Source organism: Microvirga rosea, from assembly GCF_020595095.1.
Lineage (GTDB): Bacteria > Pseudomonadota > Alphaproteobacteria > Rhizobiales > Beijerinckiaceae > Microvirga > Microvirga rosea.
The window spans coordinates 1-44,814 of sequence record NZ_JAJDOP010000020.1; the positions used below are offsets into that span (position 1 = coordinate 1).

Consider the following 44,814-nt stretch of genomic DNA (forward strand, 5'->3'; position numbering starts at 1 on the left):
TCCCGCCTGTGGCGTTGAACGAGAAATAGGTTCGTCCGGTGGCCTGGTTGGTGATGGTCGCCGAGCCGGCGCTGGAGCTGCCCTCGAAGGAGGTGGCGCCGTTGCCGAGATTGGTGATGGTTGCTGACGCCGCGGTGCTTCCGTTCTGGAAGCTGGTGACGCTGCCGTTGCTGTTCTGGATCGTTGCCGTGCCGGCGCTGCTGCTGTCACGGAACGTGACGCCGTTATAGGCGGGGGCCAGGGTATTGCTGATATGAGCATCACCGGCGGTGGAGGTCTGAGTGAACTCCAGACCAGCCCCGAGGCTGGGCGTGGCATCCGCCGCGATCGTGATGGTCGACGAACCGGCGCTCGCCCCATTGCCGAAGGTCAGCCTGCTCGAGTCGTTGAGGGTGATCGGCGCAGCAGCGGCCGTCACGCCGGCGCCCACATAGCCCAGGAGCGCCGTGTCGCCGTTCACCGTGACCGCACCCGTGCCCAGCGCTCCGCTCGCAGCGGCAACAAGGGAGCCACCGTTGACGATCGTGCCGCCCGTATAGGTGTTCGCTGCCTCGAACCTGGTCGTGCCGCCGTTGATGCGCACCGCTCCCGAACCGGTGATTTGCGGCGAGAAGACATAATTGGACGCATTGTGGTTGAAGTTCAGAAGGCTGGTGGCGGACAGGTTAACACTGGCCGCCTGCACGGTGCCCGGCGCGGCTGCGGGGGAACCGGCCGGGGCACCGATATTGAAGGTTCCCGTGCCGCCGCCACCGCCGATGGAGATGGTACCGGCGCCGACGCTGATCAGGCCGCCGTCACTCAGGTTGAGCGTACTCCCCAAAGGACCTTCCCCGACGACAACATCGGAAGTCACGTATAGCAATGAGCCTAGGCCAGTCACATTGACCGTACTGGGTGCGACGAGACCCGCCGACAGCGAACCGAGGAAGGCGCGGCTGCCGCTGGTGACATTCAATGTCGCCTCCGACATGCTGCCTCCGCCCCGCCCGAGATAGGCACTTTGGGGAACGGTGAGCATGCCGCCGGACGAGACCGTCACGGTGCCCTTCCCCGAGAGATCGCCGATGAGGAGATTGGCGACGTTCATTGCTCCGAGGTTTGTGACGCTGACGTTTCCCTGCCCCTGATACCCGACCTGGAGGTTGCCCAGTTGGTTCCATTGGGAGTTAAGGCCGTCCACGACGACGTTTCCGACGGTTCCGGACTCGTAGCCGATATAAGAAGTGACGCCCCTGAGCTGGAGCAATCCACCGTTGACAACCGAGACCGTTCCGCCGGCTGCGCCAAACATGGATCCGATCCGGATTTCTCCCACAGAGGCGAAACCCTGGCTGCCATCGACGTTCACGGTATCGCCATTGTTGACGATGGCTAGGCTGGTTGATGATGGAGGGGCGTCCCAGTTGGAGGGATCCTGCCAGTACGATCCCAGCGCTCCTCCATACCATGTCACGATCGATTGGGCCCAGGCTGACGTCGGCAGAGCGACTGCGCTCAGGAGGACGGTGCGGAGTAGTGTCGCTCCGGTCAGGTGAGGCTTGAAGAAGAATATCGCACGGCTCTGCCCGATGGGGTTTCGCAGCTCTTGTTCGGAAAAGGGCGACTGTCTCATGTCCGTTCCTCCTCGGTACAGGACGTAAATCAGATCATCCCTCGACCGAGGTGGCGAAGTATTGTGAAAGGAAGCCTACCTTTCTACCTGCGACTGCGCTGCGGAAACGGATTTTGTTCCGCGTGTTACCTTCCGGCAACGCAGAGCAAAAGAGATGCGGTCGAGAATGATGCTGTCGCCGTTTTGCGCGCTGACCAGAGCGGCCCGCAGCTGCGCCTTGGTCGAACTGACACCCGCCGCGCCACCATTGTCTGATTCGTGCTGTACCCACACCTTGCCTCAGCCGCAGAAGGCGCGAGCGGATCGCGATTCCCTCTGTCTAGGCAGGGTCATGCCCGTGAGCAGCGGGATTTTCGTCTTAAGCCCCTGACGGGGCTGAGATTCAGGCCGGATGCATCCTTTCGGCAATACCCTCACAGATCGCCAATGCGCCTTTGTATCAGATCGATTCAAAAAGGAGCCAAGAGACGATCTATGGGAGATCCGCGTACCCTGAAGAATGAGACGTTTGCTCTTAAGGCAGATGCAACGCCCTTTGCGTCGAACTCCAATGTTAAACGTATCCTCAAGCGTCAGTCTTCACTGAAAGTGAGCTCAGACCTTTAGCGTCACACCGTAGGAGAATGAACTGAAGTGGTGTCAAACATTTTGATTCTTAAACACGCGAGTTCCGAAGCCTAAAAGTCTGACCCAAATATAGAAATCTAACTCAAGCCTGAGCGTCCGCCTGCGGCCAACCAGCTCGGGTCGTGTCTGATCCTGACATTCATGGGCGACCGGCAGGTCCAGATCGTGCTCGGGCTGTTCCTCGGCACCATCCCGTACGTGCTCGTCGTGCTGCGCAGCCTCGACCAGGCCCTCGGTCCCGCAGGCGTGTCGCACGTCGCAGTGACAACCGCCAGCGCGCTCACCGTCGTGTGCCTTTCCGCGCTATTCCACGTGTACAAGGTTGCCCGCGCAATCGCTGCCGATGACATCGTCGCGTAGGTGGCCGGTGACGCGTCGGCTTGCAGGTGACAGGAAAATCAAAGCGTCGTTGATGAATAGATCACCAGCGAGGGCAAGCCGGTATCCGGCAACCGAGACGGATGGCCGTCCCGGGTCATGAGCCTGTCCTGACCCCGCAGGATCGGCCCACTGCTCCCGTCCCGCTCTGTAAGGCCAAGGCCAGCGGGATGCCGGGTGGAAGCCGAACGATACAGGAAGCACTTGTTCATCGTCGTTCGCTGCGATGGCCGGATTGACGAGTATCGAGCCTACGATTTCTTATGTCACGTCGAGCCAAGAGGAAAATGGATAACTAATCATGGTCTCGGCGCCCGACGTAAGACACAGGGTGCAACTGTTCTCGCTTTGCCAGACGACCGAAAGTCGCGAGGTCCTGGCAAAACCGTGCTTCGGCAACTTGTAGTCTCTCCTCTTGATGCAGATGCGGTTGTCCTTTGCGCTGCCGACCATAAGGAAAAGCAATGGTGCTCGTCCGGCCCAGATTGTTGGGTTGCCGCTCCACAATAGATCCCCCCTTCTTGGTCCTGAAGCCTGACCATTTCGGCACCGATCTCGGAAACCTCAGCAGCCAATCCGGTTTCGGTCAGCGTTATCGTCTTCGAGCCCAGTGCTTGCCATTCGTTGTCATGCGTCTGGAACCTCGGATTGAAAAGCTAGACAATCCGGAGGTCGAAAAGTGCTGACCATGGCATACCGCCCGGCGCATCGGCGATGAGCAACGCAAGGTCGCCCATCGCCGATGCTAGGTCGATGCGCGTCACCGGCCTTTCTTGGAGCCGACTTCCTCATCCCAGCGACGGAACGCGACGACCATTTTTTCAGGCGGCAGTGGCAGTTCGATCGGATTCCCGCTTATCAGATCCCCATACTCGGGCCGACCAAACTCCTTGATGATGTCTTGGCTCTCTTTGGGGGCCATGGAGAGTGGTACGTTCTTTACGGCCGGCCCCGGATAGAGATATCCCTCATCATAGGAGAATGCCTGTTGTTCGGGCTTAAGCAGAAAGGCCATCAGGTCCACAAGGACAGCCAGCTTCTCGTCTGCGACACCATTCGGGACGACCATGAAGAATGCATCGGAAACCCAATGGAAGCCTTTGAGAGTTCCGATCTGTGCACTCTTCGGCACGATGCCGAGCGCGCGCGGATTGATGTCCCAGCCTGTCGTAGAGACGATAATATCGCGAGAGCCCTCCCCAAATTCCTTCATCGTGGCCGTTGTTCCGGAGGGGTAGTATTCGACATAGCCGTTCAATTCGCGCAGATACGCCCAGGTCTTCTCCCAGCCGTTGACTGGGTCCATTGGATCCTTATCCCCTAGAATGTAAGGCAACCCCATCATGAAGGTTCGACCCGGCCCGGAATTGGCCGGACGGGCATACATGAAGCGGTTGGGATGCGCCTTGGCCCACGCAAGCAGTTCCTCTGCAGTCTCCGGCACATCATTTACGCGCTCGGGCGCATATTCGAGGAGCGGACCGGACGGATAGTAGTTGATCACTACGCCATAGCCTTGGCCCTGGGCTCGGTGCAGGTTCAAAGCGGCCGGCTCGTAATTCTCCTCGAGACCAGGGAATTTGTCGGCATATGTGGGAAGAAGCTTGATCCAGAGGCCCTGGTCCAATCCGGCAGCAAGGCCATCGCTTCCTGTCAGCACCATGTCGATATCGATGCGGCCAGCGTTCTGCTGGGCCTTGACCTTGGATGCGAGCTCTGGTGCCGGTGCCTTGACATACGTGATGCGGGACACGAGGTCCGGCTTGGCCTTGCGGTATTCCTCAAAAGCTTTTTGCATCAGCGCAAGAGCGCCGCCTACATCGATCACGTTGAGTGCGACGGGCGATTTCGGAAGAACAAGACTCTGAGCGCGAGCCCCCGTGGCTGCCAGGACTGCCACACCGGCTGCGCCTCCAAGGAGCCTGCGCCGATCAATGTGCTTTTGCTGACTTTCCATATCTGCTTCCCCTTCTGGTCCGTTAAGCGAGGACGTATCCCCATGGATGACGTCTTTCTTCGTCGGATTTCGCTGGACATCATATTCGGCGCTGTCGACGGCAATACACGATGTCCTCGAACTCGATCTGCAGTACCTTCCAATCCTCAGACCAGGTGACAGAACCTGCCATGGGTATGGTCAATTCATGCGCGTTGAATGCTGGAGCCAGCAGCGCGCGAGGGTTGTCGCAGGCCATTCGAATTGCCTCTTCGGGACTCGCGAGTTCCCATCGCACGATGTTGCCGACCGCCTTGTCCAGGGTAAGTGCGGAGCCGGCGAGATAACGACTGCCCGGCATTCGGACACTGCCGTCTGTGCCATGCTCAATCTCCATTCCGGCGAAGGAATAGCGCCCGGCGCGAGCGGCCGCGGCGGAAACCGCATCCGACACCAGAATGGAGCGCTCGATCCCTTTCGCACGAAGCATCGCCTTCAGCGCCGGTCGTGGAAGATGAATGCCGTCGGCGATGAAGCTCGCGCTCAGGCGCTCCTGGGCGAGTTGGGCAAAGATCGTGTTGTCGAGTTTATGCAGCGTCTGCGGAACGCCATTGCCAAGATGCGTGGACATGCCCGCGCCCGCCTCGACGGCCATCGCAACCGTATCCGCATCGGCTGAAGAATGGCCGATAGCGACGATCTTCCCAGCTCCGCTCAGCATTCGGATAACGGCTTCGCTGCCCGGCAGCTCGGGCGCGAGTGTCACGAGGAGGATCGGCCGCGACAGGCCCGCTTCAAGCCCGAAGACCAGATCGGCATCTGGGATGGTCATGGCCTGCGGCGGGTGACAACCCGCGTAACCTTCCGCCGGATTCAAGAAAGGACCTTCTAGATGATATCCTGGCACCATGATCCGGCCGAGCCGGCTCTTGGCCACCGCGCGGTCCAACGCGGCAAAGCGTTTGGCTAGATCCTCGGCAGACGCCGTAATGATCGTCGGCAGGCATGTCGTCACGCCTGTGTCGAGCATCGCCGCAAGAGCATGATCCAGCGCATCCGAGTCCAGGCCCGTCGCATTGAAGTCGACCCCGGCGAAGCCATTCACTTGAAGGTCGAGGAGACCGCTGCTCTGCATCTAGAACTCCGCTCTTACGACAGCTCTTGGGCGGCATGCGCCGCCCAAGACCCTATGGAAAGGTGGTTGCTGGAAAGGACGCTACTGCTTCATCTTCGCGCTGCCAATCTCGCGGTCCCACCTATCGAACATCGCCACAAGAGGTTTGGCGTCGAGCGGCGGCTCGACCGGATTGTTGGCGATCATGCTCTCGTATTCCGGCCGGCCGAACCTCTTGATGGTGTCCTGGCTTTCCTTGGGCGCCATTTCAAGCGGCACACCATGAATGGCGGGTCCCGGATACATGTAGCCGTGATCGTACATGTACGCCTGCTGCTCCGGCTTGAGGAGGTATGCAATCATCTGGAGAAGAACATCTACCTTCTCCTGGGGGACACCCTTGGGAATCGCCATGTAGTTGGCGTCACCTACCCAGTGGAACCCCTTGAGGGTCGCGACCTTGAACTCCTCTGGCACAATGCCGAGGTAGCGCGGGTTGATGTCCCATCCCGTCGTGGTTGCGATAATGTCGCGAGACCCCTCGCCCAGCTCCTTCATTGTTGCCGTCGTGCCGCCAGGATAGTAGTCGATGCAACTGTCGAGCTGCTTAAGATAGGCCCACGTCTTCTCCCAGCCATTGATGGGATCGAGAGGATCCTTGTCGCCCAGGAGGTAAGGCAGCCCCATTACGAGTGTGCGGCCTGGTCCAGAATTGGACGGACGCGCGTACATGAACTTTCCCGGATGTGCTTTGCACCAAGCAAGCAGGCCTTCCGCCGTATCGGGAAGATCCTTGACGCGGTCCGGCGCATATTCGAGCAGCGGGCCGGACGGATACCAGTCAATCACGAAGGCCTGGCCGCGGCCCATCTTCTGCATCGCATAGGCCCCAGGATGATAAAGCTTCTCCAAGTCCGGAAAGCGATCCTGATATTTCGGCAGGATCTCGAGCCAGATACCCTGCTCCATGCCAGCGGCTAACGCATCGTTTCCGGTCAGGACAAAGTCGATGTCAACGCGACCCGCATCCTGCTGCGCCTTCAGCTTCGCAGCAAGCTCGGGTGCTGTCGCCTTCGTAAAAACCAACCGCGAGACGAGATCCGGGTGATCTTTCCTGAATTTCTCGATTGCGGGTTGACTGATCTGAAGATCACCAGCCACGTCGATGACGCTGATGGTGAGAGGAACTTTCGGCTTGGCCGATGGAGTTTGGGCAAAGCTGCTGGTGGCTAGAATGACGCCAGCCGCTAGGCACGCAGCTGCACTCAACGTGTTCCTAAGTTTCGCACTCATTGGACGTTGCTCCTTCCTCTGATTGTTCTCTTCAGGCCCGTCCGGGCCCGCCTCACTCCCCGTCCCGATCCGCCCCACGAAGGGAACCTGATGAGAGCCTGCCGGCAGATGCAGTGTCGAGAAACACGTGGCAAGCCTGATGCAATTGAAGGACAGAAGCGGGACAAGCTGGGGAGACCGGCCCCTCCAGGGCCTTTTGAACCGCGTCGGCCTTTCGTGCGTCGGGGACGGACAGGACAATGAGTTCGCTCGCCAGGATTTGGCGAATGCTCATAGAAATGGCAGTCTGCGGCACGTCCTCGAATGTCGGGAACCATCCTTCGCCGAATTGCTGTCGTCGGCAGACCTCATCGAGTTGAACGACGATGTATGGATCATCCACATCGAAATCGGCTGGAGGATCGTTGAAGGCGAGGTGCCCATTCTCCCCGATGCCGGCGAAAGTCACATCGATCGGGTTTGCCTTGACCAGATCCCCGATCCGTAAGACTTCCGCCTTCAGATTGGGCGCATCCCCTTCGATAAAATGAAATGCGCCCAGGGTTGGGAGCTTCGACGTGAACCGTTCACGCAGATAGCGTCGGAAGCTTGCGGGATGGTTATCCGGCATCCCGATATACTCATCGAGGTGGAATCCTGTTACCTTCGACCAGTCGATGCCTGGCTGCCGCACGAGAGAATCAAGCATTTCAAACTGACTTGCGCCGGTTGCGATAATGATGTGAGCCCTGCCCTTTGCAGCGATCGCGTCGCGGACCGCCTGGGCGCCCAACGCGGCGGCGGCTTCTCCAAGGGCTGGCTTTGTCGGGTAAAGGTGGAGTTTCATCGGCGTCCTGTCCGTTTCGGCTTTTGTTGTGAGCTTTCGGTTCGCGTTTCGGATCGTGGCTCGGCAGACGCAGTGCGAGGCCGCTTTGTCGGTTGGTCCGTCGTTGCACGAACAATGAGTTCCGTTGGGATGATGATGCATTCGTCCCGGATCTGGCCTCTACTCAGAACCTCCGTCAGCAGCTTCACGGCCTGCGTGCCCGCGTCGGCGCTATGCGCCGCAACTGTCGTCAGGGGCGGATAGGTCGTGGCTGCGAGCACGTCGTCGAATCCGACGATGCTCATTTCCTGGGGAATGCGCCAGCCGAGATCGGCAAGTCCTGCCATGATGCCCTGAGCCACGAGATCGTCGAACGCGATCGTCGCTGTGACAGGCAGCTGTGCGAGTTCACCGGCCGCCTTTCGGCCAGCCTCGTGATTCGGGTGATAAGCAGGAACAGTCGTTAGATGGATTCCGAGCTTTTCGGCAGTCCTGACGGCGGCTTGCTGGCGCTGCTGGTTAGCCCATGAGGCGGGCGGACCACTCACGTAGGCGATGTGGCGGTGGTTCAGACTCGCAAGATGTTCGATAGCGGCCGCGATTCCAACGCTGACATCCATCAAAATTCGCGGCAGCCCCTCGATATCCCGGTTGATCAAAACCAGGGGGCGGCGCGCCGCGTGAGCCCGCACCCTCTCCTCGTCAAGGCGGGGCGAGGCCAGGATGAAGCCTTCGACCTGCGCCGCCATTTTGGTGAGAAGCATGTCCTCACGCTCCGGCTGCTCGTCCGAGTCGCCCAGGAAAACCGCATAGCCCGCGTGATCAGCGCGAGCCTGTGCAGCCCGAATGAGCGGCGGGAAGAACGGGTTAGCGATATCCGGGACGACGAGGGCGATATTACCCGCGCGACCTGTGCTCAAGGCGCGCGCAACTTGGTTCGGAACATAGCCGATCTTTTCGGCCACTTCGTGGACGCGTTTTATTGTTTCCGGCTTCAGGAGGTCGGGCCGGCTGAAAGTCCGCGAAACGGTTGCACGCGACACACCAGCAGCTTGCGCCACTTGGCTGATCGTCGGCAGTCTCTTCGGGAGGCCTGTCAAAACGCAGCTCCTAGACTAGGCCTCCATGTAACCGGTTGCATAAGGATTTTGTCAAGTGAACTTCCACAGCCCAGAGTACGCTGCGCCGCCTCCGGACAGCGTACCTAAAGTGGATACGCTTCTGGATCGATCCGATGCTCATCCTATTTGAGCAATGCATCGATTCGGCGGACCTCCGGCTCAGCACTATGCGCGGCTGGATCCCCTGTGACGAGCGGAGGTCCTCATGGCACGAGTTCCTGTCGTATGAGCGACCGGTAACCCTGAACGTCCGGATTGGGTCAGGCAATGAAGTCCATTCACTTTTCAGAATGTCCGGTTCCGTGAGGACTGCTGCCCTCAAGCTAGTGTCCCAGGTGTGTCATTTCCGGGCGCTGCCGGCTTCCAAGTTCGCCGGTTTCGCTCAGACGGATATGGCTTAAGCCGTCATCTGACCTTTCCTCACTCAAGCCTGCGGCCGGACTTGTCACCAATGGGCGGCGACCAACTACGTGCTGCGCAAGACCAGGAGCCGGGATCTCGATGACTGGTCGGGGCTCATTGGACGCATATCGATCCAACCGGCTGGTATCTCGACGCGGTGTTGCAGGCGACAGCCTATGAAGGTGCGGCATCGACGCAACTCGCCCATCTCCGGATCGAAGGCGTCGGCTTCGTTTCCCTTCCCCATTACGCCTATCGCAGTGAGGCCGTGAGTTCCCGCACGAACCGAGCCTGTTTGAATTCATTGAAGGTCAGGGCCATGAACTGCCCACGTGCTCCAGCTTTCGACAGCTCGTTCTTGGCACCGAGCCGGAACTTGGCACGGCTCATCGTCGCGCTCCCCCTGTTCCGCCAACGGGTCCAGATGCGCTCACGTGCAGCAGAGTATTGCACGATCCGATCATAGCGTCGCGCCAGGGGAAGCAGGCCGAGGCTCAGTGTGTCGAACTCCTCTCGCGTGAGCCGGCCGTCCCTGTCGGTGTCCATCGCGGCGAAGACGTTCGCGACGTATCGATTGAGTTCGATAGCTTCGATGCGGCCGTTTCCGTTGCGGTCGATGAGCCCGAAGACCGCCCGAGTCGCCCGGTCGATCTCCCCGGCCGGCACGGCGGCCAGGGCGGGTGTCGGCGCAAGGCCGATCGCGACAAGTGTCAGGCTGGAGGCGATGATCCCCTTAAAGCGTGCCATCGTCGCTGTCTCCTATGAGCGGATGGGTTGTCGTGAATCATTCGGACATGCGGCCTTACCTGAAGGCCGTTGCGAGATCCTGAACGAAGCGTGCCTGCTGGAACTCCGCGTAGCTCACGCCGAAATGGCCGCGAGAGACACGCAGGAGTTCGCCGCGCAGGTGCTGGCGAAAGGCGGCCCTAGTCACCTCCCTCGGCCGTGGCTGGCGCCAGCGCTGCCAGATGCGTTCGCGGGCATCGGCGTACAGCTTCAGTCGGTCATGACGTTCCGCCAGGCCGCGCAAGCCGAAATCGAGATTTCGGAACTCGGCGTAAGTGAGCCTCAGGTTGCCGTCGGCGTCCAACATGGCGAAGGTATCGTCGGCGAAGCGCCTCATTTCGGCTCCATCGATCAGGCCGTCGCCGGTCCTGTCCATGCTGTCGAACAGCGTCCGCATTGCCCGTTCGAAGTCCGCGGCCCGGTCCGCCTGCGACGGAGCCGCCCGGACGGACAGGGCGGCGACGGCAATGGCGGCGACCGTGAAGGCCGCAACGGCTTTCCTCATCGTACCCTCCCTGGCCTTGCTCGAGGTCGTACCCAGCTCCAAGGGCGTCGGCTCGGCCGCGCTCGAGCCTGTGCTGTCCGGCATCCATTATAGACGGCTAAGACACAACCGACCGCGCCCCCAATGCTGTTGCTCCCGCGGGCGACCTGTCGCCGTGCCCAAAGCGTCGCACTAACCGTGAGTACGACCATCAGAACCGCGACATCCAGCGCAAGCCGTACAGGAGCGGGGCCGAAACGTTCATTCCCAGACGCAGGCGCATCGGTCACTCCCGCATAAGCCCCCCTCTTCGGCCGGCCAGTGCCCTGCGCTACCAGCGTCTGCGGCGGCGGCGTGTCCAATGGCCCGACACCCAGACCCATCGCCCGCGGCGGGCACTCCAGACCCATCGTCCGGGCACCCACACAAAGCCCGGACGGGGGCGTGGCCTTCGCTCGAACCGGGGTCGAGGAGCCGGAGGCCGACGCCCGGGATGTCCAGGCCTTCCCGGGCGGTTGGGCCAATCCGAACGGCTCGGCTGGGCCTCTGCCTCTGTGGTCGTCGAGGTTCCAACACTTGCAGCTACCGCCGCGCCAACCAACCAGTTCATGAACAACCGTCGTGACAGCATCTCGATCTCCCGTCGCGAAGGGACCGGACTATCAGCTCACGGGCGGCGCCATCTCGCCCGCCGCCTCAAGACCATCGCTCGGGCTTGGGGGATGCGCGCGCGACAGGGCAGCCTGAAGCTTGGCTTCCTGCTCCGGTGACAGTGAAGAGCGGATCACCCGGCCCCTGAAACCGGACAGCTCGGCCAAAACCTTTTCGGGCTGCGACTTGCGGATCAGCAGGAACAGGGCGGAGGTCTCGGGCTTGAGGGTGTCACCGATCGACCTGATGAAGTCGTCGTTGATGCCATAGTCGATCATGTTGCCGGATAAGGCTCCCGATCCCGCACCGACGGCACCGCCGATAGCAAAGCCGGCCAGCGGATTGAGGAACAAAAGACCGATGAGGCTGCCCCACAGGGCTCCTCGCAATCCGCCGGACGCGGCCCCAAGGCTCACCAAGTTGACACTCTGCTTGATGCGTACGGATCCATCCGGGCTACGGATGGCTACAACCGCATCCTCAAGATCGATCAGGTATTCTTTTTGCAGCCGCGTCAGTTCGGTTAGGACGCGATCCGCATCGGTCGGGTTGTCGAACCCGACGACCACGAGCTCAGCCATGGGACGATCTCCTCAAATGCTCAGGGGTCGCATGGGCACGCCATGAGAGTATCGACCGCAGGCGGCCTGGCTATCGGGTACAACCCTGAGACAGACCGAGGGATGTGGTGAGACCGCACCTAAAATTCGCCCATGCTTCGGCGACGATCCTGCGGCTCAAGGTTCGACGGGTGCCGGCGCATCTATCCATGCGACGTGTCAGGCTTGGCGCCTCCATCGCCAATGCTGCGAGACACGGTTGGAGCAGCCCCGGTTCAGGCTTCGTTCCGACCGTTTCCAGGGTTTGTCCCAATACCAATGCGCTTCGTGATGGCAGATGCTTCGATCGGCCCACCTCCGCGCGGGTCCGTGTCCCATTATCGAGAGGAGAACGTCAGATGAGAAGGAGCATCAGAGTCATTGCGGCAAGTGCCTTCATGCTGTTGGTGGCCGCCTGCGAGACCTCTGGCGAGCGGGCGGTCGGCGGGGCCGCGCTCGGCGGCATCGCGGGGGCCGCCATCGGTGGTGCGGCCACAGGCCGGGCCAGCGGTGCCTTGGCCGGGGCGGCCATTGGCGGGGTGGGCGGAGCGATCGTTGGCAGCGCAACTGCCCCGCGGAATCCGTGCCCCTACGGGACCTATCGCGACCGCTTCGGCAACATCTACTGCCGCTGAGGGGCGGAACGGCAGGAACGGGTGAGGTATCCTTGACTGTCCCCTCTAACCCGCCCGTACCTTTCTCCAGATCGGTGCGTTACGGCCTCCGTAGCCCAGCCGCTTATCCGTGCGGCAACCAGCCATCGCGATTGAGGCTAGAGAAACACGGAGTACCAACCCGGGGAGTGTCAAACAATGAATACTGGTCGTGTCGGATCCGCGGCTTTGACTGTCGCATGCGGTATCATAGGCCGAGGCGTAGCTGTCTCGAGGCGGAGCTGCTGCAGGACCCTCTGCGCTGACGATCAGACCTCCAGCCTCAGGCACATCTGCGACAGCCCCGTTCATTACTGCCGCATCTATTTCGCAGCAGACGCAGTCTCAATCAGTCCCGCCACAGCTCTTGGGTTTGATACCATCACAACGTGGGAAGCCCCATCAACCACAACCGTTTGCTTGGAGTGTGCTCGGGATGCCATGAAGGCCATCGTTCTCGCCGGAATGTTCTTGTCTTTGGTACCGTAGACGAACCAGGAGGGCAGTCTCTTCCATGCAGCCTTGGTTGCAACCTCGTTCAGGGCTGCTTCGGCGACAGGACGTTGCGCCACTGACATTAGCATCGTCTGCTTCTCGGGGACGTCCGCTGCAAACTGCTCGCGGAACCTGTTCTGCTGGATATAGAGATCGTTACCACCACCCGAAAGGGCGACGGGAGGAGCAAGCGTGGGACTGAGCGTGCTCCCGGGGTACTTGCCTGTCAATTGGGCTGCTGACTCGCCAACATCTGGTGCGAACGCCGCGACGTAGACAAGCGCTTTGACGTTCAAATGACCGTCCGCCGCCTCGCTGATGACTGATCCGCCATAGGAATGCCCTACAAGGACAACTGGCGACTTAATGTTGGATACCAGGTCTGCAACATAGCTCGCATCCGCACTGACGCCACGCAGGGGATTCGCAGCTGCCACGACATGATAGCCATCCCTCTTGAGGATCGCGGTGACTCCGTTCCAACTGCTGGAATCAGCAAATGCGCCGTGAACCAGAACAATCGTAGGCTTCTCCGTTGGCTGCGCGATTGCACTGCTGGCGCTAAGCGCGACTGCCATGATAGCGAGCAAATTCTTCATTGCGTAGTTTCCTCTCATACTTGAAGTTGACATAGCTGCGAGCCCACCGCTCGCGTCTTGAACTGCATCATTGCCGATCATTCGGCAAAATGGATCACGGAGTAGTTCATAGGGCCTCTATTTCGCGCGACTGGGTACTTGTAGCTAGAACCGCTGCTGCAGAGCGGAGGCTATATAGAGACAGGATTGGACTTCGCTTTCGGCAATCCGCCGATGAATGGGCTCGCGCCCCTCGCGGCGTTCAGTTCAGCGGGGATGGAAGGACCACGAGGCATATTAACCTTGCAGCCTCTTTGCGACAGATCTTAATCATCGAGGGGACGCTGAGAATGGCAGGGTCTCTATCTTCGATAAGCCCAACGTCGTCCCCCGGCACTCAGCAAACACGCGATCATTGTCCGTACCGGGTGAAGACGTAATCATGCCCTCGAACGCGAGCCTCATGGCAGGCGAAGCAGGTTTCATGCTGCGCCTCGTTCACCGGCTTGCCCGCGATGAAACGTCCGAATCCCCAACCGCCAGAGGTCGCATATTTCTTGGAATCCTTGACCATGACCTGGACCGTTGTAGCTGCCCCAGGAACTGAGGCCGGCTCGAACTCAGGCGACTGGATCCGCTTCCATGCGAGCTTCACGAGCACAGTGCCGTCCGGAAACGGCAAGGTATCGGCCCGATAAGCCTCGATTGCAGTGGAGTTCCCGACAACCGCGCGAAGCTCATTCAAGGGATCACCCTCTAAGGCGGGTGCCACAAGCTTCCAGTCGCGATAGCCGTCTGGTAGCGTCACTCCGTAGATCGGTGAGGCGTTCGAGGGGGGCGGATCCCGTTCTGCCCCCACCACGGCCAAGCCCGTTCCGGCGGAAACCACTGCGAGCGCCCCCAGCGCGATATAGATGGGTTTCATCAAGATGCTCCTCGCCTGGGATCTAGAACCGATCGACATCGATAACCGCCTTTGCAAAGGCTTCGGGCGCCTCCTGCGGGAGATTGTGACCGACCCCGCCGGTGATTAGCCTATGTTCATATTTCCCGGTGAATTTCTTAGCGTATGCAGTTGGGTCGGGATGTGGGGCACCATTGGCGTCGCCTTCCATCGTAATCGTAGGCACGTGGATTACCGGAGCTTTGGCGAGCACGTTTTCGAGCTCATCGTACCGGCGCTCGCCCTCAGATAGGCCAAGCCGCCAACGGTAATTGTCGATGACGATAGCGACATGATCCGGATTCTGGAACGACTTCGCGCTACGCACAAATGTCTCCTCGGCAAAGTTCCAGTGAGGTGATGCAAGGCGCCATATCAACTTTGCGAAATCGTCGGTGTACTTCGAATATCCCTCGCGGCCGCGAGCAGTAGCAAAATAGTATTGGTACCACCATTGCAGTTCAGCTTGGGGAGGCAGTGGCGCTCGGTTTGCTTCCTGGCTTCCGATGAGATACCCACTGACCGAGACCATGGCGTTGCAGCGATCCGGCCAGATTGCAGCGATAATGTTCGCGGTACGCGCGCCCCAATCATACCCGCCAATCGTCGCCTTCTGAATACCGAGGGCGTCCATAAATGCAATGATATCAGCCGCAATGGCAGCCTGTTGGCCGTTGCGAACAGCTTCATCAGACAGGAACCGCGTCGTTCCGTAACCACGCAAGAAGGGGACGACAACGCGATAACCCGCCTCTACGAGGATCGACGCTGCATCGACATAGCTGTGGATGTCGTAAGGCCAACCGTGCAATAGAATGACGGCAGGGCCGTCGTCGGGACCTTCCTCGGCATAGCCGACATTCAAAAGTCCGGCCTTGATCTGCCGAATGGCTCTGAATGATCTTTGCGACTGGGAGTGTCCTCCGGCCGCCGGCCGCTTTTGGTCCTCTTGCGCATCTGCGATTGCTATCCCACCCAAGTGTGTAGCGGCAAAAGTCGCGGCAGCGATACCGAACAGGCGTCGACGGTCGCGGTTGATCGGGTCAGCAGCTGAAGTTGTGTTCATTTGATTCATCTCCGTTTCACTACAGTAGCTAAAGTGCCTAGACTGGCCATCCACTCGCGCAGAGCTAGTTGACTCGAATATCAACCTCGACGTTGTTGCGTGTAGCTTTTGAGTATGGACACGTCTGGTGGGCGGCCATCACAACCGCCTGGGCGATCTCATGATCCAAACCCGGGAGACTTATGTTAAGACGCGCGCTTAGGAAGAAGGTGCCATCCTGAGTATTAAGATCAATCTCTGCGTCGATTGCTGTGCTGGCAGGCAAGGCGATATTCATCTTGTGCGCCGCAATAGCCATCGCGCCTTCGAAACAGACTGACCAACCGGCGGCAAACAACTGCTCCGGGTTAGTCCCGGCACCGACACTCCCGGGCGTTGAGAGCCTGATGTCCAGTCGGCCGTCGGAGCTCCGGGAAGATCCTTCTCGTCCGCCTATTGTGCGCACAATCGCCGTATATAGCTTTTTCGGTTGCGTAGTCATTGGGTTCAAACCTCCTGCAAATCGAGTTTCCGATCAGCGCAACAACCGGAACGCCGCTCTCACTTCTTGGGTGAAGATCTCCGGCTGTTCCCAAGCCGCAAAGTGCCCGCCCTTCGTGGCGTTGTTGAAGTAGACTAGATTGTGATAACAGCGTTCAGCCCAGCTCCGCGGGGCAGCGTAAATTTCGCCTGGGAATACGGTGACGGCGACCGGGAGCTCAGTGATATCAACGGCATTGAAGTTGTTTGAATGATCTTCCCAGTAGATTTGCGCTGATGAGACACCAGACGCCGTGAGCCAATAGAGCGAGATATCATCGAGCATCTCATCTTGCGTCAGAACCCGCTCGGGGTCGCCACCGCTGTCGGTCCACTGAGTGAACTTTTCGTAGATCCATGCCGCAAGGCCCACTGGCGAATCCACCAACGAATAGCCAATTGTTTGCGGTCGGGTGACCATCATGGCGGAGTAGCCCGAGCTATCCTTGTAGAACCTATCAAGGGCATCAAAGGCCTTCCTCTCGTCGTCCGCCAGGTCCGCCGGAGCCGGCCCCTGCGCGGCGAGGATGGCCGCGACCTCTCTGGGGACAGTTCCTGGCATGTTGACGTGGATTCCAGCGAGTCCCTGCACCCGTTGCAACGCCATACGATGAGAGATGACGGAACCGCAGTCGCCACCTTGCGACACGTAGCGGCTGTATCCCAAGCGCTGCATTAGTACCGCCCACGCGCGGCCGATCCGGCCGGAACCCCATCCAGGCCAGGTTGGCTTGCCTGAAAAGCCGAATCCGGGAATTGACGGCACAACCAGATGAAAAGCGTCGTCTGCGCTGCCTCCATACGCGACCGGGTCGGTAAGTGGGCCGATCACCTTCATGAACTCCAGGATCGATCCCGGCCAGCCATGGGTCATAATCATCGGGAGCGCATTTTCGTTAGGAGAACGAACGTGGATAAAGTGGATGTCAAGGCCGTCGATCTCAGTGATGAACATTGGCAGCTCGTTCAAGCGCGTCTCGATGTTCCGCCAGTTGTACTCTTTCATCCAGTGTCGGATGAGTTTCTGGAGTTTCGCCAGCGGCACACCCTGTGACTGGTCTGTAACGGTCTCGCGGTAAGGCCACCGCGTTGCAGCAAGCCGCTGGCGAAGATCGACGATCGCGTCGTCTGGAACGTCAACGTAGAAGCGGACAACGGCGTCGTTGTTGGAGGATGCACGCACCTTCGACGTGTAGACGCTTAAGGCGCCAAGGGCGGCTGATCCAGCAAGCATTTGGCGCCGCGAGAGCGTTAAGGACGGTGCAATCATGATCATTCTCCAAACGTCAGAAGAGACGCTCTTACTGGTTCAACAATACAGAGAGATCATCCGGATTACCCGTTATGCGGTGTGATGGAATGTTAGCGCTCGTCAGCATTCTCAAGTCGAAAAGCGCGCTGATCTATACTGAATCTAGCGGGCGCTCGTGACAGCTTCTGAAGCGATAGACGAAAGGGAGCGCAGGTCGCGTCGGGAAAACTTGGTATATCCCGGTCACTCCGATCGCTGAATTGAGGTCCTAGCGAGCGCTCCAGGACAGCAATCGATCTGCTGATCATTTCGTCGGATCCACCACCTCGTATCCATTCGATCATGCAAGTTTTCTGTGCACGAGTACCCGCAGATTTTTCTTCTGAAGGGGCAGAAGGGTCACAGGCTCGGAGTTCTGGAGATCTTTAGTCGGCGAGGGAGCTCACAGGCTCAATTGCCGTTAGGCAATCAGATAAGCGTCAATCGGAGTGGTGCTTATTATACCTCAATACATGCTAGGCACGCTAATCCGTCTCGATAGACGTGCCTGTGCTCACCAACCTGCGGTGCCTTGGATCGACGGTGTTCACAAGGCGCGTTCCAAGAGCTCGGTTAAGAGGGTGTGTCGTTTCAGGCGCGGGAGGAGGCCGAGTGTCCCGCAAGTATTCGCCCGTATGACCATTCCCCCAGTTAGCATGGTATCGAGGGAATACCCTGTTCAAAGCACTGGCGACGTGCCCCCGTGCGCGTCCGGGCTTCTGAGTCTTGGGTGGGCTGTGCCTTTAATTTGCGCGGTCACGTTACCCGCTGTCAGGGCCAATCCCGAGCGGAAGGTTGGATTGGTCCAGGGTGAACGAGAAAAACTCCTTGCACATCGCCCGCTCAAAGAGATTATTCGTAGGTCTCCGCGAACTCCTACCTTGCTTAGCCTGTGAGGTCTCGACCTGCGATCTGAAGGACGTGATGCCTTACGTGCGCTCGATTGCGCCATCCCGGAAAGGCTCTATTCCGGAAAGGCTCTTTCGCGTGTCAGTTGGCTCGGGAAATTCTTACACCTGCGGAAATGCGGGAGATGCTACACCGTGACGACCTAGCGCGTGTGCGCCTCGGCCCCCGTGGAAAAGCCGAGGGATTGAACCTATCGGGGATTAATGCTCGTTGTAGGCTTGATGTACATCGCGCTCAGCCTTGTGACCGCTGGCACGGTTGCAGGATAGGCGCCGCCCCTGCGAGGATCAGGATCCAATCACGGCCTTAATTTCTAAGTGATCCTCGATGCCATACTGCCCATACTCGCGTCCAATGCCTGACTCCTTGAAGCCTCCAAACGGCGCAAGTGGCTCATGTCGAAGCGTGTTGATCGCCACGCGCCCAGCGTCAAGACGAGCTGCTACGCGGTGTGCCCGCCCTCTATCTCTACCGATCACATAGGCATGCAAGCCATAGGGGGTATCGTTTGCCAAGGCGACGGCATGATCCTCATCATCGTAGGGAATTATGCACAGGACGGGTCCGAAGATTTCCTCTCTGGCGATGACCATATCATTGGTGACATTGGTGAATATCGTCGGCTTGACGAAGAAGCCACGGTGTAACCCATCAGGTCTTCCCTCTCCTCCGGCAACAAGACGAGCGCCTTCCTTGATGCCGCTCTGGATATAGGTTTGAACACGCTCGAACTGCCTCCGGTTTACAAGCGGGCCCAGGGTTGTGGACGGATCCCTGGGATCGCCCACAACGACATTCGCCAGGGCAACCTTGATTGCTTCGGAAAATGCTTCAGCCTTAGCGCGTGGAATCAGTATTCTTGTACCGGCTATGCACGATTGAGCATTGTTCAAGAATCCAAAGGAAAGTGCAGCGTGTGCGGCGGTGCTCAGGTCAGCATCGTCCAGCACGATGGTTGGAGACTTGCCACCAAGCTCGAGTGTCACTCGCTTCAGGCTGGGTACGGCCCCGCGCAGGATCGATTTCCCCACGGCCGTTGAACCAGTGAATGATATTTTGCGAACGTCTGGATGGCTGGTTAGAGCCTCGCCGACGACCTGTCCCAGCCCAGTTACCACGTTGATCACGCCGGCGGGCGCACCTGCTGCATGCAGGCACTCTGTAAAAACTTGATTCTGCCTGGCGCTATATTCGCTTGGCTTTACAATAACTGGGCATCCTGCCGCAAGCGCTCCTGCCATTTTCACGCTAATAGCATTGTACAAGCTGTTCCATGGAACGATGTGAACTGCAACTCCGGCGGGCTGCGCGATGACCTCGGCCTCGCCAACCTTGCGCGAAAATGGAAAGTCTTCAAGAATTCGCGCTGCATCTTTGAAGTTCCCGGCAGCGAGACCAGCCCGCCACCGCGCCTGCTCAATGGGGCCTCCATACTCGGCGATTGTCGCTTCTGTTAGCTCGTCCGCGCGGGTCTCGACAGCTCTGCTGAGCTCATGCAGAAGTTCAATTCTCTCCTTCTTAGTCGACTGGGAGAATGTCTGAAACGCCATTGACGCACTTTTCACCGCTCGGGCTGCATCCTCTTCATCTGCCAGTACCACAATTCCGCTGGCCTCCTCTGTTACGGGATCGAACAGCCGAAGCTCTTCACGCCCATGCGTTGGCTGGAATGCGCCCCCGATGTATGTCTGTTCGAATCTTTGCATCCCTCAATCTCCTTGTCGCCAAAGTGGTCTTGAAAGCGCTGTTACAAGCAGCGTTTTACGTCGCTGTAACGCCAGCGCACGGTGCGGCGAGTGATCTGCCACACGCCATCCTGACTAATGAACTCCAGACTGTAGCGCCCCCCTTTGGTTTCCCTTAGGCGGCCGGCGGTGACTTCCACACGTGCAATTTCAACGACCACGTCGATTGATGCCGACGCATGCAATTCGCTTTGGTCGACACAAATGACAGGGTTCATGAGGATGTGGTGTGTCCAGTCAGTGCGAGCGAGCCGAGCTATCGCGGCGTGGGCATAATCGTCGGCGGAAATTTGGAGGAGCTTGCCTTCGACATTCGTGGATACCGTTTGGGCAAGGCATGCTCGGTAGGACGTCTCGTCCCGGTCATCTGCAGCCTGCGCGAGGCGGGCAACAAGGTTCCGAATGGCAAGGTCATCGATGGCGGTTCTCCACGTCGCTCTTGACGTCGGGCTAGCCATGTCAATACTCCGGTATCTGATAGCGAGGGCGTTTGATCGTGGCGCCCTCCGTAGCGAAGTACGCCGCACCGCCAGTTGTTACGGTAGTCCGCGTGCTATTAGCTGTCGTCTTGGCATCCCATAGGTGGGATGATTTCCCCGTCTGCAACGCGAATAGCGAACTAAGATGATGGCTTCTGCTATGGGACGTACGCTTGGGCCTGTCGGGCGAAGGCTCTACAGTCGGCTTGGCGACTAAGTCTGCCCTACCCTGTCAGATCAGCTTGTGCCTTATGAAAGAAACTGGTTTCTGCCGCCATCACCGAATGGCTGGTTGATGCGCAGCCTGACAAGTTGAGGAATTCCTTCAACATGGAGACAACAAGCAATTGACTCACGAGAACTGCTCCTAGCCGCTGAGTGTGAAAGGAGAGTGCAGGGATCGCGGGCTTGAGGCTAGTTAGGCAGTATGAGCCGACACAAGCTTCTGTTAGCAAGCAAGATGGCTGGCCCGGCAGGAGGTTATCCCGTATAGCCTAGCCGTTTCAGAGTACTATCAGCCGATAGCATGTCCGCGGTATCGGCACCTTCTGCAATCTGGTAGCGCAGCGCTGCGAGGAGCGAGGCGCCTTCTCCGGCACGACCGCTGGCACCAAGCAGCTCGGCAAGATCGATTGTGGCGCGCAGTTCCCACGCGCGCGCGCCCTGTTCCGCGCCAATGTCTATTGATTGGCGCAGCAGCACCTCGCAAGCGTGGATATCTACGGGAGCCGTCCTGCCCAGGACGAAGGCCTTCAGTCGCAGTAGCTCAGGCATCGCGAGGAGCTCGCCGTTGCCATTGCATCGCTGAATGGCGTTATCGAGCACCTCAAGCGCCTCGACCGGACGGCCATTTGTAGCAAGACCCTCTGCAAGAACCATTTCGAGCGAGGTGGTCATGAGTTCGTAACGCGCTGCATGAACGCGAGCGAGGCTCTCCTCAATGGACCCGAACCCCTCCGTCGACTGGCCGCTAGTGATTGCAAGCGCTTCCCGGAGCCCAGGTGTAGCGGCCATGTACGGGCCAAACGCATTGATCTCCGAGCATTTGGCGAATGCCTCGAGCGTCGCCGCCGCGTGTCGAAGGTCACCCCTCCAGCTGTAGACTGAGAGTGCCCATATCAGCGCGATGCAGTAGGTCGGAGCATGATCGAGCCGCAATGCTTGAGTTACTGCTTCGTCCGCATGAGCTTTTGCTTGATTAGGGTAGCCCAGAAGCCAAAGGGTTCGGGCGAGACCGATGCGGGAGCGATTACGATGATCGAAGCCGTAATGAATCGTCCGCGCGCGGTCAGAAGGGAGACTGTTCCGAAGTGCCTTCTCGAATTCTTGCCGAGCATCGATCTGTCGTCCAGCGAGATGAAGTGATATTCCGGCCAGGGATGCGGCCACGGCGATGGCTTCAGGCTCGTTGATGACTGCCGCAACCTCAACGGCCATTTCGGCCCAACTTTTCGCGGTTGCAAAGTCGCCGATGCGTTCGTGAAAAATGTGAAGCCTGCCCAGAATGCGCAGTTGGCTGCAACCGTCCTCAAGTTCAATCGCGAGTGTCAGTGCTCTTCGAAGTGCTGCTTCCGCGGCCTCACTATTGCCGCGCGTGAACATAAGCGCCAAACCGAGTGCCGCCTGCAACTCTATTTCGGTTTGTGTAGCCTGAAAACGCTCCCCTAGATCTTTAATGGCGCGCGCGCACCACGTGCGACATTCCACTAGGAGAGAGAGGTGCAAAAATGCTTCTGCAGCCTCTGCGGCGAGTGGGACTGCGATCTCCCGGTCACCTTGGTCACCGAAACTCCATTCAAGGGCACCGCGAATGTTGCCGAGGCGCCCAGTCCCTTTGGCCACGACCTCACCGATCGGCTGGTCCCATTTCTCTAGCAGATGAAGATAGAATGCTGCGTGGCGTCGATGGATTTCACGGACCAGGTTGGGCTCCTGCTTCTTGAGTTTTTCACGTGCGTAGGCACGGGTCATCTCAAGCAGGCGATAAGAACCCGTGTTGCTCGAGTGATTTGGAGACACCAACGACTTGTTTGTGAGTTCGTCGAGCGCTGTGGCCACTAAAGTCGCATCGAGGGTCTCATCCGCGATGACGCTGATGGCCGCTTCGATATCGAATGGTCCAATGAAGACAGAGAGGCGTTCAAGAGTCATTTTCTCGCTCTTGGACAGCAGTTCGTAACTCCAGTCGAGGGCAGCCTGAAGCGTCTGATGCCGTGGCCCAGCGGTGCGTCGACCCATCCAACCTAAACTAAATCGCTCATCGAGCAGGCGTGCCGTGGCCTGAAGGCCGTGCGAAGCAACGCGGACAGCGGCGAGCTCGATTGCGAGTGCCATCCCGTCGAGTCGTCGGCATATATCAGCGATCAACCCCGCGGCTTCCATGTCGACAACGAGGGCGCTACCGCCCGCCCGAGCCCGCTCGATAAAGAGCTCGATCGCAGGATAGGCGAGCAGTTCGTCAAGTCCCGTGGCGTCGGCATCGCTGGGGTAGGCAAGCGGTCCGAGCCAGTGGACATGTTCCCGCGACGTCCGTAGCGGCTCTCGGCTGGTTGCAAGGATATGGACGGACGGCGCGCCGGCCGAAATGCGTTCTACAATTGACGAGATCGCATCAATGACATGTTCGCAATTGTCGATGACCAGCAACAGCCGCTCTTCCCGGATGTGCCGCAGGACGACCATCATCGGATCTTCGACCTGGACCGGAATGCCTAAAGAAGTGGCAATCGCGGATTCGACCAGCGCTGGATCCTCTAGCAGGCTGAGGTCAACGAAGGCTGCATTGCCGCCAAAGGCGTCCAGGGCGGCGTAAGCCATTTCGACAGCGAGCGTAGTTTTCCCCACTCCGGCGGGGCCCACAATCGTGAAGTGCTGCGTATGAACAATTCGATCGCTAAGCCAAACTATGTCGTCCGATCGCCCAACAAGACGGGAGGGACGCGGAGGTAGCCGCCTCGACGTGAGGGTGGCATCAGAGGCTATGGACTGAGTTTCAGGTGCGGCTGTCTCAGATAACGAGGCCGCGACGGAAACTGGAGCGACGAACGCATAGCCCACTCCAACCTGCGTTGCGATATATCGTTTACCGTTCTCGCCGTCACCTAAGATCTTCCGGAGCCCCACCATATGGAAACGCAAGCTCCCGTCATCGACGACGACATCGGACCAGACACGGTTGAGCAGTTCGCGCTTTGACAAGACCCGGCCAGGTTGCTCGACCAATGCTACGAGCAGATCGAACGACCGTCCGCCGATATCGACGGGAACGCCATTGCGCGTCAGCAGACGCGCCGAGGGCATGAGGCAAAAGGGACCGAAACTGATCCGTGCCGGGTTTTCGGGTGAGATCATGTCCAAAGCCTGTAGCATTTCCGTGGGGCGGTTGTTCCCAGACATGGCGAGCTCTTGTCAAACCAGCGTTCTTCCGGCAGTGCATGACGCGCTCCCACGCGGGCCGAATATATCGCGCCGACATCGCCGGTCTCACGTTAGTCCCTGCTAGACGTTGTGAGCTGGCGGCGATCTGGCCGGTAAGTTTCTATACAGGAATGCAAAGTCATGGTCTATCGGCGCTATGGGCCCCTCTGGTATCGCACGATGGATGGGAGAACCCGCCGCGCCTTCTGGACATCCTATGCCGGGTTCGGCCTCGATGCGATGGACGTTCAGATCTATGCCTTTGTCCTGCCGGTGCTGCTCAGCGCTTGGGGACTAAGCCATAGCGAGGCGGGATTGCTGACCACCGTCACACTCATCTCGTCCGCATTAGGCGGCTGGATGGGCGGCTTGCTTGCAGATCGCTTCGGCCGCGCGCGGATGCTGACAATCACGATCTTTTGCTTTGCGGTTGCAACCTCTTTATGCGGATTGGCGCGCAATGTGGAAGAATTGTTCGTCGCGCGTGCTTTGCAGGGCCTCGGCTTCGGTGGCGAATGGGCAGTCGGGGCGGTCTTTATCGCGGAAATGGCATCGAGTAAGTCGCGCGCCCGCGTTGTCGGGATCGTCCAAAGCGCCTGGGTTGTTGGATGGGGACTGGCGGCGGCAGTGTCCGCCGTAACGCTGGCAACTTACGGACCAGATATTGGATGGCGGATCGCATTCATCGCGGCAAGCATCCCTGCCATCGTTCTTTTCGCATTCCGACGTAAATTGACCGAGCCCGAGATGTTTGTGGGCGGGCGGCGTAAGACGTCCTGGCACCACATTTTCACCGGCGACGTGCGTCGGTCGACCCTGCTCGGATGCCTGTTGGCTACCGGTGTGCATGGTGGCTATTGGGCTTTGGCGACCTGGTGGCCGACAATGCTGCTGGCGGAACGTGGAATATCGCTGACGGGCGATAGCCGATATTTCGTTTCGCTGCTTGCTGGCGCTATGGGCGGTTATGTGTTCGGCGCATGGTCCGGTGACCGCGCCGGACGGCGCACGACCCTGGCTGTTTTTGCGCTCGGGGGAATAGCTATGGTCTTGGCATATGCGCAGTTCGGCGCGTCAGACCGGATGCTTTTGTTCTTCAGCTTCCCGCTCGGCTTCGTCGCCCTGGGCATGTTTAGTGTTACTGGCCCCGTGCTGTCAGAGTTGTTCTCGACCAATGTGCGTGGTTCAGGCCTAGGGTTTTGCTACAATTTCGGCCGCGGAGTGGCAGGTTTATCGCCGTTGCTGATCGGCACTAGTGCTGGCCACATTGGGATTGATCTGGCCCTAAGCATCGCTGTCGGCACTGCCTATGGGCTCGTCATTCTTGCCGCGGCGCTTCTGCCCGAGACGCGGGGTCGGGTACTCGACTAAAGCCCGAGTTCGAGGAGCGATGGGTAATCGGCTGGCCGCCCCCCCACATCCCAGCGGAGCTTGCGCTCATATTCCTCGATCGGATGCTCATTTGCATTTGTCAGACGCAGGCTGACGAGACCATGGTCGTCGCAAAGGCAATTCTCATTTCCGTAGACCCGGTACCAAGTTCCGCTGTCGTCTCGGAACTCGCACGCAAATCGCACCGCAATCCGGTTACTGTTCCACGCCCATAGCTCATTCAGGAGGCGAAACTCGAACTCTCGACGCCAACGACGGCCAATGTATGCACGAACTTGTTCACGGCCCCAGATATGATCGGAACGGCATCGCCATTGACATCCAATCGTGTGACTCAGGGCGATGGCGTCCAAGTTTCTAGTGTTCCAGGCATCCTCCGACTCACGCACCAATTGGCGAGCGGTAACTTCCAGCATGGTTCCGTTCCATCCCTCACCCGCGAGCATTTCGCCCTCTGATATGGTTCGAGCGGCGATCGCGCATTTGCCATGGCCGGCACGATTCATCCGTCCGGCGTGAGCTGGGAGGATTAGCTATCCCATGGCATTCGTCCAGTTAGAGCCTGTTAGATTGCGTGATATACGCCTGAAACTGGCAATGATCATTTTTGTTCGCATCACGATCTATGACTTGGCAATAATCAACCGTTGGCTGCGCATCTTCGCTGATGACGATTTCAGGCTTGGGATCGCATTGAAAACTTCGAACTCATCAGAATTGAGCTTGCCATCACGGTCCGGCTCAAACCTCGTGAACGCGTTGTTAAGCATTGTGGCCAAGGGTTCGATCTATCGACATCTGTCATGACGTTTTCTTTGGTTTCACAGATCAACGGGGCAGAACTAGCACGCCGTACACAGAGTATTCCGTTGGTTGTGCGAGGCTGTGCGACCGCGGCTCCTTTTGAGTTTTCGAAGCCCTATCTCGCTGCAACATTAGCAACACTGAGAAAAGCGGTTACCATGCACCTGTTTCGATGATCCTCTTGTTTCCCCACGGGCCCTGATTGAGAAGGGTGCCGGACTTAGGCGTATATCGCCGAACAGTGTCGTTGATTTGGTGCATTCCAAGAAAGCGGCCTTGCCGCCGAGCTAATCTGTATTGGGTGCCTACCTACGACACTTATTGGGCCGTCCGGATAATCCCAGGCATGCGTCCGCATGTTCCCGGCTCTAGTGCCTCTACTATGGGAGCATCGTCCAATTGATCAGCCGCTCTTCGTGCCATCGGCTCGCCCACTAATCGGTGCGAGATTCCGAAGATCTCCTCGTGTCGCCACAACGAACACAGCCCAGCGTTGATCAAACAGTTGTTGCGGCGTTCGCTCGTCACACGACGCTTCATCCCGAAGACGCACGCGATTGTTGGCACCTTCCAAAAGGTCTACCAAGATTTCGCAGATTGTGCCCGGCTCCCCGGCCCCAATAACCCCAGCGGCTTGTGCTGCGCTGATCGTGTCGATCAGCGGCTGAAGAGCCGCCTGTGACCACTCCGAAAGCCTTTTACGGAGTGTAGGTGAGAATGCAGCCTCGGCACTGACTGAGAGGTAGAATGCTGCATAGTCGCGTGACGATCCGAACTCAAAGTAGCGCTGTGCGGTTCGCCGGACGGCCTCAAGAGGATCAATGGTGTCTCGAGACACCGACAGTAACTCCGAGCAAAATCGACGGATGTCCCGCTGAACGACTGCATCCAGCAGAGCTGCCTTGTTCGAAAACCGGCGATAGATAGTGTGCTTTGAGACCCCGAGGTGCACAGCGATTTCTTCCACCGAACTGTGTGACACACCCTTTTGGCAGAAGAGCGTTCGAGCACCATCGAGGACAAGATTGTCCAGAGCTGCCGCTTGTTCCTTAGTTGGCCGTCCGCCAACTCTGCGCCCATTTGCACCCATCGCTGACCAAAATTGAAATTCTGTTTCATGAATAAACGGCGCGGCCGCGTTGCGTTTCCTAGCCGGCCCTGTTAACAGCACGATACAGTGCCGATATTCGGAATTCAACAAGGATTCTTAATAATGTCGTCCATTACTCTCTCCCGTCTCACTTGGGCGACCCAGGATAACCGCCCTCTCTTTTCGGATCTTGACCTCAACTTTGGCCGAGAGCGCACAGGAATTGTTGGCAGAAACGGCGTCGGTAAGAGCACATTGCTAAAAATGATTGCCGGGGATCTCCAACCGCTCGGGGGCAGCGTCTCTGTTAGTGGAACCATTGGTCTGTCGAGGCAAGCGGTTCACGTCGCCCCGCAGGAGACGGTCGCAGATCTCTTTGGGGCAGCCGACGCACTCGCGATCCTACGCCGCGCAGAAGCGGGCGAGGCGACTATTGAGGAGTTGGCTACAGTAGATTGGACAATCGAAGGCCGTATTGCCACCGCGCTCGCGCATGTGGGACTTGAAATTAAGCTGGATCGACGTCTGGCGGAACTCTCCGGTGGCCAACGAACCCGCGCCAGTCTCGCGGCGGCTATCTTCTCAGAGCCGGATTTCTTGCTGCTGGACGAGCCGACAAACAACCTGGATCGAGCAGGGCGGAAGGCCGTCATCAATCTTCTCGCCAGTTGGCGGGCTGGTGCGATCATCATTAGCCATGATCGAGAATTGCTCGAGCACATGGACGCAATCGTCGAACTGACGTCGCTGGGCGCAACCCGCTATGGCGGCAACTGGCATCATTACCGCGAACGAAAAGCAACTGAGTTGGAGGCGGCTCGCCATGACTTGGCCCACTCGGAGAAGCGGTTGACCGAGATCAACCGCAAAGCTCAGGTGGCAGCTGAACGAAAAGATCGTCGCGATGCCGCGGGGGGGCGGAAAGGCGCCCGCGGCGATCTGCCTCGAATTCTACTCGGGGCGAGGAAAAACAACGCCGAAGCAACCCGCGGCGAGAGCGTAAGACTTGCTGAGCACCAGCGGAGCCAAGCCTTGGAAGCGGTGGCGACTGCCCGCGCCCGCATCGAACGCTTACAGACGTTGTCCGTCGTTCTACCTCCGACGGGTCTTCCGGCGAACCGAGCGGTCTTGAGAATGGACAGCGTCACCGCAGGCTACGATATCAATCATCCTGTCATCCGTGATTTGTCGCTCTCAGTAACTGGGCCCGAGCGTGTCGCCCTCGTCGGGCCTAATGGATCAGGCAAGACGACCCTGCTGAAGGTCATCGCTGGTGAAATAAAGGCATTCCAAGGCACTGTGTCTGTTCTGGTCGACTTCGCGATGCTTGATCAGAGCGTCAGCGTGCTTGACCCAGACACATCAATCCTCGACAATTTCATGCGCCTAAACCCTGACTCTAACGAAAATACGTGCTGGGCGTCTCTTGCTGGCTTCCTGTTCAAAGCGGATGCAGCGCGTCAACGAGTCAGCACGCTAAGTGGCGGACAGATGCTGCGCGCTGGCCTCGCGTGTGTGCTGGGCGGCACGCAGCCACCCCCGCTGCTCATCCTGGACGAGCCCACCAACCATCTGGATATCGACTCAATTGAGGCTATTGAGGCTGGCCTCACGGCCTATGATGGAGCAATTCTGCTTGTAAGCCATGATGAGACGTTTCTCACAAACGTGGGCCTCAGCCAGCGGCTCGAATTGAGCACGATCGAACAGTGACTCCCGATTGCGACACTGATACTACCCTAGCGTCAAATCCGTTCCAGGACACGGCCAGAATAGGCCAAGAAACGCAGCGTTGGATCCGTAACGCTCCAAGCACTCTTCGATCCTAAGAACCTCAATGCACAATTCGTCCGCCTATCATAAAGCCCCTACACGTTATCCAACGAGCCCTTGGCTCGTCGGGTAGCCGTTGAGTTGAGCAATTTCCACTGCCTTCCCCATGCGGTCCTGCGGATTCACTTCCCGTAGGCGGGTTCCGATGGGAGTTCTCACTTTTCACAATCTCTCAATATAGAGGATGCGTTGAATGTATTCATCCAACGACGACAGTCGCGTCGCTTGGGTCCAGAAACAATGTTCTGTACGCGACAGTATGAGAATCCTACCGGCGTTCGTGGGCGGCCGATTATCGAACGATTATCAATGTATTTTGGAACATCCCTTTACGAAAAAGCTATTCGCCCCTGCTCGTGCCAATTTAATCCTATCTCGCAGCCTCAGGCTTTCACGGCATAGCCCACCTTGGATTAAACCAGGAGTGCTCGCTGCCGGCTTGTGGCAAATGGGTGACCAGAGGGAAGATCCCTAAGTGCCAACCTCGCAGGATCCAAAGTTCTCTTCTGGTTGTGGCGGCAAAGTTCTATCGTGGCCAAGGAAAATAGTTTAATAGGACCAGACCTGCCGGATCCACCCGGATAATGGATTTATTGTCACCGGCCCTCATGCATTTTCATCGCCTCTCGTTCTGGCTTATTGCACCTGCGCTTGGAGCGCTCGCCGGCGTTTTGTATTCAATAATGTTCCAAGTCGAGACGCTGATGAACTCGGCCATTCGCGGGATTCTGATCGGGGCACCCATTCTGCTCTACGAGCGTGGATTCCTTTTCCCCAGGTGGCGCAATCGGATCCGAGGCACCGCGACACCAATCTTCGTATTTGTCACTGTCATCACCTACGCGGCGTTAATCGTGCTCGGCAATGCCGTGGCTGGCACTGTGCTGCATCACTTTTTCGGATACATGCTCAATGCCCATGACGCGATGATGATGTCCCAGTCGGGTTTTGTTTACTCCCTCATCGCCGCGGCCGTGACTGTGTTTGTGTTCCGCTTGCGTGACCTAATCGGCCCAGGGTTGTTCATGAGCTTACTGCTCGGTCGTTACCATCGTCCGACCAAGGAGGAGCGCATTTTCCTGTTTCTCGATGTCTCAGGGTCTGCTCGCTTTGCCGACCGCCACGGAGATCTGGCAGCTCAAGCCTATCTCGGGCAAATCTTCAATGCACTGGCTCTCCCGGTACGGCGCTCGGGCGGATCGATCGATGATTATGTCGGCGACATGGCATTAGTCACGTGGACAGTTCCCCGAGGCGCCCGTGACGCCGCGTGCATTCGCTGCGTCTTCGATTTTGCTAAAGCCATTACGGACAACGCATCGACTTGGGAGGCGCGCTTCGGAGAGGTGCCGCGGTTCCGGGCGGCTCTTCATTGTGGCTCAGTCGTCGTGGCCGAAATTGGATTCGAGCGGCACAAAATCTCTTATTTCGGGGATGCCGTAAACACCACGGCACGACTAGAAATTTTGTCCAAGACCCTCGACGTACCAGTCCTGGCTTCAGTCGACCTCCTTGGTCACATTGGCAAGCTGCCTGGCGAATTCACGGCTCAAGATCTCGGCTTGCATGCCATTAGAGGTCGCAGTGAGCAGATCGGCGTCGCAGCGATCCATCGCCGCTGAGACTCACACAACACAGGTCGAGGCGATTTATGTCACATGTAACGCACTGCAAATCTTCTTGATCACCGCGTGTTGAAGCTACACTGTGCACTCGCTTTGCTCACCAGAGCGATCGACTGGACCGTCCGCCGCGGAAGCACATGTTGGCACTCGGCTCAGACGGCTGCGTAATCGTCCACAATGGCCACTACATTGTGGGGTAAGATCATCCTCGAGACAACCCGTCATTGAACGTGAGATTTCGAGAGTGAATCAAGAGCCTATCGTGGGCGTATCTCTGCTCTTCTAGTCCGCCCTGGAGACCTGAAAGGCGGATTCGCGCCGTGCGCCCGCGCAGCGTCTGGAAACCCAAGTCGATGAAGCTTTTTGCCAAAGCGACGCTGCCCTCCGCGCTCAGCTCGGCGATTACCGCCCCAGTGACAAGGAGGTCGAAGTGTAGCTCGCGGCAGAGGGATTCGACACGGCTTGCAACGTTCACGGTATCCCCGACCACGGTGAGCTCCAGTCTGCTTTTACTGCCGACTTCGCCCTGAACCACCTGTCCGTGATGGATGCCAATCGCAACCCGGAGAGGCTGCTCCCCGACACGAATACGCTGCCGGTTCCACCTTTCAACTGCACTGATCATTTCAAGCGCACATCGAACTGCATCGGTGACGTCGTGAGTACCCGCGTTTGGGAGACCGAATGCCGCGATCAAACCGTCGCCCAGGAACTTGTCAATCATGCCATTATTCGCAATGACTCGATCGCCAAGGATGCTCTGCAGATCCCGTAGAAGCGTGATCACCTCTTCAGGCGACCTGCTCGATGCATAATCAGTGAAGCCGACCATATCGGCGAACAATACGGCCGCTCGCTGGTTCCTATAGACGGAAAGGGCCGTGTCAGTCGCGGCGAGCTCGTCCACGAGCTGAGGAGAGAAGAACCGTGCGAGATTTTTGCGCTGCAATTCGATCACGACTAAGCGCTCTCTCGTTGAGATGTTCCTCAAGCTAAGACTCGTCGTGATCCCACTCGCAGCGAGGCTCATGAATGCTCTCAGAATAGCCGCATCAGGAAACATGATCCGATGGACCAGAACTAAGCTCAGAACCGTGAGCGCCGAGCATCCAACGCCAGCAAGGATAACGGTCGACTTATCGCGGGACATCGCGGAGATCAACACCACGCCGACGTAGAGAACGGCCACCGCAAATTCGATATGGACAAATGTGTCTACCGCGAAGATTGCGGCAATCAGACAGATAGACACAAGCATCAGGAGCGTACTTCTGTCCCTTACCCAGTGTACGGAAATGTTCCTGCGTGCGGAGCTACTGCTCCATCGTTGGTCACTCATGGGCGCAATGGCTCGCGGATCGAACGTGATGCCTGCTGCACAGTGGTCAATCCGCTCTGCCGACGCGAATCGGCGGGAGGGACGCTAATGTGGCGTCGCCGGCCACTATCGGCCGCGGCGGCCGTTCCATAGGTCTCAGTATGAATACTGGCGCGCATCAACATCCAGTCGCTCCGGCAACATGCGGCCAGCTGTCTATAAATGACCGCGAGTAAGACATACTGGGATGCGGTCGTGCAGGCTCGTTAGAGGCTGAAAGGATCTGTGAGGAGTTGCCGGACTGCCTTCTCGTGGATGCTTGGAGAGGCACCCTCGGAATAGGAAAAGTTGGGCCTGTGCTCGTCCTGTTCGCCGACAACTGGGATACAGCAAATGCCGCACCAGAGCATAGACATGTCGGGCATGTCAGCAGCAACAGGTCATTGGAGAATCGGTCACTCGGGCGCCAGATGAGACTGCGCCGGCGCGGTCGAAAGCGACAAGAGAACTCCACCAGTCTCCGCCTGGAAAAATGCTCAATTGGCTGCGTCTCTAGGGAAACTTGTTGGCATTAGAGGCAGTCTCTTTTCTTGAAGCAGCTTCCATCGACAATGTTGCAGCGGACGAATGAGGCTGCTGTCTGCACAGCGCCTCATTCAAGGTCGTACCTGGTCGTGGGAGTCTTTTCCGCGGACTATCGGCTGCCTACGCCGTCAAATCTAATGTTGTAACTTAACAAGCTCGTTGACATTGCGAAGAGGCCTGCGAGCGGCGATGGCTCTGGTGAAACTATGTCATAACCACAAGGTGCCGCAAGGATGCCGATCGCCAGCATGCCAGCAATGATGCGCTTCATCGAAACCTCCGTTGGTGGGGAGTGACGCTCACGTGACATTCAGTTCTACGTTGATGTTACCTCGTGTCGCCTTGGAATAGGGGCAGGTTCGATGGGCCTCCTCGATGAGCTCCCGGGCCAGTTCCTTTTCGAGGCCCGGCAGGCTCACATTCAAGCGGGCTTGCAGGAAATAGGCACTATCCGTGGTGCCGAGGTCGACTTCCGCATCGACAGCGGTGTCCGCAGGGAGCCTCAACTTGGGCCTGCCCGCAGCGAGACCCATTGCGCCGATGAAGCAGGCCGGCCAACCAGCCGCGAAGAGCTGTTCGGGATTGGTACCCGGCGTGGCTGCGCCAGGAGGAGACAGCTTGACATCGAGCTGTGCATCGTCGCTGCGCGTGAAGCCGTCGCGCCCGCCAGTCGTGTGGGTCTTTCCGGTGTAAAGGACCTTTTCGATCTTCGTCATAAATCACTCTTTGTTCCGTCGCTCACAGCGACATTTACTGACGGGAAGTGATATGGAAGGTCGACGTATCGGGCATATTTCTGGAAACGCCAGAACTGTATCAAAGCGTAACAACCAGCTAGCGGGAGATCGTCCAGTACAAGGTGCCTAGTTCACCCGTCAACGAAGGGTCACTTCTGCCACCAGTCCACCACCGACACGGTTATAGATCCGAACCGAAGCGCCGATTGTCGTCGCCAGCTGCTGGGCGATGGCAAGCCCAAGCCCTGTACCGCCGGTCTCGCGATTACGGGACGGCTCCAGCCGGAAGAAGGGCTGCATGGCGGCTTCCAGCCTGTTTTCCGGTATACCTGGCCCGCGATCCAGTACCTTGATAACTACGTATCCGTCTCTTCGCTCAACTCCGATTTCGGCGCTGCCAGCAAATTTCAGGGCATTGTCAAGGAAGTTTGTCAGAATGCGGCGCAATGCATGCCGCTTGGTCACGACCGTACCCTGCACAGCACCGAGAACAGTGACCGCTTTCCCGGTATCCTGGTAGTCGTATGCAATGCTGTCAATGAACGACGGAAGATCAATACGAGAGGCATTCTCGCCATGACCGTGCGAACTACGGGCATAGGCTATGCCTTCCTGCACTAGCCGCTCAACTTCGCCCAGATCGCTAACGAGTTTGTCCTTCTCGGGCGAGTCGTCCGCTAAATCGGCGCGCAGCCGCATCCGCGTAATGGGTGTCTGAAGGTCGTGAGAGATCGCTGCGAGAATCTGGACTCTTTCTTCCAGATAGTGAGCGATGCGCTCGCGCATCGCGTTGAAGGCTCGGGCAGCATGGGCGACTTCGCTCGGCCCCGCCTCGCTGAGAGCAGGCCCTGGCCGGCTCGGATCCAGCGCATCGGCGGCAGCAGCAAGTGCGCCCAGAGGCCGTATCGTCTGCCGGACGGCGAGCCAAGCGCACAGGACGAGCAGCACCATCTGCAGGAAGAAAACGTAAGGCAGCCAATCAGCCACCGGCATGACGCCTCGCGGCGTAATATCGATCGTCAGCGGATTTCCGTCGCTGAGTGTCAAATGGACCTGAAGCCGCACTACATCGCCGGGAATGGCTTCGATCCGCAATGGAAACCGATGGCCGACCGCCTCCTCGATCCTTGAGAGAATCTCGGCGCTCCGGGGTGACGTGTCCGGCACACCTTTCAGCCCCTCACCCAGCACGAACCGGTAGCTGCCGCGGCTGAGCCAGTCGATGAAGTTTTCTCTCTCGTTTACCGGAAGCCGGTCGAGAACAGCGATCGAGGTTGCGACATCCTTCTCGAGCGTACCGAGCATCACTGCCTTCGCCGATATGTAGCGTTCCAGGTAGAGCACGGCGAATGAGAGACCATAAGCGACTGCCAACCCGACGAGGAGGATGAAGAAGATTCGAGCACGCAGCGTGCTTGGCCATGTTAATAAGCGAATTGGCTTGCCGCCCGTCATGGCCGCGGCTCCAAAATTTCGACTGGCGTGGAAAGTACATACCCCTCGCTGCGGACTGTCTTGATGTAGGTTGGCTCGCGCGCGTCGTCGCCGAGACGTTGACGCAGGCGGCTGACCAGAAGGTCGATGGATCGATCGAACAGGTCAGCGTCACGGCCCTGGGTCAGATTGAGGAGTTGATCTCGACTAAGAACGCGCTGGGGATGGTCAATGAAGACTCGCAACAGACGGTACTCCGCACCGCTCAAGGCGATCGCCGTGCCCTGCCGGTCAAGGAGATGGCGACCAACGGTGTCGAGCCGCCAATCGCCGAAAGCCAACATCTGTCCGGCCTCACTGATCTGAAGGTTGGGCGGGAGCATGCGCGTTCGGCGCATCACAGCCTTGACCCGTGCCAGCAGTTCCCGTGCAGCAAAGGGCTTGGCAAGATAGTCATCGGCGCCCATCTCAAGGCCTATGATACGATCCATTTCGTCGCTGCGAGCCGTCAGCATAAGGATCGGAATCGCCTTGTGCCTGCCGGCACGCAGTTCGCGGCAGAGCACAAGTCCGTCGTCACCTGGCATCATCACGTCGAGGACGATCAGATCGACAGCGTTCGCTTCCAGGAAGGTGCGCATCTGACGGCCGTCAGCCACGCCTGTTGCCCGCAAACCGTTCTTCCTCAGATAGGACGACAGCAGTTCGCGGATCTCGCGATCGTCGTCGACAATCAGAATATGGTCGACATGCTCCATAGACGACACTTCAAAATCCTCGCTGGATAGGACGATATACTCCGCTCTTCTTTACTCCTCGAAGTGACCGCCGCGAAGCGGAGATTTCCTCTTCGCCTTAACCGGAAGTCGCCTAAAACGTGGCAACATCTAGAACCGCTTGGGCAAAAGCCTGCGGCGCCTCTTGCGGGAGGTTGTGGCCGATGCCGCCGGTGATGGTCCGATGTTCGTACTTCCCGGAGAACTTCTTTGCATAGAGTACCGGATCAGGATGCGGCGCGCCATTGGCATCGCCCTCCATTGTGATCGTCGGAACAATGATGATCGGAGCTTTAGCGAGTTCTTCCTCATAGGCATCGTATTTTGTCTCTCCATCTGCAAGGCCAAGACGCCAGCGATAGTTGTGAATGGCGATCGCGACATGATCCGGATTGTCGAAAGCGGCAGCTGACCGCTCGAAGGTCGCGTCATCGAATGCCCAGGTCGGAGATGCCGTCCGCCAGATCAACTTGGCAAACTCGCGCGTATTCGCCTCATAGCCGAGACGACCCCGCTCGGTCGCGAAGTAGAACTGGTACCACCAGGGAAGCTCTGCCGCCGGCGGCAGGGGCTTCTTATTCGCCTGCTGGCTCCCGATCAGATAACCGCTTACCGACACCATCGCCGTGCAGCGTTCCGGCCACAACGCCGCCATGATGTTGACGGTACGCGCGCCCCAGTCGAAGCCGGCGACAGTCGCCTTTTCAATGCCGAGCGCGTCCATTAGTGCAATCATATCGGCAGCAAGAGCTGATTGCTGACCATTGCGTGGCGTACTCTTCAATAAGAATCTTGTCTTGCCGTAGCCGCGAAGGTAGGGGATGATGACGCGATGGCCGGCTGAAGCAAGGATCGGCGCGACGTCGACGAAACTGTGGATGTCGTATGGCCACCCATGCAGTAGCAGGACGGCCGGACCGTCCGCCGGACCGGCTTCCGCATAAGCGACATTCAGCACGCCGGCGTCGATCTGATTCAGAGCCTCGAAAGGCATACGGGCACGGGCCTTGGCCTTGGCAGTGGCCGACGACGAAGGCGCCGCGGGCTGCGCCTTCGCCGAGGAGGCAAGGCCGACTTGAAACGCTGCGGCAGTCATAGCGGCCGCACCTAAGAAGTGGCGGCGCTGGTGGTTGACTTCATTGGACACAGACTTCTCTCCGACCTCGATTGATCACGGTCGGAAGAAACCGGCAGTACGTACCGCTGGTGTGTCCCATTCAGTACGCTATTGAATGTTGATGTATCATCGGGCCGTCAGGATACATTTCGATACAATTCGACACCCGTCCCGCAGACCGGGCCGCCCGCTGTCCCTGGCTGACTGCTTGGCTCATTCCCGTCTGCAATAGGTCTTACACTTCGATACACTTCCTCCCGCACCCGGACACATCCGGGATACGTCATGTCGACCAAATTGGTCTGACCGCTGGACGAGCTCCATCGCCGACCAGAGCTCAACCCTCGGCTCCAAAGGAAACGATGATGACGCTTCTTATCATTGCCTATCTCGGAGGTGCGCTGACAATCGTCAGCCCCTGCATCCTCCCTATCCTTCCCTTCGTCTTCGCCCGCGCGGGACAATCCTTCCTCCGAAGCACCTTGCCCATGCTTTGCGGCATGGCCGCTACGTTCGCACTGGTTGCAACGCTTGCAGCAGTTGGCGGCAGCTGGGCGATCCATGCCAATGAATACGGGCGCCTCGCCGCGCTTGTGCTCCTTGCCGTCTTTGGCGTGAGCCTGCTGTCGCCCCGCGTTGCGAGCACCGTCACCCAGCCAGTCGTGGATTTCGGCAACCGCCTGCTGAATGCCTCCAGCCCATCCCTTTCCGCTCTCTCCGTGGCTAACTCACTCGTCCTTGGTGTTGCCACCGGCCTGCTCTGGGCACCCTGCGCAGGGCCTATCCTCGGCCTCGTGCTGACAGGTGCTGCGCTGCAGGGCGCCAATCTCGAAACCACGTTCCTGCTCACCGCCTATGCAGCTGGTGCTGCCACCTCTCTCGCCGTCGCATTGCTTGTCGGGGGCGAGATCTTTGCCAGCATGAAACGCTCGCTCGGGGTCAGCGAACGGATCCGCCAAGTGCTTGGCGCTGCGGTCCTTGCGGGTGTAGCCACTATCGCTCTCGGCCTCGATACCGGCCTTCTGGCACGGCTTTCCTACACAAGCACTGCCTCGTTTGAACAGGCAGTGCTTGATCGATTACACGCAAAGTCCAATGCCGACGTGCCGACCGAAGTCGCCAGCAACAGCACTATGGTGACTGCGGATACGAAGCAGCCGTTCCGCAGCAACCTGCCGGTCGAAGGGCGTGCGCCGTCCTTGAATGGTGCAGTCGAATGGCTGAACTCGCCACCACTCACGATGGAAGGTCTTCGTGGCAAGGTCGTGCTCGTCGATTTCTGGACCTATTCCTGCATCAACTGCATCCGAACAATGCCCTATGTCCGCGCCTGGGCCGAGAAGTACAAGGACCAAGGCCTTGTCGTGATTGGCGTGCATGCTCCTGAATTCGCTTTCGAGAAGAAGATCAACAATGTCCGACAAGCCGTTGGGGACTTCAAGATCACCTATCCGGTCGCGATCGACAACGACTATAAGATCTGGCGCGCCTTTGAGAACAGTTACTGGCCGGCTCATTATCTCATCGATGCTAACGGGCAGATCCGTTACCATCACTTCGGAGAAGGCAACTATCGCCAGACCGAGAAGGCGATCCAAGACCTGCTGCACGAAGCCGGCAGCGAGATGGCGACAAGGTCACCGGTGACGCCGGATGCGAAGGGCGCGGAGGCCAGCCCGGATCTCACGAACATCCGATCGGGCGAAACCTATCTCGGCTATAAGCGCGCCACTAATTTTGTTTCAAAGGAAAGCCTGCGCGCGGACGCCGCCCGCGAATATACGGTCGAGAAGCCGAACCTCAACGAATGGGGCTTTTCCGGCACTTGGACCATCGGGGCAGACCATGCCACGCTCGACCAACCGAATGGCAGTATCGTCTACCGGTTCAGCGCCCGCGACCTGCATCTCGTTCTCGGCCCCGGTGAGTCCGGCAAACCGGTCCGATTCCAGGTGACGATCGACGGCAGGACACCTGGAGCCGACCATGGTGCAGATATCGATGCCGACGGCAAAGGCACTTTGAGCTCGACAAGGCTCTACCAGCTCGTCCGCCAGTCCGGCCATGTGGAGGTGCGGAACTTCGAGATCCGTTTCCTCGATTCCGGCGCGGAGGCCTACGCCTTCACCTTTGGCTGAACGGCCTTCTTAACTCAACCTCAAACACAGGAATTACACCTATGACTCGCCGTTATGTCACCACCTTCGCACTTGTACTCGCGACCAGCGTGATCGCTTTCGCAGCCCACGCTGCAGACGTGAGGAATATTGTTGTTGTGCATGGCGCGCTTGCCGATGGCTCCGGCTGGCGCAAAGCGACCCAAATCCTTGAGAAGAGAGGCTTCAACGTCACAATTGTGCAGGAGCCGATCACGTCGCTGGACGACGACATCGCTATGACCAACCGCGTACTGGACCTGCAGGATGGTCCAACGCTGCTCGTTGGTCACAGCTATGGCGGCATGGTGATCACCGAAGCCGGACACAATCGGAATGTCGCGGGTCTGGTCTATATCGCGGCCTTTCAGCCGGACAAAGGTGAAAATCTGCTTAGCCTCGCCAGCTCAATGCCTGCCGGCGGCATGAACATCCGCGAGACGAAGGACGGACAATACCTTTATCTTGATCCCGCTTCCTTCGCGAACGACTTCGCCGGCGACCTGCCAAAGGACGAGGCCTCATTTCTTGCGAAATCGCAGGTCTTCGCCTCTAAGGAAGCGTTCTCTGCAAAAGTTGGCGATCCCACCTGGCTGACCAGCTCCCACGTCATGCGGGTCCTCGTCCGTTTGGTGTTGGGACAAGCTTAAGAGTAGTTTTTCGTGCATCCGTCAAAACTCGAAGTCGTGGATGGTGCTGTGCGAGGCGTCCGCTCGTTCGGCGAGTTCCTCCTGGGGCCAGTCCAGGAGGCCACGGGCGGCACGGCACTGCTCAGGGGTAAGGGGCGGCATTCGGGATGTTCTGGTTCGGACATGAGGTTGCCCACAATGGTTGAATCTAGTCCGTGCCCTGTCGGACACAAGAGCATCGGCCAGGCGGGACATGGCAAAGTCCTAGGCGGTGAATGGCGATCGCTTGCCGACCGCCGGGAGGATCTCCGGCGGTGACACTGCGGTGTTAATGCATCGGCGGGACGGCAAGGATGTCGACATTGAGGGACCTTAGAACCTCCTCGGTGACGCTCCCTAGGAGCACCTGGGCGATGCCTGAGCGGCCGCGCGTCCCGATGATCAGGACATCGGGCTTCAATTGCTCCACGGTCTTGGAGATCACCTCGAACGGGGCGCCCTCCTCTGCGCGAACCGGTTGCCTATGATCATTGAGACCGTTTGCCTCCAGGAACGCGATCAATTCCTTGGTGGCCCGCACACGCTCGTCGGCCACGTACCGGTCGATGGTGTCCGGGCTGAGCCTGGCATAGAACGTCTGTCCTTTCGCGAGCGGCTGGAAGGCATGAACGAGCGTAAGCCGGGCGTCGCCCGCCAATCCCAGGGCCTTGCCAGTCCGGATGGCGCTCACGGACGGATCAGACAATTCGACCGGGGCCAGGGCCGTCCGGTGGGCCGCTCTGCCTATCCGTTGACCATCAACACCGGATGCGGTCCCGTGCGGATCACGCGCTCAATGGTTGTTCCCACGAGGATGTCACGCAGGAGCTGCTTGCGGTGAGCTCCCATCACGATGAGGTCCGCGCCCGTCGACGCGGCGGCGCGCAGGATGCCGTCGAACGGGTCGCCTGCGACCACCAGAGCGCGAGACTGTTTGGGCTCTAAGATTGGCCCCAACACTGGCCAACGCCTGCGTTCCTCTAGCTATTCACATAAAATCCTCATGCAAGCAGTCGCCAAGCTTCCTGGCAAAGCCGTTCCGACATGTGACTGGCGATACGAACTTGCGTATATTTCAGATTTATACGCAAGGGCGTATATTAAGCTTTCATACGCAAAGCCGTATATCGACATACTATACGCGTTCACGTATATTGCTCCTGGAGGGCTACATGACCAACCAGATCGCACGCAATGAAAAACAACTCGGCGCCATCCTGCGCCGCGCCCGCAAGCATGCCGGCCTGACGCAAGGCGCACTCGGTGACCACGTTCATTTACGGCAAGGCACCGTCTCCCGTCTTGAGGCTGGCGAGCCCGCCGTCCAGCTGCGCACGCTGATGGCCGCGCTATCCGCTCTCGACCTCGAACTTGTCGTCCGCCCCCGGAGCAAGGCAAGTGCCGCCGACATCGAGGAGCTGTTCTGATGGCGCGCCGCCGGGCCCACACGCCCCTCAATGTCTTTCTGAATAGCCGCTTTGTCGGCATGCTGCGCCGCGAATCCACCGGCGCAATCGACTTCCAGTACGCAGAGGAATGGCTCACCTGGGAGAACACCTTCCCGGTTTCGCTTTCCCTGCCTTTGCGCGAGGACCGCTATATCGGCGCACCCGTCATCAACGTCTTCGACAACCTGCTGCCGGACAGCGATGCGATCCGCAAGCGCGTCGCCGAGCGCGTCGGCGCAGGAGGCACGGATGCCTACAGCCTGCTGACCGCCCTGGGCCATGACTGCGTCGGCGCACTGCAATTCCTCCCGGACGGCGTCCACCCCGGTCGAGCCGGCGCCGTCGACGGCTCCCCCATCACTGACGACGACGTCGCCGCCATCATCAACAACCTCGCTGCCGCCCCCCTCGGCATGGGCGAAGACGAGGATTTCCGTATCTCGATCGCGGGCGCGCAGGAAAAGACCGCCCTGCTGCGCACAGACGGACAGTGGTTCAAACCCGCCGGGACCACTGCCACCACCCATATCCTCAAGCCGCAGATCGGCCAGCTGCCGAACGGCATCGATCTCTCAAACAGCGTCGAGAACGAATACTTCTGCCTAAAGCTGCTCACCGCCCTCGGCGTGCCGACAGCCCACACCGAGATCGCGGATTTCGGCGACCGCCGCACGCTCATCGTCGAACGCTTCGACCGCCGCTGGACGAATGACGGCCGCCTGCTGCGCCTGCCGCAGGAAGACATTTGCCAGGCATTGTCCGTGCCGCCCACGCGCAAATACCAGTCTGATGGCGGTCCGGGGATGCGCGACATCATCCAGCTCCTGAAAGGCAGCGACACACCGGAGCAGGACATCGCCACCTTCATGCGCGCATGCATCCTATTCTGGATGCTGGGCGCCACGGACGGGCACGCGAAGAACTTCAGCATCACCTTGGGACCCGGCGGGCGTTTCCGCCTGACCCCGCTTTATGATGTGCTGACCGCGCAGCCGAGCCTAGATGCTGGCCAGATCCAGCAAAAGAAATTCAAGCTCGCCATGTCCGTCGGCAAGAACCGTCATTACCCCGTCGACAACATCACGCCGCGCCACTTGCTTCAAACCGCGAAGCTCGCCGGTGTCGGCGCCCCTCTGATGCGCTCGATCTTCGAAGACCTCGTCGCAAACGCTGAGAAACACACCGACGCCGTCATTGACGCGCTGCCCTCCGGCTTTCCTGATCAACTCATCACATCGGTCCGCGCGGCCGTTAAACGCCGCGCTGGCCTCCTCGCCCATGCCGGGCAGAGCGACACGCCAATGGACAGCGGGGACGCCTGAAAATGGCAGCACCGTAGCGGCTCAATAGACGGGCATGGAAGGGAGCTCTTCTGCGCTCGCTTGGTCACGCGTCACGGGCTGCCAAGTAGACGCCATCAGGAATCAAATTTCCTGGGTGGCTGCCATCAGGCGCCCTTCTCCAACTGGGCGGGTCCAGCCCGCCTTGCCAGCAGTTCGGTCTTGCCACGATTGCCGTCCCTCTCGCCGATGGCCGGCTCGCCAGCCTCGCAGGCGTCGCGGTATCTGATCGAAGCAAACCTCAACTGAGTTGAATTGCGTTCGTCGAGAGCTACTGCAGCCGAAATTCCCCATTTACAGCTCGCATCTCGGCAGGCCGGATCAGGCGAGCATGGGTGACGGTGACGGAATGCAGCGGGCCATCCAGCTTTTCCTCCCAGCAGGCGGAAACTTCGTCAGGCCGAGAAATTCCGGAAAGAGGTCATAGTCCTGCCAGACGTATTCTTGGATGAGGGAGCGGTGATCACGCAAGTGCAATCCCAGGCGACCAAGGCCTCGTCCAGGAGCCGACGCTCCCATCGGCGTGAGGCCTTCGCTTGCTAGGACCCGCCCCTCCTCTGCGTTGCCGCAAGGTAACAGATCTCTGAAATGTCTTCGTCCCAGAGTGTTTGACAGTGGAAGACTAGGCTTTTCCTCTTAATACTCCCGCGCCCGGGAGAGTTGCTGATTTGCTCCTCGGCATCGTCGAGGAGGCAGCATGGCTCACCGTTTCAACCATCACGGACCTACAGCGGGCTTTGCGCCTGTTTCCGACCGTGAGCGGCGTGCTCCCCGTATTGCCCTCCTCCTGATCTCGGTCTCAACTGCGGCTCTGCTGTACGCCAGCCCGGCGGCGGCGCAGACCTTTACGTGGAATACGGTCAGCAACACATGGACCGACCCGGCTGCTTGGGCGCAAGGCGGCTTCCCGAACAGCGCAACGGCGATCGCGGTTTTCCCGACGCCAAGTGAGGGCCGTGGGGTGGTCCTGAACGGCACATACACGGTCAATACGCTCGACTTCCAGGGCGGCGGCGGCTCGGCCGGCACCCCCCGCTACGTCGTGCAGAATGGCAGCCTTATCCTCGCCGGGATCGCGCCGCGCATCAACTACGGTCCTGCGTCTGCCGGCTACTTCCGGACGGCAGAATTCACGAACACCGTGACGCTGCAGTTGCTGAACACCACGACCTTCAACGGCAGTGCGGCAGGTTCCGAGTTCGCCGTGAGCGGCGTCATCGGAGGTGCGGGCGGATTGATCAAGACAGGGCCCGCATTGCTGTTACTGGAAGCCGCGAATACCTATACTGGCGGAACGACCATCCAGGGAGGTACGCTGCGACTGTCCGCTGCAGGATCACTCCCAGGTAGCGGCCCTCTATCAATCACCAGCGGGATGTTCGACATAGAAACGGCATCAGCCAGCCAGACGATCGGCGACCTGAGCGGCACGGCCGCCGCGATGATCAAGCTGGGTGGCAACCACCTGACAGTCGGGGGACCCCTCAACACGACCTTTGCCGGAGGTATCGTCAGTACGGGCGGCGGACTGACGAAGCAAGGGGCGGGCACCCTGACGCTGTCGGGGGTCAGCACCTATACGGGTGGCACGATCGTTAACAGCGGCACCCTTGTTGCCGCTGCGAGCGGAGCCCTCGGATCTGGGAGCGTAATTGTCAACGGCGACATGGCGCTCCTGGGCTATGTCGGCGCCGGCGTGGCGGCCGCTGCTGCGCCGATCACCCTCAACGACTCAAGCAGGCTGACCTTCGGCAATGGGGCGAGCGCCGGTTCGTCGACCATCACGATCGCGGCGGATGCAACGCCCAGCCTCGGGGCTGGTCTGGAGTTCACTCAGACCTCCACCGCCGGTGATGCTCACATCAGCAATGCCCTGGCCCCCGCCTATAGCGGCGTGACGTTCCGGGACAGCAGCAGCGCCGGGTCGGCGACGATCCAGAACGGCAACGGCAGCGTCACCAGCTTCCAGAACGGCAGCACCGCGGCATCAGCAACCATCACCAATCTCGGCAACGGCGCCACCTCCTTCGAGGGCAGCTCCAGCGCCGGCTCGGCGACCATCACCAACCAGGCCACCGGACGAACCTATTTCTCGTTCAACGCCACAGGCGGGAATGCCCGGGTCGTCAACGATGCCGGCGGCCTCCTCGACATTTCCGGCCTGACCAGCGCCGGAACCACCTTCGGCTCTATCGAGGGCGCTGGAACCTTCGCGCTCGGCGCAAAGAATCTGACGGTCGGTTCCAACAATCTGAACACCACCGTGTCCGGCACCATCAATGGCGTCGGCGGCTTACTCACGAAGGTGGGTACAGGGACACTCACGCTCTCGGGCACGAACACCTATTCTGGCGGCACGAGCGTGCTCACCGGCACCCTCGAGATCCAGAATGGCGCCGCGCTGGGCAGCGGTGGCGTCACCCTCAACGGCGGCCATCTGCGCTCCAACATCACCGGCATCGCAACCCTGGCCAATCCCCTGAGCCTGGTGAACGCCAGCCTCCTCTCGGCAGCCCCGGGCCAGACCCTCAACATCAACCTTGCCAACGTCGCCGACGGCGCCATCGTGCTCCTGGGCTCGGCCA

General features: G+C 59.1%; 37 protein-coding genes and 4 pseudogenes. 11 read left to right on the plus strand and 30 right to left on the minus strand.

The features are described 5' to 3' along the window. The coding region (locus LJD17_RS22645; protein WP_227386473.1) for a hypothetical protein at positions 1-1,615 on the minus strand (1,615 nt) is incomplete at its 3' end. 741 nt (positions 1,616-2,356) lie between these two features. Here LJD17_RS22645 and LJD17_RS22650 point away from each other — a divergent pair. Continuing rightward, a pseudogene (locus tag LJD17_RS22650) lies at positions 2,357-2,602 on the plus strand (DUF2254 family protein); the annotation flags it as partial. A gap of 778 nt (positions 2,603-3,380) precedes the next feature. On the opposite strand, the gene LJD17_RS22655 reads toward LJD17_RS22650, so the two are convergent. From LJD17_RS22655 to LJD17_RS22695, 9 genes are all read right to left on the minus strand, one after another. Continuing rightward, positions 3,381-4,577, minus strand: coding sequence for an ABC transporter substrate-binding protein (locus tag LJD17_RS22655; RefSeq protein ID WP_227386474.1), 1,197 nt, complete (start codon positions 4,575-4,577; stop codon positions 3,381-3,383). A gap of 79 nt (positions 4,578-4,656) precedes the next feature. Further along, positions 4,657-5,691, minus strand: a complete 1,035-nt coding sequence (locus LJD17_RS22660) for an N-acetylglucosamine-6-phosphate deacetylase (RefSeq protein WP_227386475.1) — start codon at positions 5,689-5,691, stop codon at positions 4,657-4,659. Positions 5,692-5,772: 81 nt separating this feature from the next. Further along, positions 5,773-6,963, minus strand: coding sequence for an extracellular solute-binding protein (locus LJD17_RS22665; protein WP_227386476.1), 1,191 nt, complete (start codon positions 6,961-6,963; stop codon positions 5,773-5,775). 52 nt (positions 6,964-7,015) lie between these two features. After that, entirely contained in the window at positions 7,016-7,789 is a 774-nt protein-coding gene (locus tag LJD17_RS22670; RefSeq protein ID WP_227386477.1) for a glucosamine-6-phosphate deaminase, read from the minus strand. Beyond that, complete coding sequence (locus LJD17_RS22675; RefSeq protein WP_227386478.1) at positions 7,786-8,868, minus strand: LacI family DNA-binding transcriptional regulator; 1,083 nt, start codon at positions 8,866-8,868, stop codon at positions 7,786-7,788. Before LJD17_RS22675 ends, LJD17_RS22670 begins: the two co-directional genes overlap by 4 nt. 675 nt (positions 8,869-9,543) lie before the next feature. After that, positions 9,544-10,038, minus strand: coding sequence for an EF-hand domain-containing protein (locus tag LJD17_RS22680; protein WP_227386479.1), 495 nt, complete (start codon positions 10,036-10,038; stop codon positions 9,544-9,546). A gap of 55 nt (positions 10,039-10,093) precedes the next feature. Continuing rightward, positions 10,094-10,582: an EF-hand domain-containing protein gene (locus tag LJD17_RS22685; RefSeq protein ID WP_227386480.1), complete on the minus strand. Its 489-nt coding sequence runs from the start codon at positions 10,580-10,582 to the stop codon at positions 10,094-10,096. Between the two features lie 310 nt (positions 10,583-10,892). Beyond that, positions 10,893-11,192 carry a hypothetical protein gene (locus tag LJD17_RS22690; protein ID WP_319799724.1) on the minus strand — a complete coding sequence of 100 codons (300 nt, stop codon included), beginning with the start codon at positions 11,190-11,192 and terminating at the stop codon, positions 10,893-10,895. A 31-nt stretch (positions 11,193-11,223) separates the two neighbouring features. Further along, entirely contained in the window at positions 11,224-11,793 is a 570-nt protein-coding gene (locus LJD17_RS22695) for a DUF1269 domain-containing protein (protein WP_227386482.1), read from the minus strand. A gap of 377 nt (positions 11,794-12,170) precedes the next feature. Here LJD17_RS22695 and LJD17_RS22700 point away from each other — a divergent pair, with 377 nt between their 5' ends. Next, positions 12,171-12,446 (plus strand): glycine zipper domain-containing protein, encoded by a 276-nt coding sequence (locus LJD17_RS22700; RefSeq protein ID WP_227386483.1) that lies wholly within the window; start codon positions 12,171-12,173, stop codon positions 12,444-12,446. 341 nt (positions 12,447-12,787) lie between these two features. Here the strand turns inward: LJD17_RS22700 and LJD17_RS22705 are convergent, their stop codons facing one another. From LJD17_RS22705 to LJD17_RS22740, 8 genes are all read right to left on the minus strand, one after another. Next, the gene (locus LJD17_RS22705) at positions 12,788-13,558 is read right to left on the minus strand and encodes an alpha/beta fold hydrolase (protein WP_227386484.1); all 771 of its coding nucleotides are present in this window, start codon (positions 13,556-13,558) and stop codon (positions 12,788-12,790) included. A 391-nt stretch (positions 13,559-13,949) separates the two neighbouring features. Then, positions 13,950-14,462, minus strand: coding sequence for a cytochrome P460 family protein (locus tag LJD17_RS22710; protein WP_227386485.1), 513 nt, complete (start codon positions 14,460-14,462; stop codon positions 13,950-13,952). Between the two features lie 22 nt (positions 14,463-14,484). Next, positions 14,485-15,555, minus strand: a complete 1,071-nt coding sequence (locus LJD17_RS22715) for an alpha/beta fold hydrolase (protein ID WP_227386486.1) — start codon at positions 15,553-15,555, stop codon at positions 14,485-14,487. 55 nt (positions 15,556-15,610) lie between these two features. Beyond that, positions 15,611-16,027 (minus strand): organic hydroperoxide resistance protein, encoded by a 417-nt coding sequence (locus LJD17_RS22720; protein ID WP_227386487.1) that lies wholly within the window; start codon positions 16,025-16,027, stop codon positions 15,611-15,613. 33 nt (positions 16,028-16,060) lie between these two features. Then, the gene (locus tag LJD17_RS22725; RefSeq protein WP_227386488.1) at positions 16,061-17,335 is read right to left on the minus strand and encodes an epoxide hydrolase family protein; all 1,275 of its coding nucleotides are present in this window, start codon (positions 17,333-17,335) and stop codon (positions 16,061-16,063) included. 1,217 nt (positions 17,336-18,552) lie between these two features. After that, positions 18,553-19,971, minus strand: a complete 1,419-nt coding sequence (locus LJD17_RS22730) for an aldehyde dehydrogenase family protein (RefSeq protein WP_227386489.1) — start codon at positions 19,969-19,971, stop codon at positions 18,553-18,555. 41 nt (positions 19,972-20,012) lie between these two features. Then, a complete protein-coding gene (locus tag LJD17_RS22735) occupies positions 20,013-20,468 on the minus strand; it encodes a nuclear transport factor 2 family protein (RefSeq protein WP_227386490.1) in 456 nt (151 codons plus the stop codon). Between the two features lie 501 nt (positions 20,469-20,969). Further along, positions 20,970-23,885, minus strand: a complete 2,916-nt coding sequence (locus LJD17_RS22740; RefSeq protein WP_227386491.1) for an ATP-binding protein — start codon at positions 23,883-23,885, stop codon at positions 20,970-20,972. Between the two features lie 201 nt (positions 23,886-24,086). On the opposite strand from LJD17_RS22740, the gene LJD17_RS22745 reads away from it, so the two are divergent. Continuing rightward, on the plus strand, positions 24,087-25,277 hold the full coding sequence (locus tag LJD17_RS22745; RefSeq protein WP_227386506.1) for an MFS transporter: 1,191 nt from the start codon (positions 24,087-24,089) through the stop codon (positions 25,275-25,277). On the opposite strand, the gene LJD17_RS22750 is transcribed toward LJD17_RS22745, so the two are convergent. Next, positions 25,274-25,804: a DUF1348 family protein gene (locus tag LJD17_RS22750; RefSeq protein ID WP_319799725.1), complete on the minus strand. Its 531-nt coding sequence runs from the start codon at positions 25,802-25,804 to the stop codon at positions 25,274-25,276. The two genes, LJD17_RS22745 and LJD17_RS22750, sit on opposite strands and share 4 nt — an antisense overlap. Positions 25,805-25,838: 34 nt before the next feature. On the opposite strand from LJD17_RS22750, the gene LJD17_RS22755 reads away from it, so the two are divergent. Continuing rightward, complete coding sequence (locus LJD17_RS22755; protein WP_227386492.1) at positions 25,839-26,105, plus strand: hypothetical protein; 267 nt, start codon at positions 25,839-25,841, stop codon at positions 26,103-26,105. Positions 26,106-26,505: 400 nt separating this feature from the next. On the opposite strand, the gene LJD17_RS22760 is transcribed toward LJD17_RS22755, so the two are convergent. Beyond that, complete coding sequence (locus LJD17_RS22760) at positions 26,506-27,192, minus strand: TetR/AcrR family transcriptional regulator (RefSeq protein ID WP_227386508.1); 687 nt, start codon at positions 27,190-27,192, stop codon at positions 26,506-26,508. 120 nt (positions 27,193-27,312) lie between these two features. Between LJD17_RS22760 and LJD17_RS22765 the strand changes: the two genes are divergently transcribed. Then, on the plus strand, positions 27,313-28,905 hold the full coding sequence (locus tag LJD17_RS22765) for an ABC-F family ATP-binding cassette domain-containing protein (protein ID WP_227386509.1): 1,593 nt from the start codon (positions 27,313-27,315) through the stop codon (positions 28,903-28,905). A gap of 728 nt (positions 28,906-29,633) precedes the next feature. Then, positions 29,634-30,647, plus strand: coding sequence for an adenylate/guanylate cyclase domain-containing protein (locus tag LJD17_RS22770; protein WP_406600868.1), 1,014 nt, complete (start codon positions 29,634-29,636; stop codon positions 30,645-30,647). A 205-nt stretch (positions 30,648-30,852) separates the two neighbouring features. Here the strand turns inward: LJD17_RS22770 and LJD17_RS22775 are convergent, their stop codons facing one another. The 6 genes from LJD17_RS22775 to LJD17_RS22800 all read right to left on the minus strand — a co-directional run bounded on the left by LJD17_RS22775 (position 30,853) and on the right by LJD17_RS22800 (position 36,647). Beyond that, positions 30,853-31,908: an adenylate/guanylate cyclase domain-containing protein gene (locus LJD17_RS22775; RefSeq protein WP_227386494.1), complete on the minus strand. Its 1,056-nt coding sequence runs from the start codon at positions 31,906-31,908 to the stop codon at positions 30,853-30,855. Positions 31,909-32,662: 754 nt separating this feature from the next. Then, a complete protein-coding gene (locus LJD17_RS22780) occupies positions 32,663-32,824 on the minus strand; it encodes a hypothetical protein (protein ID WP_227386495.1) in 162 nt (53 codons plus the stop codon). 28 nt (positions 32,825-32,852) lie between these two features. Next, entirely contained in the window at positions 32,853-33,269 is a 417-nt protein-coding gene (locus LJD17_RS22785; RefSeq protein WP_227386496.1) for an organic hydroperoxide resistance protein, read from the minus strand. A 159-nt stretch (positions 33,270-33,428) separates the two neighbouring features. After that, entirely contained in the window at positions 33,429-34,745 is a 1,317-nt protein-coding gene (locus tag LJD17_RS22790) for a sensor histidine kinase (protein ID WP_227386497.1), read from the minus strand. Beyond that, a complete protein-coding gene (locus tag LJD17_RS22795; RefSeq protein ID WP_227386498.1) occupies positions 34,742-35,482 on the minus strand; it encodes a response regulator in 741 nt (246 codons plus the stop codon). Before LJD17_RS22795 ends, LJD17_RS22790 begins: the two co-directional genes overlap by 4 nt. A gap of 112 nt (positions 35,483-35,594) precedes the next feature. Then, on the minus strand, positions 35,595-36,647 hold the full coding sequence (locus tag LJD17_RS22800) for an alpha/beta fold hydrolase (RefSeq protein WP_227386499.1): 1,053 nt from the start codon (positions 36,645-36,647) through the stop codon (positions 35,595-35,597). 335 nt (positions 36,648-36,982) lie between these two features. On the opposite strand from LJD17_RS22800, the gene LJD17_RS22805 reads away from it, so the two are divergent. After that, positions 36,983-38,755 carry a cytochrome c biogenesis protein DipZ gene (locus LJD17_RS22805; RefSeq protein WP_227386510.1) on the plus strand — a complete coding sequence of 591 codons (1,773 nt, stop codon included), beginning with the start codon at positions 36,983-36,985 and terminating at the stop codon, positions 38,753-38,755. Positions 38,756-38,796: 41 nt separating this feature from the next. Next, positions 38,797-39,372: pseudogene (locus LJD17_RS22810) on the plus strand (alpha/beta fold hydrolase); the annotation flags it as partial. A 78-nt stretch (positions 39,373-39,450) separates the two neighbouring features. Here the strand turns inward: LJD17_RS22810 and LJD17_RS22815 are convergent. The 3 genes and pseudogenes from LJD17_RS22815 to LJD17_RS22825 form a co-directional block, all read right to left on the minus strand. After that, positions 39,451-39,564 (minus strand): annotated as a pseudogene (locus LJD17_RS22815) (transcriptional regulator); the annotation flags it as partial. Positions 39,565-39,730: 166 nt separating this feature from the next. Then, on the minus strand, positions 39,731-40,132 hold the full coding sequence (locus LJD17_RS24305) for a universal stress protein (RefSeq protein ID WP_319799727.1): 402 nt from the start codon (positions 40,130-40,132) through the stop codon (positions 39,731-39,733). 53 nt (positions 40,133-40,185) lie between these two features. After that, positions 40,186-40,401, minus strand: coding sequence for a universal stress protein (locus tag LJD17_RS22825; RefSeq protein ID WP_227386501.1), 216 nt, complete (start codon positions 40,399-40,401; stop codon positions 40,186-40,188). A 212-nt stretch (positions 40,402-40,613) separates the two neighbouring features. Between LJD17_RS22825 and LJD17_RS22830 the strand changes: the two genes are divergently transcribed. Next, entirely contained in the window at positions 40,614-40,868 is a 255-nt protein-coding gene (locus LJD17_RS22830; protein ID WP_227386502.1) for a helix-turn-helix domain-containing protein, read from the plus strand. Further along, positions 40,868-42,211, plus strand: coding sequence for a type II toxin-antitoxin system HipA family toxin (locus LJD17_RS22835; RefSeq protein WP_227386503.1), 1,344 nt, complete (start codon positions 40,868-40,870; stop codon positions 42,209-42,211). The genes LJD17_RS22830 and LJD17_RS22835 overlap by 1 nt, the downstream gene beginning before the upstream one ends. 289 nt (positions 42,212-42,500) lie before the next feature. Here LJD17_RS22835 and LJD17_RS22840 read toward each other — a convergent pair. Continuing rightward, positions 42,501-42,748: pseudogene (locus tag LJD17_RS22840) on the minus strand (hypothetical protein). 178 nt (positions 42,749-42,926) lie between these two features. On the opposite strand from LJD17_RS22840, the gene LJD17_RS22845 reads away from it, so the two are divergent. Next, the coding region (locus LJD17_RS22845; protein ID WP_227386504.1) for an autotransporter-associated beta strand repeat-containing protein at positions 42,927-44,814 on the plus strand (1,888 nt) is incomplete at its 3' end.

Coding starts and splice junctions, on each gene's coding strand:
- LJD17_RS22735 (WP_227386490.1), bottom strand. CDS start 20,468: ATGGCTAGCCCGACGTCAAGAGCGACGTGGAGAACCGCCATCGATGAC.
- LJD17_RS22770 (WP_406600868.1), top strand. CDS start 29,634: ATGCATTTTCATCGCCTCTCGTTCTGGCTTATTGCACCTGCGCTTGGA.
- LJD17_RS22725 (WP_227386488.1), bottom strand. CDS start 17,335: ATGATTGCACCGTCCTTAACGCTCTCGCGGCGCCAAATGCTTGCTGGA.
- LJD17_RS22660 (WP_227386475.1), bottom strand. CDS start 5,691: ATGCAGAGCAGCGGTCTCCTCGACCTTCAAGTGAATGGCTTCGCCGGG.
- LJD17_RS22755 (WP_227386492.1), top strand. CDS start 25,839: ATGGCATTCGTCCAGTTAGAGCCTGTTAGATTGCGTGATATACGCCTG.
- LJD17_RS22710 (WP_227386485.1), bottom strand. CDS start 14,462: ATGAAACCCATCTATATCGCGCTGGGGGCGCTCGCAGTGGTTTCCGCC.
- LJD17_RS22740 (WP_227386491.1), bottom strand. CDS start 23,885: ATGTCTGGGAACAACCGCCCCACGGAAATGCTACAGGCTTTGGACATG.
- LJD17_RS22830 (WP_227386502.1), top strand. CDS start 40,614: ATGACCAACCAGATCGCACGCAATGAAAAACAACTCGGCGCCATCCTG.
- LJD17_RS22670 (WP_227386477.1), bottom strand. CDS start 7,789: ATGAAACTCCACCTTTACCCGACAAAGCCAGCCCTTGGAGAAGCCGCC.
- LJD17_RS22680 (WP_227386479.1), bottom strand. CDS start 10,038: ATGGCACGCTTTAAGGGGATCATCGCCTCCAGCCTGACACTTGTCGCG.
- LJD17_RS22780 (WP_227386495.1), bottom strand. CDS start 32,824: ATGAAGCGCATCATTGCTGGCATGCTGGCGATCGGCATCCTTGCGGCA.
- LJD17_RS22805 (WP_227386510.1), top strand. CDS start 36,983: ATGACGCTTCTTATCATTGCCTATCTCGGAGGTGCGCTGACAATCGTC.
- LJD17_RS22705 (WP_227386484.1), bottom strand. CDS start 13,558: ATGAAGAATTTGCTCGCTATCATGGCAGTCGCGCTTAGCGCCAGCAGT.
- LJD17_RS22835 (WP_227386503.1), top strand. CDS start 40,868: ATGGCGCGCCGCCGGGCCCACACGCCCCTCAATGTCTTTCTGAATAGC.
- LJD17_RS22795 (WP_227386498.1), bottom strand. CDS start 35,482: ATGGAGCATGTCGACCATATTCTGATTGTCGACGACGATCGCGAGATC.
- LJD17_RS22690 (WP_319799724.1), bottom strand. CDS start 11,192: ATGCTGTCACGACGGTTGTTCATGAACTGGTTGGTTGGCGCGGCGGTA.
- LJD17_RS22695 (WP_227386482.1), bottom strand. CDS start 11,793: ATGGCTGAGCTCGTGGTCGTCGGGTTCGACAACCCGACCGATGCGGAT.
- LJD17_RS22730 (WP_227386489.1), bottom strand. CDS start 19,971: ATGCAAAGATTCGAACAGACATACATCGGGGGCGCATTCCAGCCAACG.
- LJD17_RS22775 (WP_227386494.1), bottom strand. CDS start 31,908: ATGCTTGTGTCTATCTGTCTGATTGCCGCAATCTTCGCGGTAGACACA.
- LJD17_RS22700 (WP_227386483.1), top strand. CDS start 12,171: ATGAGAAGGAGCATCAGAGTCATTGCGGCAAGTGCCTTCATGCTGTTG.
- LJD17_RS22715 (WP_227386486.1), bottom strand. CDS start 15,555: ATGAATCAAATGAACACAACTTCAGCTGCTGACCCGATCAACCGCGAC.
- LJD17_RS22760 (WP_227386508.1), bottom strand. CDS start 27,192: ATGGGTGCAAATGGGCGCAGAGTTGGCGGACGGCCAACTAAGGAACAA.
- LJD17_RS22785 (WP_227386496.1), bottom strand. CDS start 33,269: ATGACGAAGATCGAAAAGGTCCTTTACACCGGAAAGACCCACACGACT.
- LJD17_RS22655 (WP_227386474.1), bottom strand. CDS start 4,577: ATGGAAAGTCAGCAAAAGCACATTGATCGGCGCAGGCTCCTTGGAGGC.
- LJD17_RS22685 (WP_227386480.1), bottom strand. CDS start 10,582: ATGAGGAAAGCCGTTGCGGCCTTCACGGTCGCCGCCATTGCCGTCGCC.
- LJD17_RS22790 (WP_227386497.1), bottom strand. CDS start 34,745: ATGACGGGCGGCAAGCCAATTCGCTTATTAACATGGCCAAGCACGCTG.
- LJD17_RS22720 (WP_227386487.1), bottom strand. CDS start 16,027: ATGACTACGCAACCGAAAAAGCTATATACGGCGATTGTGCGCACAATA.
- LJD17_RS22750 (WP_319799725.1), bottom strand. CDS start 25,804: ATGAATCGTGCCGGCCATGGCAAATGCGCGATCGCCGCTCGAACCATA.
- LJD17_RS22665 (WP_227386476.1), bottom strand. CDS start 6,963: ATGAGTGCGAAACTTAGGAACACGTTGAGTGCAGCTGCGTGCCTAGCG.
- LJD17_RS22745 (WP_227386506.1), top strand. CDS start 24,087: ATGGATGGGAGAACCCGCCGCGCCTTCTGGACATCCTATGCCGGGTTC.